This is a genomic window from Bifidobacterium choerinum (assembly GCF_000741135.1).
GTDB lineage: Bacteria > Actinomycetota > Actinomycetes > Actinomycetales > Bifidobacteriaceae > Bifidobacterium > Bifidobacterium choerinum.
The window spans coordinates 1-57,671 of the sequence record NZ_JGYU01000007.1 but is presented as its reverse complement, the minus strand read 5'-3'; the positions used below and the strand labels follow the sequence as shown (position 1 = coordinate 57,671).

General features: G+C 65.2%; 40 protein-coding genes, 2 tRNA genes and 1 pseudogene (1 of these 43 running past the window's edge). 11 read left to right on the top strand and 32 right to left on the bottom strand.

What is annotated here, in order from left to right:
* The 11 genes from BCHO_RS05870 to BCHO_RS05805 form a co-directional block, all read right to left on the bottom strand.
* Positions 1 to 376, bottom strand: partial view of an Ig-like domain-containing protein gene (locus BCHO_RS05870; RefSeq protein WP_081930123.1) — the start only. Its footprint begins 4,436 nt before the window's first position; the window shows 376 of its 4,812 coding nt (coding positions 1–376); the start codon lies at positions 374 to 376; its stop codon lies beyond the left edge, outside the window.
* A gap of 423 nt (positions 377 to 799) precedes the next feature.
* A complete protein-coding gene (locus BCHO_RS08835; protein ID WP_051911623.1) occupies positions 800 to 4,990 on the bottom strand; it encodes an Ig-like domain-containing protein in 4,191 nt (1,396 codons plus the stop codon).
* Between the two features lie 441 nt (positions 4,991 to 5,431).
* Positions 5,432 to 7,264 (bottom strand): DUF4012 domain-containing protein, encoded by a 1,833-nt coding sequence (locus BCHO_RS05850; RefSeq protein ID WP_081707894.1) that lies wholly within the window; start codon positions 7,262 to 7,264, stop codon positions 5,432 to 5,434.
* A gap of 94 nt (positions 7,265 to 7,358) precedes the next feature.
* A complete protein-coding gene (locus BCHO_RS05845; protein WP_024540273.1) occupies positions 7,359 to 8,843 on the bottom strand; it encodes a tyrosine-protein kinase domain-containing protein in 1,485 nt (494 codons plus the stop codon).
* A gap of 123 nt (positions 8,844 to 8,966) precedes the next feature.
* A complete protein-coding gene (gene thrB / locus BCHO_RS05840; protein ID WP_024540272.1) occupies positions 8,967 to 9,953 on the bottom strand; it encodes a homoserine kinase in 987 nt (328 codons plus the stop codon).
* 167 nt (positions 9,954 to 10,120) lie between these two features.
* Positions 10,121 to 11,431 carry a homoserine dehydrogenase gene (locus BCHO_RS05835; RefSeq protein ID WP_024540271.1) on the bottom strand — a complete coding sequence of 437 codons (1,311 nt, stop codon included), beginning with the start codon at positions 11,429 to 11,431 and terminating at the stop codon, positions 10,121 to 10,123.
* A gap of 99 nt (positions 11,432 to 11,530) precedes the next feature.
* A complete protein-coding gene (locus BCHO_RS05830) occupies positions 11,531 to 13,120 on the bottom strand; it encodes a diaminopimelate decarboxylase family protein (RefSeq protein ID WP_024540270.1) in 1,590 nt (529 codons plus the stop codon).
* A gap of 145 nt (positions 13,121 to 13,265) precedes the next feature.
* Positions 13,266 to 15,062: an arginine--tRNA ligase gene (gene argS, locus BCHO_RS05825; protein WP_024540269.1), complete on the bottom strand. Its 1,797-nt coding sequence runs from the start codon at positions 15,060 to 15,062 to the stop codon at positions 13,266 to 13,268.
* A 332-nt stretch (positions 15,063 to 15,394) separates the two neighbouring features.
* On the bottom strand, positions 15,395 to 16,885 hold the full coding sequence (locus BCHO_RS05815; protein WP_160271598.1) for a glycoside hydrolase family 30 protein: 1,491 nt from the start codon (positions 16,883 to 16,885) through the stop codon (positions 15,395 to 15,397).
* A gap of 110 nt (positions 16,886 to 16,995) precedes the next feature.
* On the bottom strand, positions 16,996 to 17,406 hold the full coding sequence (locus BCHO_RS09380; protein ID WP_024540266.1) for a Rid family detoxifying hydrolase: 411 nt from the start codon (positions 17,404 to 17,406) through the stop codon (positions 16,996 to 16,998).
* A gap of 410 nt (positions 17,407 to 17,816) precedes the next feature.
* Positions 17,817 to 17,892, bottom strand: a tRNA-Arg gene (locus BCHO_RS05805).
* Between the two features lie 157 nt (positions 17,893 to 18,049).
* Between BCHO_RS05805 and BCHO_RS05800 the strand changes: the two genes are divergently transcribed.
* The gene (locus BCHO_RS05800) at positions 18,050 to 18,688 is read left to right on the top strand and encodes a CYTH domain-containing protein (RefSeq protein ID WP_237743052.1); all 639 of its coding nucleotides are present in this window, start codon (positions 18,050 to 18,052) and stop codon (positions 18,686 to 18,688) included.
* A gap of 35 nt (positions 18,689 to 18,723) precedes the next feature.
* Here the strand turns inward: BCHO_RS05800 and BCHO_RS05795 are convergent, their stop codons facing one another.
* From BCHO_RS05795 to BCHO_RS05785, 3 genes are read right to left on the bottom strand one after another with little or no spacing between them, the layout of a single operon-like run.
* Positions 18,724 to 19,671: a tetratricopeptide repeat protein gene (locus tag BCHO_RS05795; protein ID WP_029675231.1), complete on the bottom strand. Its 948-nt coding sequence runs from the start codon at positions 19,669 to 19,671 to the stop codon at positions 18,724 to 18,726.
* Between the two features lie 54 nt (positions 19,672 to 19,725).
* On the bottom strand, positions 19,726 to 20,733 hold the full coding sequence (locus BCHO_RS05790) for a DUF8094 domain-containing protein (protein WP_024540263.1): 1,008 nt from the start codon (positions 20,731 to 20,733) through the stop codon (positions 19,726 to 19,728).
* Positions 20,733 to 22,091, bottom strand: coding sequence for a hypothetical protein (locus BCHO_RS05785; protein WP_024540262.1), 1,359 nt, complete (start codon positions 22,089 to 22,091; stop codon positions 20,733 to 20,735). Before BCHO_RS05785 ends, BCHO_RS05790 begins: the two co-directional genes overlap by 1 nt.
* Positions 22,092 to 22,180: 89 nt before the next feature.
* On the opposite strand from BCHO_RS05785, the gene BCHO_RS05780 reads away from it, so the two are divergent.
* Positions 22,181 to 23,164: an FKBP-type peptidyl-prolyl cis-trans isomerase gene (locus BCHO_RS05780; RefSeq protein ID WP_029675229.1), complete on the top strand. Its 984-nt coding sequence runs from the start codon at positions 22,181 to 22,183 to the stop codon at positions 23,162 to 23,164.
* A gap of 118 nt (positions 23,165 to 23,282) precedes the next feature.
* On the opposite strand, the gene nucS is transcribed toward BCHO_RS05780, so the two are convergent.
* The 10 genes from nucS to BCHO_RS05730 all read right to left on the bottom strand — a co-directional run bounded on the left by nucS (position 23,283) and on the right by BCHO_RS05730 (position 32,692).
* On the bottom strand, positions 23,283 to 23,987 hold the full coding sequence (nucS, locus tag BCHO_RS05775) for an endonuclease NucS (RefSeq protein ID WP_024540260.1): 705 nt from the start codon (positions 23,985 to 23,987) through the stop codon (positions 23,283 to 23,285).
* Positions 23,988 to 24,137: 150 nt separating this feature from the next.
* Positions 24,138 to 24,437, bottom strand: coding sequence for a F0F1 ATP synthase subunit epsilon (locus tag BCHO_RS05770; RefSeq protein WP_024540259.1), 300 nt, complete (start codon positions 24,435 to 24,437; stop codon positions 24,138 to 24,140).
* A 2-nt stretch (positions 24,438 to 24,439) separates the two neighbouring features.
* A complete protein-coding gene (gene atpD / locus BCHO_RS05765) occupies positions 24,440 to 25,927 on the bottom strand; it encodes a F0F1 ATP synthase subunit beta (RefSeq protein ID WP_024540258.1) in 1,488 nt (495 codons plus the stop codon).
* Between the two features lie 9 nt (positions 25,928 to 25,936).
* Positions 25,937 to 26,848, bottom strand: coding sequence for a F0F1 ATP synthase subunit gamma (locus tag BCHO_RS05760; protein ID WP_024540257.1), 912 nt, complete (start codon positions 26,846 to 26,848; stop codon positions 25,937 to 25,939).
* Between the two features lie 3 nt (positions 26,849 to 26,851).
* Positions 26,852 to 28,513, bottom strand: coding sequence for a F0F1 ATP synthase subunit alpha (gene atpA, locus BCHO_RS05755; RefSeq protein WP_024540256.1), 1,662 nt, complete (start codon positions 28,511 to 28,513; stop codon positions 26,852 to 26,854).
* A gap of 80 nt (positions 28,514 to 28,593) precedes the next feature.
* Positions 28,594 to 29,427 carry a F0F1 ATP synthase subunit delta gene (locus BCHO_RS05750; protein ID WP_024540255.1) on the bottom strand — a complete coding sequence of 278 codons (834 nt, stop codon included), beginning with the start codon at positions 29,425 to 29,427 and terminating at the stop codon, positions 28,594 to 28,596.
* Between the two features lie 28 nt (positions 29,428 to 29,455).
* Positions 29,456 to 29,986, bottom strand: coding sequence for a F0F1 ATP synthase subunit B (locus BCHO_RS05745; RefSeq protein ID WP_024540254.1), 531 nt, complete (start codon positions 29,984 to 29,986; stop codon positions 29,456 to 29,458).
* A 59-nt stretch (positions 29,987 to 30,045) separates the two neighbouring features.
* The gene (atpE, locus tag BCHO_RS05740; RefSeq protein ID WP_004219171.1) at positions 30,046 to 30,276 is read right to left on the bottom strand and encodes an ATP synthase F0 subunit C; all 231 of its coding nucleotides are present in this window, start codon (positions 30,274 to 30,276) and stop codon (positions 30,046 to 30,048) included.
* 51 nt (positions 30,277 to 30,327) lie between these two features.
* A complete protein-coding gene (gene atpB, locus BCHO_RS05735) occupies positions 30,328 to 31,146 on the bottom strand; it encodes a F0F1 ATP synthase subunit A (protein WP_024540253.1) in 819 nt (272 codons plus the stop codon).
* Between the two features lie 505 nt (positions 31,147 to 31,651).
* Positions 31,652 to 32,692 carry a homoserine O-succinyltransferase gene (locus tag BCHO_RS05730; protein ID WP_024540252.1) on the bottom strand — a complete coding sequence of 347 codons (1,041 nt, stop codon included), beginning with the start codon at positions 32,690 to 32,692 and terminating at the stop codon, positions 31,652 to 31,654.
* Between the two features lie 184 nt (positions 32,693 to 32,876).
* Between BCHO_RS05730 and BCHO_RS05725 the strand changes: the two genes are divergently transcribed.
* The 3 genes from BCHO_RS05725 to frc all read left to right on the top strand — a co-directional run bounded on the left by BCHO_RS05725 (position 32,877) and on the right by frc (position 34,513).
* A tRNA-Met gene (locus BCHO_RS05725) sits at positions 32,877 to 32,953 on the top strand.
* Complete coding sequence (locus BCHO_RS09260) at positions 32,927 to 33,097, top strand: hypothetical protein (protein WP_155803908.1); 171 nt, start codon at positions 32,927 to 32,929, stop codon at positions 33,095 to 33,097. The genes BCHO_RS05725 and BCHO_RS09260 overlap by 27 nt, the downstream gene beginning before the upstream one ends.
* Positions 33,098 to 33,178: 81 nt before the next feature.
* Positions 33,179 to 34,513 carry a formyl-CoA transferase gene (gene frc / locus BCHO_RS05720; protein ID WP_024540251.1) on the top strand — a complete coding sequence of 445 codons (1,335 nt, stop codon included), beginning with the start codon at positions 33,179 to 33,181 and terminating at the stop codon, positions 34,511 to 34,513.
* A gap of 387 nt (positions 34,514 to 34,900) precedes the next feature.
* Here the strand turns inward: frc and BCHO_RS05715 are convergent, their stop codons facing one another.
* The 4 genes from BCHO_RS05715 to BCHO_RS05695 form a co-directional block, all read right to left on the bottom strand.
* Positions 34,901 to 36,034 carry an AEC family transporter gene (locus BCHO_RS05715; protein WP_024540250.1) on the bottom strand — a complete coding sequence of 378 codons (1,134 nt, stop codon included), beginning with the start codon at positions 36,032 to 36,034 and terminating at the stop codon, positions 34,901 to 34,903.
* Between the two features lie 153 nt (positions 36,035 to 36,187).
* Entirely contained in the window at positions 36,188 to 37,963 is a 1,776-nt protein-coding gene (oxc, locus tag BCHO_RS05710; RefSeq protein ID WP_024540249.1) for an oxalyl-CoA decarboxylase, read from the bottom strand.
* Between the two features lie 110 nt (positions 37,964 to 38,073).
* Positions 38,074 to 39,618, bottom strand: coding sequence for a chloride channel protein (locus BCHO_RS05705; protein WP_024540248.1), 1,545 nt, complete (start codon positions 39,616 to 39,618; stop codon positions 38,074 to 38,076).
* A 173-nt stretch (positions 39,619 to 39,791) separates the two neighbouring features.
* Complete coding sequence (locus tag BCHO_RS05695) at positions 39,792 to 42,086, bottom strand: hypothetical protein (RefSeq protein ID WP_024540247.1); 2,295 nt, start codon at positions 42,084 to 42,086, stop codon at positions 39,792 to 39,794.
* A 342-nt stretch (positions 42,087 to 42,428) separates the two neighbouring features.
* Between BCHO_RS05695 and BCHO_RS05690 the strand changes: the two genes are divergently transcribed.
* Together BCHO_RS05690 and BCHO_RS05685 are read left to right on the top strand one after the other, a co-directional pair.
* Positions 42,429 to 44,459 carry a maltotransferase domain-containing protein gene (locus tag BCHO_RS05690; protein ID WP_237743048.1) on the top strand — a complete coding sequence of 677 codons (2,031 nt, stop codon included), beginning with the start codon at positions 42,429 to 42,431 and terminating at the stop codon, positions 44,457 to 44,459.
* A 188-nt stretch (positions 44,460 to 44,647) separates the two neighbouring features.
* Complete coding sequence (locus BCHO_RS05685) at positions 44,648 to 45,169, top strand: inorganic diphosphatase (protein ID WP_024540245.1); 522 nt, start codon at positions 44,648 to 44,650, stop codon at positions 45,167 to 45,169.
* 119 nt (positions 45,170 to 45,288) lie between these two features.
* Here the strand turns inward: BCHO_RS05685 and BCHO_RS05680 are convergent, their stop codons facing one another.
* A complete protein-coding gene (locus tag BCHO_RS05680) occupies positions 45,289 to 46,035 on the bottom strand; it encodes a hypothetical protein (RefSeq protein WP_024540244.1) in 747 nt (248 codons plus the stop codon).
* A gap of 281 nt (positions 46,036 to 46,316) precedes the next feature.
* On the opposite strand from BCHO_RS05680, the gene BCHO_RS05675 reads away from it, so the two are divergent.
* The 4 genes and pseudogenes from BCHO_RS05675 (at position 46,317) to valS (ending at position 52,509) form a co-directional block, all read left to right on the top strand.
* A complete protein-coding gene (locus BCHO_RS05675) occupies positions 46,317 to 47,078 on the top strand; it encodes a winged helix-turn-helix transcriptional regulator (protein ID WP_034256310.1) in 762 nt (253 codons plus the stop codon).
* Between the two features lie 117 nt (positions 47,079 to 47,195).
* A pseudogene (nth, locus tag BCHO_RS05670) lies at positions 47,196 to 47,843 on the top strand (endonuclease III); the annotation flags it as partial.
* Positions 47,844 to 48,088: 245 nt separating this feature from the next.
* Entirely contained in the window at positions 48,089 to 49,630 is a 1,542-nt protein-coding gene (locus tag BCHO_RS05665) for an ABC transporter substrate-binding protein (protein WP_024540241.1), read from the top strand.
* A gap of 101 nt (positions 49,631 to 49,731) precedes the next feature.
* Positions 49,732 to 52,509, top strand: coding sequence for a valine--tRNA ligase (gene valS, locus BCHO_RS05660; RefSeq protein ID WP_024540240.1), 2,778 nt, complete (start codon positions 49,732 to 49,734; stop codon positions 52,507 to 52,509).
* A 271-nt stretch (positions 52,510 to 52,780) separates the two neighbouring features.
* Here the strand turns inward: valS and BCHO_RS05655 are convergent, their stop codons facing one another.
* The 3 genes from BCHO_RS05655 to rho all read right to left on the bottom strand — a co-directional run bounded on the left by BCHO_RS05655 (position 52,781) and on the right by rho (position 57,376).
* Positions 52,781 to 54,793 (bottom strand): tubuliform spidroin, encoded by a 2,013-nt coding sequence (locus BCHO_RS05655; protein WP_152595884.1) that lies wholly within the window; start codon positions 54,791 to 54,793, stop codon positions 52,781 to 52,783.
* A gap of 136 nt (positions 54,794 to 54,929) precedes the next feature.
* Positions 54,930 to 55,337 (bottom strand): chorismate mutase, encoded by a 408-nt coding sequence (locus BCHO_RS05650; RefSeq protein WP_024540238.1) that lies wholly within the window; start codon positions 55,335 to 55,337, stop codon positions 54,930 to 54,932.
* A gap of 143 nt (positions 55,338 to 55,480) precedes the next feature.
* Positions 55,481 to 57,376, bottom strand: a complete 1,896-nt coding sequence (gene rho, locus BCHO_RS05645; RefSeq protein ID WP_029675217.1) for a transcription termination factor Rho — start codon at positions 57,374 to 57,376, stop codon at positions 55,481 to 55,483.
* Positions 57,377 to 57,671: the final 295 nt, after the last annotated feature.

Genomic DNA, 57,671 nt, shown 5'->3' with positions numbered 1-57,671 from the left:
CGACCGGTCCCTTGATCGTGCTCATCGGCACGGTCTGGATCGAGGTGTAGCCAGCGTCCGCGATTGCCTGCATGTTGTTCTTGATCGTGTTGGCGGACCACATCCATGCATGCAGGATCGCGCCATAGTCCATTTCCTTGGACAGGCCGTACTGCTTGCGTGCGGCTTCGAAGGATGCATTGCCGAGGGTGCGATCGTAGCTGGTGGTCGGTCCCACATGATCAGCCGCCACAGCCGTGGAGGTTCCCACGACCATGCCACCGGCGAGTGTCGCCGCGGCAGCGAGGCCGGCGATCGCCTTCTTCATGAACCCGCGCCCTGACGGACGCTTGTTCGAGACGGGAGACTTCTCGTGCTCTTCAGACAGAGGTGTCATGCCACTGTCTCCTTTTCTTCTCTAGAATAAGGTTCTTTCTTTCCTTGTAATGCAGTCCCCGTCAGCACAGACGGGAACCCGATGCGGCATCCTCCCGCCGCCGAATCCACCGTCGAGGAAAGGATACAGACAGTCAGCACCATCATCGTGCAACCGTTCGCATCTCGTCTAGTATATCAAATACTTGCACAACATCAACACAACAGCCAGTCAGAGAACGCTTCTTTAACTAAAATGCTTCCGTTATACGCAAACGCTCGCATAAAGAAGCGGAATACCACGATGGTGCAAGTGCAGCATTATGCAAGTCTGGTATCCAACCCCAAATACGAAGGTGACCCCGGGCTAATATCAGCCCGGGGTCACCTTGCGGTTATCGAAGGAGCTGGAATGGATCGGCGATCGGAATCACCAAACCTTCACTCACTTGTCGAGATAGTTGTTCAGACGGTACAGGAATGCAGCCATCTGCTCGCGCAGCGTGGTGTCACCACCACTGAACTTGCCGTTGTTCCCATTGACAATACCGACCTTGGCGCCCCACAGAATCGCAGTCGCTGCGAAGGTGTCACGCTTGACATCGGAGAACTTTTCGTACTCTTCAGCCGTCGGCTTGTAGTTGCTGGCGGTCTCGTCACCTTCCATGATCGCATAGCGGTTGAGGAAGGTCACCATCTGATCGCGAGTGACCGGAACATCGCCGCCGAAGGTACCATCCGCACGACCCGTCGTCAGACCGATATTCGCAGCCCACAGGATTTCCTTGGCGCCGAAAGTACCTTCCTTGACGTCCGGGAAACGCTTATAGTCAGCAGCGGTTGGCCTGTAGTTCTTCGCATCCTTGTCGCCACGCTGAACCGCAAGACGGTACAGGAAGACGACGGTCTGCGCGCGTGTGGTTTCGTCGGACGGGCCGAACGTACCATCCCAGTTACCGGTGGTAATGCCCTTATCCGCAATCCACTCAATCTCCTTGAAGAAGTGGTGCGTCTTCGGGACATCTGGGAATGTGGTCTCAGCCTTGTTCACAGTCAGTACGATTGCTGCATGCTGGTTGCCGGCAGTCACCGTAATGGCAGTGACACCAGGCTTCTTCGCAGTAACGTAACCGTTGCCGTCCACCGTGGCGATTGAGGTATCGGAGGAGCTCCAGGCGAGGGCGCCCACGACAGCATCCGCAGGAGTGAGCTTCGCTGCCAGCTGGACATGCTGGTTATGCAGAATCGTCAGAGCGTTGTTTGCCACGCCGTTGCCGGTGATCTGAATCGACTGCAGAACTGGGCCGACCTCATTGACCGTCACGATGATCGAGGCGGACTTGCCGCCAGCCGTCGCCGTGATGCCCGCACTACCGGCCTTGAGACCACGCACGTTGCCATTCGCATCAACCGACGCAATCGCAGCATTCGTCGACTTCCACGCCACCGTGCGATCGGTCGCATTCGACGGCGCGACCGTCGCATTGAGGCTCAGACCAGCGCCGACATTGATCGTCGCCTTGTTGCCCAACACACCGGTACCCGAAATCGACACCGACTCGACCGGAACGACGGTCTGCTGCTTCGTCACCGTCACCGTGACCGACACGGACTTGCCACCCGCCGTCGCTGTGATCGTGGCGGTGCCGGCCTTGACGGCCGTGACCTTGCCCGAAGCGTCGACCGTTGCGGCCGACGTGTTCGACGACTTCCAGCTGATCGCACGATCCGTCGCGTTCGACGGGGACACCGAAGCGGAAAGCTGCTTCGTGGCACCCTCGGTCAGCGAGAAGTCGCCACCGGCAATCGACACCGACGTGACAGGAACCACGGTCACGCACGGAGCGACCGTACCGACCGTGCCGTTCTCGACGACGACGTTCGCGCCGCTGGCGGTGTAGTTCTTCTTGCCGTTGTTGTCCCAGTTGCCGGAACCGTTGTTGAAGACGAACTCGATCTGGCCGCCTTCGGTGCCTTCGATCGTGTACTTGACGTAGCCGTCACAGGCCGCCTCCATCTTCACGCCGGGGGCGGTCGTCCACGTGCCGGTGCCGACGCGGTAGTGGATGTAGGTGGAGTTCGCGCCGAACTTATCAGCCGGGTAGTAGACGGTCGTGTCATGGATGACCGGTGCTTCACCGGTCACGTTGACGGTCACGGTATCCGACTTGCCGCCGACGGAGGCGGTGATCGTCGCGGTGCCCTTGGCGAGACCCTGCACGACGCCGTTCTTGACGACGGCGACCTTCTCGTTCGATGAGGTCCACTTGACCGGTTTGCCGGCGGCCGCAGCCGGGGCCACGGTGGCGGTCAGCTGGGTGGTGGCGCCATCGGCGAGATCGAGATTGATCGTGCCGGCCGGGCTGATCGTGACGGAGTCGACCGTCACGGCGAGGCAGGAGGCCTCCTCCCAGGTGCCGCTGGTGATGTTGCCGTCCCAGACGTAGGAACCGTCGATGAGCAGGCCGGCCGCGTCGACATGGTCGTCCGGATCGGTCGTGGCGGAATCGGCCGGGAACTTGTTGCCCGGAATCTCGCCGGCGCCGCCGTTGTTGAAGATGACGCGGATCGGGTCGTCACCGGCCTGGTCGATGATGTCCTCCGGAATCTCGTAGACCTGATCGGCGGTGCCGTCGCACGCGCCGGCCTCGGCGGTCATCAGCTCACCCGGCCAAGCCGCGTTCTGGATGACGGAGCCGGCCGCCGCGTTGTTGTCCACGTAGACATAGGCGTAGATCTTATTCCACGCCGCAGGCTTCTTCGCATAGGCGGTATAGCTGACGACGGCGTTCGGGTCCTTCTTCGTGAAGGTCTCTTCCGCCTTGACCGCATTGCCGTCCTGATCGGTGCCGGTCAGCGTGACGGTGATCTGCGTGTTCACGGCGGACTTGGCGCCGATCGTGATCTTCTGGCCGTCGGTGAACGAGCCGGAATCGCCTTCGGAGGTGCTGTAGCGCGCGTTGTTGACATTGCGCGCGGTCAGCGTCACCTGCGTCGTATCGGTCTTGAAGGACTTCGCACCGGTCGCGGCGAGCGAGGCTCGCGGCGTGTTCGAGGCGTTATAGAACACATGGATCTTGCCGCTCTTCACATTGCCGGACGTGATCTTCTTGCCGGAGACAGTGAGCTTGCCACCGTAGACCTGATCGACGTATTCGCCGTCATCGAGCGTCGTGTCCATGCCGGCGAGGCTCTTGTCGCCATCCATGTTCACGACGGTCATGCCGTCGTTGTTGTTGTTGCCATCGGTCTTGTACCGCTCGATCATCAGGCAGTTGTTGTTGCCGTTGCAGTTGCGCAGGTATTCGGCGTTGCCTTCCATCGCGTTGCGGAACTTGTTGACCCACTTGACCTCGGGATGCTTCCACTCGTCGTCGCCCGCGTCACCGAGCTGAGAGACCTCAGCGAAACGCGGATTCGAGCCGCCGGAACCCTGCGGACGGTTGAAGAACAGCGGCGCGCCGCCGGCACGGGATGCGACGATGCCCCAGCCCATGCGGATCTGCCATGCGGACAGCTGCGAGGAGTATTCGTTGGTGTTCGCATAGGTGTCATGGGACTCGACCCAGGTGACGAGCTGGTTGTCGCGGACGCCGGTGCCCTGCAGGCTGTTCAGACGGCCGGCGCTGATGTTCTTGTCCTGCATTGCGCTGCGGATCTCACGGCCATAGTTCGAAGCCGTGTTGCCGCCGCCGTTAGTCGAATACTTATCGAACAGCGCCGGGTATGCCGGTGCGTTCAGGCCGGGATCGCCCTGCAGCACCTCACCGTACTGATACTGGGCGCCATTCGGCAGGATCGTATCGAAGTACGGCGAATGCGTCTGGAACTCGTCCGGAAGCTCGATATGCTTCGCGGCGTCATAGCGGAAGCCATCAATGCCGTCCGCGACAGCGCGGGTCAGATAGTCGTGCATGCGGTTGCCGACCTCTTGGTTCTCGGTGTTGAGATCCCACAGGCTCAGCAGATGGCAGTGCGTGACCTGCCAGCGGTTGCTATAGTTGATGGCGGTGCCGTTGTCCCCGCAGCCGCCTTCGGAACGCGTGTGGAACAGGCTGGAGTTCTTCCAGTCGGAGTTGATGCCGTTCCAATCCGCGGTGAAGTGGTTGATGACAGCGTCGGCGATGACACGAATGCCGTGCTTGTGCGCTTCGGCGGTCATGTCCTTGATTTCCTGCTCGGTGCCGATCACCTTGTTGCCGATGCCGGTGCCGGAAGGCTGGTAGACGTAGTACCAGTTCTCGGTGAAGACGCCGCCGTGGTTCGGACCGACGATGTTGGAAATCGGCACGGTCTGGATCGAGGTATAGCCGGCGTCGGCGATCTCATCCATATGCGCCTTGATCGTGTTGGCCGACCACATCCATGCATGCAGAATCGCACCATAGTCCATTTCCTTGGACAGGCCATACGATTCGCGAGCGGCCTCGAACTGCGCATTGCCAAGCGTGCGATCATAGCTGGTCGTCGGCACATTCGCCGCGTTCGCCGCCGGGGCGGCGACCATGCCAAGCGCCATGCCGCCGGCAAGCGTCGCGAATGCCGAGAGGCTGGCAACCGTCTTGGCGACGAACCCATGCCTTCCCGAACGCTTGCTCTTGCCGAGCTGCTGCTCGGTTTCAGACAGAGGAATCATACCGCTGTCTCCTTTTCTTCTCTAGAATAGAGGGCTTTCTTTCCTTATGCTCATCCGTCCACACAGCCGGATGATGCTGCACATGCTTGTTCGCCATGAACATGAACCATGCTCTCTGAGTGAACGAACACTTCGGGCGGCACAATCACTGTGCAACCGTTCGCATGATGTTTATTATATGCAGAAACTTCCACAGAACCAACACAGATCTTCCATATCGCAAACGCTGTCACCCAGATGGCGGATGCCGCTGCCAGATATCGACGCTGAATTCATCCAGATTGCAGATACTTAAGCGTTTGAGTCGGTGATGACGCGAGCCTGTTGTGCCGACACGCCAACGATGAACATATCACAAACGGGAGTGGTGCCGGGGCATGCTGACATGCCCCGGCACCACTCCCCCGGTTCATCCATCGGACTGCGCTCACGACATCGCGCTCACCGCGAGACGCCTGTGCCGCACTTCGGTGCGAGATAGGTGACGCCATCGTCGGCCCAACCCATCGGCGTCTGGTCGATCGTCAGCGGTGCCGCCGCCTTCGGGGAGACGCGCACGTCGAAGGTATAGGTCACAAGTTGCCCCGGATTGATCTGCGCATAGGTCTGATAGGCCTTGGCGCCGTCGATGGTCGTCTCCTTGGCGGCGTCGACAGGGCCGCCAAGTTGCATCAGGTTGCTGATCGAACCGCCTTTGGGCGCGTAGAACAGCACCTTCTCCATCGCCTTGCCGGTGTTGGCGCGATTGTTGCCGGTGATGTACATCGGCAGCGTCTTCGCCTCGTCCTCGGTCATCGTATTGCGCACGGTGAACTCCACATGGTAGAGATCGCCGTCGTCGCAGTTCACGCGCTGAATCTTCGCCTCACGCTTGATGTACCATCCCATCTTCGACGGATTCTGCTCGGTCAGATAGATGCCGACGGACGGATCGGTCTCACTGCTCGGCGTCTGCCCGGTGAAGCCTGCGGCCTCGATGCCCTGTTCGACCTGCTTGTCGAAGGCGTACATCGTGAAGTGGCGGCCCTTCGCCATCGTGCCCATCATCGCGCCGGTCCGGTACAGTTTGCCGATGCTCATATGGGAGAACATCGATGCCATCGCCTTGCTCGCCACGACGCCGAACAATGCATCGGTCTCGTTCTCCGGATATTGCTGATAGACGGTATTCATCAGGAACTCGGCCGTGTTGTCGCCGGTGAGCACGGTGCCGTCGGGCAACGTCACGTTGCCGTTGATGGCGATGAGCTGCTGCAGGAACAGCGGATCGACCATGACGATGCCGGCGAGCGGCTGTTCCTTCCCCCACGGTGTACGATCCCAGATCGAGCGCATCGCGACGGCCGAGTCGGCGGTGTTCGGGAACACGGCCAGATCTCGTATGTCGAAGGACATATGCAACGGCCCTTCCTTCGTAAACACGCGATCCATGTCCTGTGAATGGTCGCCGATGCCGTAGGACAGATAATCGCCGTTCGGGCGGAAGTCGCCGATGTGGACGGTGCCGTTCTCGGTCGTCAGTTCGCCTACCGATCCGATCAGACCGCCCGACGAACGCATTTCGGAAGGCGTCATCGCCATGACGGCGTAGGTGCGCGACTGGCCGTCGCCCAGCAACGTCGGCAGGATGCGGAAGGTGTTCGACAATGCGTCGACACGGTCGGCGAGGGCGTTGAGCTTCGTCGCGCCATCGTCATAGGCGGTGCGGATCATGCCGATGCTCGGTTCCTTGAGCTCGTCATAGCTTCGCACCTGCTGCTGGAACGAGTCGTTCGCCTTGGCGAGCGGCTCGGAAGCGGCGATGATCGGCTGCAGATTGACGCCGTCATCGCCGTTCGCGATCTGCGCCTCGCTGAGCGTCTTCATGACGTCGACGAATTGCGGCAGCGATTCGTCGACGATGCCGTCGACAGTGCTCGTCATGCCTTGGACAGTGGCGATATCGTCGCCGACAAACGGCATCTTCGCGGCGAAATTCCACAGGCCGCCGTGCGCGATGTCCTTCGCCTGCTTCGTCTCCTGCGCGATCTGCGGCAACGTGTCGCCAGCAGTTGCAAGCTTGTCGGCATCCGCCGACGCGAGCTGCGAAAGCATTGAAATCGCCTTCGACTCATGCGCTTGCACCTGCTTCGCCTGGCGGAACAGCTGCAGCCCGACGACGCCGCAGGCGACGAGGGCGAGCACAAGAACCGTCAGCACACCGACAACCCACGGCCAGATCCTCCGGCGCCGATGATGGTGATGATGGTGATGGCTGTGTGGTTGCGCGTGCATATGCGACATGGCGCTCCTTAGGCACAATGATTAGACACAATGAAAAGCGCGGATTCCTTGAAAATCAGGAATCCGCGAGACGAATCGGAATCGGTCACTTGAGCGAGAAACGACGCTTCTTGCGGTGGTCGGTGCTGCGGCTCGAATAGTAGTAGTAATAATTCGTGTGTTCGAGCGACTTCTTCGAATCGCGCGCGCAGTTGAAGATGACGCCGGTCGTCGACAGGTCGAGCGTCGTAAGTTCCTCCGAAATGTCGCGCAGATCGCGCTTGAGCGTGTGGTCACGACGGCAGACCATGATCAGCGAACCGCCACGACGCACGAAGATGACGGCGTCGTTCGCGACGACCATCGGCGCTGTATCGATGAGCACGTAGTCGTACTGTTCCATCGCGTTGTTGAGCAGCTCCTCCATAATCGGCGAGTTGAGCAGCGTCGATGCGTTCGGCGGTTTCGGACCGGCCGGCATGACATGCAGATTCGGCTTCCAGTAGCGCTGCACGACGTCCTTGACCGAAGCCTGGCCGGACAGCACATGGGTCAGGCCGGCCGAGCCATCGAGGTCGAGTTTCTTCGCGACCGACGGATGACGCAGATCGGCGTCGATGAGCAGGACCTTCGCGCCATTCTCGGCGAGCGCGGCGGCGACGTTGACCGACATCGTCGTCTTGCCTTCGCTCGCACCGGTCGACGTGACGACGATGAGACGGCAGTTCGTGCCATCCACCGGGGCCATGAAAGTCAGGTTAGTGCGCACGCGGCGGAAGTCCTCGGCGACCGGGCTTCCCGGTTCGCTGACGACGGCCGGCTTCGTGCCTTTGAGCAGTTCCTCTTCGGGGATGCGGCCGATGATCGGCGCATCAAGGTATTCGCCGACCTCATCATCATCCTGCACGCGCTTGGACAGCACGTCCTTGAGCAATGCGGCGAAGACGCCGAGAATCAGGCCGCCAACGATACCGATGAGGATGTTAAGCTTCCACTTCGGCGAACTCGGCGAGCTCGGCGCCGTGGCCGGCTGCACGATCGAGAGCTTGACCGATGAACGCGAGCCAGACGCATACAGCGTGTTCTCGACGACGGAGCTCAACGATTTCGCGACCGAATTCGCGATATCGGCGGCCTGTGCCGGATCGCCATCGGTGACGGTGATATTGACGAACGCGGTGTTCGTGGGATTCGTCACGCTGATCTCGCCTTTGAGCTGACCGACCGTGGTATGCAATCCAAGCTCTTCGATGACCGGCTGCAGCACCGACTGCGTCGTCGTCAGGGCCGGATACGACTTGATCTGGCTCATGATGTACGAGCTGCCGCTGTTCTGCTCGGAGGAATTCGCGGTGCCGTCCGAGGAATCGTTGTAGGTCGCGAACAGCTGGGACGTCGTCGAATACTTCACCGGGGACATCGCGGTCAGTCCGATGGCGGCGCCGAGGACAACCGCGAAGGTGACGATAATCGTGATGATGTGTTTGCGCAGAATGCCGAACAGCGCGGACAACGTCATGCCATCGCCCCCCGCTTTCGCGTTGGTATTGGCAAGTCCATACGCCTGCTGTTGCGTTGTGTTTTCAGCCATCGAGGTGTATTCCCATCTAAGCGTCGAGACCAATCGTGCCGTACACCGTCCCCAGCACGGGACACCGGACTCGGTCAGTCCCAAAAATCAGCATAGTCATCGTATCTGTTGCGCTCGACGCGGCTACAGGCGTGCCACCTGCACGCCGAGCGTGTCGACGCCGAGGTGCAGCACACGCCAATGACCGGATGCGAGCTCGGCGGAGGCGACGGCATCGATCATGTCGGCGGCGTCACCGGCATGGAGCACGAGCACGCAGGGGCCTGCGCCGGAGACCATCGCCGCATAGCCGTTCAGGCGCAGCTTCGCGATAAGATCGGCGGAAGGCTGCATCAACGGACCGCGGTACCGCTGGTGCAGCCTGTCCTCGGTCGCCTCCATCAGCAGCGCGTTGACGTCATGCGCGCCGGTGAGCGCGCCCGGATTCATCGCGCCGATGAGCAGCGCCGCACGGGACACATTGAAGACGGCGTCCTTGAACGGCACGAGCGGAGGAAGCGCCTCGCGCGCCTTGCTCGTCGACAGTTCGAAATCGGGGATGAACACCGAGGTCGTGATCGTCGGATCGACGATGTAGTTGACGGTGCGGTAGCCGGCATCGGTGACGACGCCATGCTCAAGCGTCTGAAGGGCCCCTTCATCGGTCCACGACACGGTCATGCCACCGTAGACGGCAGGCGCCACGTTGTCCGGATGGCCCTCGAGCTCGGCCGCGAGCGCGAAAATCGCGTCGCGGTCGAGTTCGCCCTCATGGCTGAACGCGTAGGCCGCACTGATGCCGGCGACGATTGCTTCGGCCGACGATCCCATGCCACGCGCCTGCGGGATATTGTTGTGCGCCTCGAGGATGAAACCGGTCTTGCTCAGGCCGAAACGCGAGCATGCGCGGCGAAACGCGGAGACGACGAGGTGGGATTCGTCGCGTGGCAGCGTGTCCTCACCCTCGCCGTCGATGAGTACCTGGGCCGCCATATTGAGCGGATCGGAGCTCAGCGTGAACTCCAGTTCGTCGTGATAGTCCAGCGCGAGCCCCACGGTGTCGAAACCGGAGCCGAGATTCGCGCTCGTCGCGGGCACACGGACGTGCACCTTACGCGTTACCGGATCCATCGGATATGTCCTGCCTTACTTCGTCTCTCCCTGTCCGTCGCCACGGGCGGCCACGGACTACCGCCCCAGCCAACGGCGCGGACGGCGAATCACGGTTCATGATACACAGAAGGCTGGTCGCGCCATCAGGCGCGTCCAGCCTTCCATCGCCGGGCCGGGCTCCGGAATCAGTCGAGCACGCGGATGATCGACGGGTCGCCGGTCACGCAGTCGAGTTCGCAGACCTCGGCGACGGTCGCGCGCAGCGTCATCTCGTCGGTCATATGCGTGACGAGACGCAGCTGCTGGATTTCGCCGTCGTATCCCGGATCCTTGAGCGTCGGCTTGAGATCCTGGTTGACGCCGTTGATCGAGACGCCGTTCTTCGCGAAGATCGTCGAGATCTTCGCGAGGACGCCCGGATTGTCGTGGATGAGGAAACGTACGGCGAAAGCGGCCTTCGAGGTGCTCAGCGGCGCAATCGGATAGTCGTTGTACATGCGGATCGCCGGGCCGGTGCATCCGGCGGCGATGTGGCGGGCGACGGTCACGATGTCGCCGACGACGGCGGACGCGGTCGGCGCGCCGCCGGCGCCGCGGCCGTAGAACATCAGATCGTCGGCGTATTCGGCGCGCACGAAGACGGCGTTGAAGGAGCCACGCACCGATGCGAGCGGATGCTCGTTGCGGATGAGCGCCGGATAGACGCGCGCCGAGACGCCGTGCTCGTCCTTGCCGACGACGGCGAGCAGCTTGACGACCTTGCCTTCGGCGGTCGCGGCGGCGATGTCGTCGGCCGTGATATGCGTGATGCCTTCGACGGTCACGTCGTCGATGCCGACGTTCGTATGGAAGCCGAGCGTCGCCATGATCGCGGCCTTGTTCGCCGCGTCGTAGCCTTCGATGTCGCCGGTCGGATCGGCCTCGGCATATCCCTTCGCCTGCGCCTCTTTGAGGGCGACGTCGAAATCGAGGCCCTTCGTCGTCATCTCGTCGAGGATGTAGTTCGTCGTGCCGTTGACGATGCCGAGCATATCCTTGACCTGGTCGCCGACGAGCGACTCGCGCAGCGGACGCACGATCGGAATCGCGCCGCCGACGGCAGCCTCGAAGTAGATGTCGACGTTATTGTCCTCGGCCGTCTTATACAGCTCCGGGCCGTACTTCGCGAGGAGCGCCTTGTTCGCGGTGACGACGGACGCACCATTGTTCATCGCCTCGAGGACGAAGGTGCGTGCAACGCCGGTGCCGCCGATGAGTTCGACGACGATGTCCGCGTTCTTGACGACGCTCATCGTGTCGCTCGTCAGCAGCGACCTGTCGATCCACGGGAAGTCGACCTCCTCCGGATCGAGGCAGGCGATGCCGGACAGCTCGATCGGACGCCCGATGCGCTGCGCGAGCTCATCCTTCTGTTCGACAAGCAGGCGCGCGGTCTGCGAGCCCACCGTTCCTGCGCCAAGCAGACCGACTCGAATCGGTGCGTTCTGTTCTGCCACTGTCCGTTCCTTTCTTTGCGGCGGTCACTACCCGCCATATTGTACGGGCAAGACGTGAGCGTGGCGCCCACGCTTCCCCTATATGGAATCGCCGGAACATCACTCGCTCACATCGTAGGAGAGCAGATCGTCGACCGTCTCGCGACGCATCATCAGATGCGCGCCGTGCGCGTCGACGCCGACGACGGCCGGGAAGAGCGCCATGTTGTAGTTGCTCGCCATTGCGCGGCCATAGGCTCCGGTCACCGGCACGGCGAGCAGGTCGCCGCGGTGCACGTCGGCCGGCAGCATGACCTCGTCGACGACGATGTCGCCGGATTCACAATGGATGCCGACGACGCGCGACAGCCGCGCGGGCGCCTGCGAAACGCGATTCGCGAGGACAGCCGTGTACTGCGCGCCATAGAGCGCCGGACGGATGTTGTCGCTCATGCCGCCGTCGACGGCCACATAGCTGCGTGCGTCGATCGGTTCGCCGGCATGGTTCGTAAAGCCGTCCCCCAGTTGGACGGTCTTGACGGCGCCGACCGTATACAACGTGACACCGGCGGGTGCGACGACCCAACGGCCCGGTTCGAAGGAGATGATCGGCGCGGGCATGCCGAGCAGACGGTTCGTCTTCGTGACGGCGTCGGCAAGGCGCCTGAGCTCCTGGTCCACATCCATGCGGTCCTCGTCATCGGTGTAGGCGACCGAATAACCGCCGCCGAGATCGACTTCAGGCAACGTGTATCCGTTCGTCGCATAGAAGGTCTTGCGCAGCAGCATCATACGGCGGCCGGCTTGGATGAAGGCCTCGGCGTCATGGATGTTCGAGCCGATATGCGAATGGATGCCGACGAGTTCAAGATCGGCGTGGCGCATGATCTCGCGCAGCACGGCGATGGCCGGGCCGTTCGCGACGAGCTCCATCGCCGCGGCGAGGCGACGGTCGCCTTCGGTCACATCGGCCGCGTTGAGGTCGTACGGGTAGCGCACATCGTAGCGCAGCCGGCGATCGGCCTGCGCCTTCGTCTCGCCGGATTCCTTGAGCGCGTTCTCCTCCATCAGCGCGTTCGCGGCCGCCGGCGTGACGTCCTCGAGCGCGTCGATGCCGTCGACGATCGTCGTATCCGCGCCGACAGGCAGCAGCGCGACGCCGAACTTCTGGTCCTCATGCGCCGTCGAGACGAACTCGTGGCCGCCGGCGTGGATGCCCGAGGTCACGCGCAGCATGACACGGGCGCGCTTGCCGAGCCGCTTGGCGATCGCGGCGATGCGCGCCGGCTCGTCGGGCGCATCGATGACGATCTTCGAAAATCCCTCGGCGATCGCCAGCTCGATCTCCTCGTCGCTTTTGTTGTTGCCGTGCAGCACAAGGCGGCGCCCCGGCACGCCGGCCGCGAGCGCGATCTTCATCTCACCAAGCGTGCAGGTGTCCACATACATGCCCTCTTCGGTGACGATGCGCGCCATCTCCTTGCTCAGGAAGGCCTTCGCCGCGTAGCTGACATGCGTTGTGTTGTTGGAGAACGCCGCCGCAGCCGCGTTGACGAAATGGCGTGCACGGGCGCGCACCTCGTCGAGGTCGTAGATGTAGAGCGGTGTGCCGTATTCGTCGGCGAGCGCGCTCGCCGTGATGCCGTGGAAAGTCAGTTCGCCTGCGGCGTCGCGCGCCGTGTCCTGCGGCCAGATCGGGCTGATGGCCATCGTCGTTCCTTTCATCTCATCATGTCTTCTCATGCCGCCGCCGCGCACCGGGCAATCCCCATACCGGGTACGGCAAGCAAGGTGCGCGGCGGCTTTATGCGGTGCGCCGACGCCACCGTGAGGGCGGACATCGGCGCACGGAAGGTCACATCTTGTCGGGGGCGTGGACTCCGAGCAGGTCAAGGCCGCTTGCGATGACGATCTGCACGGCGTCATTGAGCCGCAGTCGTGCGGCGGCGCGCGCCGGCTCCGGGCATTTCGCGATGCGCGTCGACTCGCGGCTCGACTCGTCGGCGCGTTCCTCGACCTCGGTGAGCGCCATCGGCACGACGCGTTCGACGTTGTACCACTTGTGGTAGGCGGCAGCAAGGTCCTCGAGATAGTGCGCGATGCGGTGCGGCGCGCGCAGGTCGCCGGCCTGGGCGAGCACGGACGGCCACTGGGCGAGCATCGCGATGACCTCGCCGTCGGCTTCGGTGTCGAGCAGCGCCATGTCGGCGCCGTCGCGCGTGATGCCCGCGGCGGCGGCATTGCGGTCGACGTTGCAGGAACGCGCATGCGCGTACTGCACGTAGTAGACCGGGTTGTCGTTCGAATGCGATGCGAGCAGGTTGAGGTCGATGTCGACCGGCGAGTTGTAGTCGGTGCGGGCGAGCGAATAACGGGAGGCGTCCACGCCGATCGCGTCGATGAGGTCGTCGATCGTCACGACGTTGCCGGCACGCTTGCTCATACGCACGGCCTTGCCGTCCTTCATGACGTTGACGAGCTGGCCGATGAGGATCTGCATGTTCTCCCCCGGCTTGTCGCCGAAGGCCGCGCACATCGCCATCATGCGGCCGATGTAGCCGTGATGGTCGGCGCCGAGCATGTAGATCGCGACGTCGGCCGGATGGTCCTTGCGGTGGCGCTTGTTGCGGTAGTAGGCGATGTCGGCGGCGAAGTACGCGTAGTTCCCGTCGGACTTGATGATGACGCGGTCCTTGTCGTCGCCGTGTTTCGTCGACGCGAACCAGGTGGCGCCGTCCTTCTCGTAGATGTCGCCGCGTGCGCGCAGATCGTCGATCGCCTTCTCGACCTCGCCGTCCTCGTACAGGCTGTTCTCGTGGAACCAGACATCGAAATGGACGCGGAACTCCTTCATCGACTGCTGGATCTCCTCGAACATCATCGGCACGGCGCGCTTGCGGAACTCCTCGCGCTGCGCGGAGTCGCCTTCGCCAAGCGGTTCGCCGTTGTCGTCGGTGCCGCCGTCGACGCGCGGCAGGTTGAGGATGTCGACGCCGTCGGCATCCGCCTCGGCGATGACTCGGCGCGCGATCTCGTCGATGTAGGCGCCTTTGTAGCCGTCGATCGGCGTTGGCTCCTCATGCGCAGCGGCGACGAGCGACTTGGCGAAGCGGTTGATCTGCTCGCCGTGGTCGTTGAAGTAGTATTCGCGAACGACGTCGGCGCCGTTCGCCTCGAGCACACGGGCCATCGAATCGCCGACGGCCGCCCAGCGCGTGCCGCCGATGTGGATCGGACCGGTCGGATTCGCCGAAACGAACTCGAGGTTGAGCGTACGGCCGCTCAGATGGTCATTGCGGCCGAAATCGGCGCCTTCGGCAAGGGCCTGATCGACGACCTGCGCGGCCGAGGCCGAGTCGAGTGTGATGTTGATGAAACCGGGGCCGGCAACCTCGACGGTTTCGATGCCGTCGGCGTCGGCAAGACGCGCGGCGAAGCGCTCGGCGAGATCACGGGGCTTCATGCCGGCCTTCTTCGCGAGCTGCATCGCCGCGTTCGAGGCCCAGTCGCCGTGTGCGCGGTCCTTTGGACGCATGACCGCGAATTTGGATTCGTCGGGGATCAGATCGACGGTCAGGTCGCCCGCTTGGCCGTCGGCAACAAGCTGCTGGGCGATGTCATAGATAAGTTCACTTAACGCTTCAGGACTCATTCCACCAAGTCTACCGTCCAAGCAGACAGAATCGGCGGCCGGACGGACGGCTCCGCTGCCCAAGAGGGCGGAACTGCTGCCCGAGAGAGCGGAACTGCTGCCCGAAGAGGCGGAACCGCGCAGCCATCGGCGCAATCGACTGCGCGATGGGGGCCTCCGCCCGGCCGAATGCCGTCCGTGGAAGCATATCTGCGCTGAGGGAGAGCAACTTCCCGTAAATCCTCAAGTATCGGGGGTTTACGGCCTTGGAATGACGCGCTTCCTGGGGGGCATACCCGCCGATATGGCGGAAGATGCTCCCCCTCAACGCAGATACGTCCGTCGTAGACGCCTCATGGCGTGCGGATGGCGGGCTGTAGGCCTGTGAGCGTCGTCAGCGAACGCGGCGGCAGCTGCACGGTCGAGGTTCCGATGCGCAGCGGCGTCGGTGTTGTGCGTTCGTTCGTGACAACGGCGGCGATTGCGCCGTCGGCCGTGCGGAACGCGGCCGCGTGCAGGCCGTCGGCGTGCGCCAGCCGGTGCTCGAGCACGAACGAGCTGGGCTGCATGAATTTCGCGCAATGCGCGAGGATGTAGTAGTCGGCGTTGCGCGTGATCGCATGGTTGCGCATGTCGATCGTCAGCAGACCGCGGTTTTGCGAATGCCGATGGTCGTGACGCAGATAGTAGTAGTCAGGGCCGCCTCGCTCGTCAAGCGCGATGTTCCACAGCACGACCGACTGCGCCCAGTTGTTCAGCATCGCGATGACGCGCGCCGAGGTCCCAACGAGTGCGGCGTCCCAGTTGCGTGGTCCCCAATCGCCGCCCGAGGCTTCGGTCACCCAGATGCCCTTGTCCGGCCAGATGCGATGGATGTCGCTCATCGTGCGCGACGCGCCGCCGTAGTGGTGCCATGCCGAACCGGCGACGGCCCGCAATGCGCACGGCCATGCATACAGTTCGCGTACGAAACGGCCATCGGGGTAATGGTCGGTCGAATAGTTGTGGTCCCAGCAGATGATGCGCACGTCGTCCAGGCCGTGGGCATGCAGGCGGGGCGCGAGGAAATCGGCGATGAAGCGCGCCTGCTGCGCCGGCGTCATCGCCATCGACGGCCAGCGCGACTGCGGATAGTCGGGTTCATTCGTCGGCGTGACGCCGAAGACGTGCAGACCTGCGTCGCGGTAGTGTCCGATGAATCGCGCGAGGTATTCGGCGTAGACGGCGTACATGCGCGGGCGCAGGTAACCGGTCAGTTGCATGATCGGGCGTCTGCCGAGGACGGAGCGGTTCGTCTTCATCCATGCCGGCGCGCTCCACGGCGAGACGATGATCGCGAGCGGCGCGGCCGACGGGTCGCTCGCCATGCGGATCGACTGCGCGGCCTTGAGCCACGGGATGATCATCCGCGTCTCGGGCGAGAAATCAAGGGAACCGAGCCGCGGATCGGCGCGATGTCGCGTGAAACGGTACGGGCGCGTCACATGGTCGGATGGGCCGATTGGTTGGCGCAGCATCGAGATGCCGATGCCGTCATCGACGCTGAACAGCTCGGTCATCACGGCACGCCGGACAGAGGCAGGGAGTCGGGCGAGCAATGCGGCCGAGGCCTGCGTGAGCGAAGCGCCGAAGCCGTCGATGCGCTGTCGCGGACGGGACGGGAAGATCGTCAGCGTGGGCATCGGCTGCGTCTCTTCGTGATCGTCATGGCCTCCGCGGCTGTCGTGGCCATCGCCGCCGACACGGCCGTCCGAGGCATCAGACAGCAAGAACTCGGTCGGCGGGAGCTCGCGCAGCGCAGCGGCGAGCACGGTGTCGTCGGCGTTGGCATAGCTCGTGAACATGCGCATGAGCACACTGTAGCGCGCGGCGGATGCCCGGACGATGCAGTGCGCTCAGCGGATATTCGGTGAACGCGGCGACGGTCGCCGACCTCGATGCGGGAGGAGTCGGCTCAGTCCGCGGCGTCGGTCTTGGGGCTGACGGCGATGACGTCGATCTCGACGAGGGCTCCCTTCGGGATCATGTTGTTGCCGAACGCGACGCGCGCCGGCTTGACGGTGCCGGTGAAGGCCTTCGCGTAGACGGCGTCGACGGCGGCGAAGTCCTCGACGTTGCGCAGATAGATCGTCGCACGGCAGACATGCTCGAGGCCGCAGCCGGCCGCAGCGAGGATGTTCGTGATGTTCTTGAGCGCGCGGGCGGCCTGGTCGGCGGCTTCGACGCCATCAAGTTCACCGGTGGCCGGATCGATGCCGAGCTGACCGGAGACGAAGACGAATCCGTTCGCCTGCACGGCCTGGCTGTAGGCGCCGAGCGCCGCCGGAGCCTCCGTCGTCGCGATCGCCTTGAGATTTTCGTACATGACGCTTCCTTTCATCGATGCATCAGCTGGAAATGTGCCATATCGCCGCCCGTCGCGGCATATGGACCTCTTCCGGCATGATAACGATGCCGCCGGCGCAACAACCCACGACGGCCACGTTGTGGGCAGCCACGGCAGGCCATAAGACTCCGGCTTTGCGAACGCGAACGCCGCAGAACTCCCCCGATACGTTCGCGAACCGGACCGGTTGCGAACACGTCCTGCCGCATTCGCACCGGTCATGTTCGCAAAGCGACATGTCCGCGAACATGACCGGTGCAGCATACGACCGCCATGTCCGCCAATCGGAACTCCTGCGATCACGAACGTCGCGCATCGTCCCCCTGGCGATCGCAACCGGCGCGGAAACAGCAGAAGACCCCGCCCTGAACCGGTCAGGACGGGGTCGTTGGTGGGCTTAATGGGGTTCGAACCCACGACCTTTCGCTCCGGAGGCGAACGCTCTATCCACTGAGCTACAAGCCCGTTTGCACTTTCTCCACTATACACGCATCCCCGTATCGACGCATCTACGCATCCCGTGCGACCGCATATCCTTGCCTCGTTACGTGTCCATACACCCATGCGGAACATCGCAGCCTCCGGGCCCTCCCGAGCCGCGCACTACACTGGGACTATGGATATGACGAGGGAAGGCATGCCGATGCTCGATGAATACCAGTACGAGCGTCGATTCTTCTGCAGGAGCATGCCCACGGAATTCGACGACGGCGACGCACCCGCACTCATCATCCAAGGCTATTTCGTGCATGCCGACCGCTACGCGCTGCGCGTGCGCCTGACGACGCACGCATTGCGCATCCCGATGACCGCCGACCTCGATGCGCGTACCGTGCTCGCCGAGCATCGCGACATATTCCGCACCGCCACGATCGGCGTCAAGGGGCCGTCGGTGGGCGGCACACGCTATGAGGCGTCGCGAGACATCGACGCGCAGGTCGCCGCTGCGCTCGTGCTGCGCGGTGGCGACGTCATCATCAAGAACCGCTATACGGCGTGGATCGGCGCCGACGGCTGGAACATCGACGTCTTCGGCGGCGCGAACGCACCCCTCGTCGTCGCGGCCGCGCAACGCAGCACGCCAGTGACGAATCTGATCATCCCGCGCTTCTGCGTCACCGAGATCACCGACGAGCCGCGGTTCAGCAACGATGAGCTCTCATGGCGGCCGTTCACGCGGTGGGCCGACGATTTCGAAGACGAGCTCGCACGCAACGGGCCGTCGTTCCAACAGTCGTTCGGCACGAACACGATGGAATGACGGCCTGCAGGCAATGCGATTTTCCGTATATCGACTCAGTACATCATCGTCGCGAGGCGGCGGCGTGCACGCGAGACGCGTTCGTCGCCGGCGTCGGGGATCAGGAAGTATTCGAGCAGTCGTTCGCGCACCGGGTCCATCTGGTCGCGGTGCGCGGCGGCGAAGTCGAGCAGGCGACCGAAGGCGTCGTCGATCTGTCCGCCGATCATGTCGACATCGGCGACGGCGAGCTGCGCCTCGAGGTCGTCCGGGGCGCCGGCGGCCGCCTGGCGCACGGCGCGCACGTCGGCATCGGCGGAACGGGCGAGCAGCAGCGCCTTCGCGCGTTCACGGCGCGCGAGTTCGTCGGACGGGTCGGCTTCGAGCACCTGCTCGTAGGCGGCTGCCGCGCCGGCGTAGTCGCCTTCCTGCGCAAGGCGGTGCGCTTCGGCATGCGCCGGCGGCACCTGCGTCTTCGCCGGCAGCGCGTCGTCGGCACCGGCGGCCGGCTCGATGTGCGGGGCCGTGCCGGTCACGCCGGCCTGTGCGGCCACCTGCACGAGCTGCGGCAGCACATGCGTCGTGATCTGCTGAAGCTCCTCGTCGGTCGGTATGCCCTGCAGAATCGGCATCGGACGTCCCGCGATGAGCGCGAACAACGCCGGTGCGCCCTGCACGCCGAAGGCCTGTGCGATCGCCGGATCCTTCGCGACGTCGACGCGCGCAAGCTGCAGCTGGCCGTTCATGCCGTCGATCGCGTCGCCGAGCGCGCGCGCCATCGGGAAGCAGCGGTCGTCCGTCTCGACCCACATGAGCAGCACGATCGGGAACGTCGTCGACGATTCGACCATCGCCTGGAAGTTGTTCTCGGTCACATCGATGACGTAGCCGCCGGCTGCGGGCGCGCCGCCCGCCTGTCCCGGTTCCGCCTTCGTCTGATGCTTGAGCCCTTCGAGGTCGACCGCCCCGGCGAGCGAGATGCCCGGCTTGAAATCCTGTGCCATGATTGTTTGCCTCTTTTCGTATGTCCTGCTGTAACCGCGCGTCCATGACGGACGTCAGACGGCCTCGACTTTGACGACCTGACGTTCGGCGCCGACCGCCTGCACCTTCTGTCCCGATTTGGCCGGCGGGATGTAGATGGCGACGACGTTGACGTAGGTCGCCTTCATCGTGCTCGTCGCCTTGCCGTCCGCGAAGATCGCACGTTCGGCGTCCGAGGCCGGCTGCGATTCGCGGCCTTCGCCGGCGGCGCGCGTCCACACCGAATCGATCTGCGCGACGACGAGGTCGCCGCCATCCGACGAGCGCATGATCTGCATCTGTCCGTCGACCGGCGTGAAGGTCTGCCGCTGCGTGCCCTTGTTGCGTTCCATGCCCTGCTGCACCGTCGCGGACAGCTGCGCGAGGTTGTCGCGGAAGTAGTCGTCGCCGAAATCGCTCGCGTATTGGCTCTTCGTGCCGTTCTGCAACACGTCGGCGTAGCGCGTCACAGCCTCCTTCGGCGTCATGACGAGGTTGCCGTCGTCCTCATGGCCCATCTGCGAGCCGATTGACGGCACCGTGAACTTCGGCATCTTCGCGCCTTGGAACAGGCGCGCGACGGCCCACAGGCGGTAGTTCTCGCGCGCGTCGCCCTGCGTGAACACGAGCAGACGCTCCGACTGCTGGTCCTCGGTCGTCGTCGTGATCGAGAAGACGGCGCGCGGCCAGCCGTTGTCGGTCGGGATGACGGTTTGCGTCAGGTCGTCCGGGATCGTCGTCTTCGGATCGAGCTTGCCGTTCTTCTGCGCGACCTTGAGTTCGCTCGTGCGGATCTGCAGTTCCGGCCCGCTCATCGCCTGCGCGAGATTCGTCGGATCCTTCGTGTCGTTGCATTCCTTGATCGTGGCGAGCAGGTCGGCGCGGATGCGCTGCTCCTGTGCCTCGGTCAGGTCGGGTGTCGCGGACGCGGCCGATGTGGGCGCGTTCACCGTCGGCACCGTTCCCTCGCATGCGCCGAGCGCGCACGTCATGCCGAACGCGAGCGCGACAGCCGTGGCTGCGGTCAGTGCACGTCGTGTCATCAGTCGTTCTCCTTGTTCTGCGCGTCGGCGGACGTCTCGCCGTCCCTGTCTGCCGACCCATCCTTGGTCGTCGCGTCGGGCGCATCATCGGTGACGGCCGTTTCGACGGTCACCGAGGCTTGCGCCGCATCGTCGGACTGCATCGTCGTCGCCTCCGTGACCGTCCCCGTCGGTTCATCGGTCGTCACGACCGGAATCGAGCCGGTCTCCTCACGCACGAGGCGCGCGAAGTAGGCCTGCAGCTCCTCCGGCGTGATGACCGACGTCGCCTCGTCGGATGTGGTCGCCGATGTCGTGCTGCGCGGCGACGTGTCCTGCGACTGCCCGGAGGCGTCCACACGATGCGTCTGCTCGGCGACGAGGTTGCGTGACGTCGGATCGATGATCTGCGGCGGCTCCGTCTCCTGCGCGGCGGTGCCCGCATGGCGTCCGTGGCGTCCGCGCGGCTTGCCGTCGGCGCCCTTCGGACGGCGGCGCGGCTTCATGCTCGCGAAGGTGCCGGCGACGGCGGCCGCGATCGTCGTCGTCTCCTCGACTTGTTCCTTCTTCTTGCGCGGCTTGACCACCTTGGCGAAGCGGTTGCGGCGCGTGGCCGGATCCATCGCGAAGACCGACGCCGACAGGACCGCCAGAATGATGCACAGACCGCCCGCGAAATACCACGGCAATGCGAAGTTCGGCACGCTCTGGCGCACCCAGTGCATGCTGATCGTCGCGTCCGAAGCCTTGCCGCCGAAGTCGACGATCGCGACCTGCGTCGCCTTCGCGTCGGGCAGCCGCAGCGATGCGCTCGTCTTGCCGCACGATGTGCTCGTCCACATGTCCGAATCGGCGAAGGCGACCTGCTGATCGGAGGTGGAGGCGTTGCCGCGCGCCTGCTCATTCGTCGTCGACAGCGCGCTCCAGCTGTCAAGTCCGGTCACGCGCGTGTACGATTCGCCGGCGAGCCAGCCGGAGGCGTCCTTCGGACTGCCGATCGCGATGCAGGTCGCCGGTTCCTTGACCGTGTCGGCCGTCGCTCCGTCGGTCGTGTTCGCATCATGCGCATCGTCCGATGATGCCGTCGTGCCGGATGCCGGCTCGACGGAGGTGGCTTCGACACGGACCTGCACGCTCTTGTCGACCAGATCGAGCACACCGGGGTCGATGACCGCGTACTGTATGCCGTCCATGTGCGCAACAGCCGTGACGTCCCGACTCGGCTCCCAGATCGTCTGGTTGAGGATGCCGAACACGATGCAGGTCACGGCGAGCAGCCCGAAAATCGGCGTCACGATGCCGCGCATGATCTTCGCGTGCCTGGACGGCGCCGGATGTCTGCGCGGCACATGCGTTTCTTCTTCTTGACCGTCGTTCATCACGTATCCCATTCTACAAGTCGCGGCCCTTCACAACTCCATTACCTTCCGGACGGATAAATCGGGCAGAGGCGTTACTGTTGGTGGCTATGCAACATACTTCTCTAGTAACTTCTATCACACGCGCCGCATCAGTCGTCAGCGCGCTCGCTCTATGCGTAAGCATGGCGGCCTGCGGTTCGGGGTCGTCGGAAGGCTCCGCAAGCGCCTCGTCGAGCGCCTCGTCGAGCGCGATGCTGCCGAAACTCGAAGGCATCAAGGTGACCGGCAAACCGGGCGAGAAGCCGAAGGTCGAGTTCAAGAAGGGACTCAAGATCGAGAACAACAGCGGTGCCGTGCTGCAGGAGGGCGACGGCGAGGCGCTGAAAAGCGGCGACCGCATCTGCATGCAGCTGTCGCAGTACAGCGCGAAGTCCGGTGAGGAGGTCATGACGAGCTGGACGGACGACACCCCCGACTGCTCGGTCATCTTCAATCCCGACAACGGCGTGGCCAATGCGCAGAGCGCGACGCTCGCGCAGATCGCGAACACCCTGCTCACCGGCAAGAAACTCAACACGACGATCGGCATCGGCATCAACGACGGCTCCGGCGATGACAACACCTACATGTTCATCGCGACGCCGGTCTCGCAGTCGAAGGACTACACGAAGGCGCAGGGCGAGAAGGTCAAGGACATTCCGTCCGATCTGCCGAAGGTCACGTTGGACGCCGCCGGCAAGCCGTCGATCGACATGAACGGCTACAAGGGCTCGGACAAGCTCGTCGTGCAGCCGCTCATCAAGGGCGACGGTCCGAAGATCGACAAGAACACCTACGCGGCCGTCGTCAACTACACCGGTTGGCTGCTCGACGGCAAGCAGTTCGATTCGTCGTGGGACCGCAACCAGACCTTCGACGCCGTGCTCAGCAACATGATCAAGGGCTGGCAGGAAGGTCTCGTCGGCCAGACGGTCGGCTCGCAGGTGATGCTCGTCGTACCTCCGGACCTCGGTTACGGCGATCAGGGGAACAGCTCGATCCCGGCGAACTCGACGCTCGTCTTCGTCGTCGACATCCTCGCGAAGTACTGACGCACAGTCGATACTGATATATCACAGCAAAACGGCGGCGGCCGCCTCCCCCATCCGCGGGAGGCGGCCGCCGCCGTTCGTCGTCGTATTCGCGGGCACATGCCGCGATATCGGCGGTTCAGAACAGCCGCAGCGAATCGTCGTCGGCGCCGCGCATGTCGTCGTAGTCGAGGATCAGGCATTCGAATCCGCGGTCGGTCGCGAGCGTGCGCGCCTGCGGGGCGATCGTCTGCGCCGCGAAGATGCCGCGCACCGGCGCGATGAGCGGGTCGCGGTTGAGCAATTCGCAGTAGCGCGTGAGCTGTTCGACGCCGTCGATGCCGCCGTGTCGTTTGATCTCGATCGCCACATGAGTGCCGTCGGCGTCGACGGCCATGATGTCGACCGGGCCGATCGCCGTCGGGTATTCGCGGCGCACGAGCTTGGCGCCTTTGCCGATGCGTTCGATCTGCTCGGCGAGATAGCGCTGCAGATGATCTTCGACGCCGTCCTTCTTCAGCCCCGGGTCCTCGCCGAGATCGTAGCTTTCGTCGGAGTAGATGTGCTGCAGCGTGACTTCGAGGACGTCGTTCGACTTCGTCGCGCAGGCGCGGATGACCTTCTGCGGCGCCGGCGTCGCGGCGTCGTCGTCGGCGTCCTTCGGCGTGATGTCCTTGATCGTGCACGGCGCCGCCATCCAGTTGAGCGGCTTGTACGAGCCCAGTTCGGAGAAGATGAGCAGACTGTTGTCCGCCTTGATCAGCAGGACGCGGCGCGCGAGCGGCAGCGTCGCCTGAAGTCGTCCGGTGTATTCGGCGCTGCAGTCGGCAACAATGATTCGCATGAGGTACCACGATACCGCGCGCCGTGCCATGGCACAACACACGGCACGGCACAACGGCATGATGGCGCACGCGGCGTCCGGTGGATATGGAAGGGCCCGGATTCCCGTACGGGAATCCGGGCCCTTATCGACGTGAAGGTCGTCGGCCGGTCACTGGATGCCGGTCTCGTCGATCGGCTGGTTCGCCATCGTGCGGCCGTTTTCGACGACGACGGTCAGCTTGTTCGAGTCGAAGGAGATGAATCCGTCGGTCACCTCGAAGGAATGCTTCGTGCCGTCCGGCTCGGTGATGACGAGCAGACCCTCCTGGATGACGGAGAGCACCGGTTCGTGTCCCGGCAGGATGCCCATGCTGCCCGCATAGGCGGGCACGAGCACGGACTTCGCCACGCCGCTCCAGACCGGATGGTCAGCGGAGACGATATTCACGTCCATCGTCGCGCCGGCCATGATCACTCACCGTATTCCTTCTGCATCTTGTGCCACTTCTTCTCGAGGTCGTCGATGCCGCCGATGCCCGAGAACGCCTGCTCCGGGACGTTGTCGTAGACGCCGTCGCAGATGCGCGTGAACGCCTCGATCGTCTCCTCCGCCGGCACATAGGAACCCGGGACGCCGGTGAACTTTTCAGCGACGTAGAAGTTCTGGCCGAGGAACTGCTCGATCTTGCGCGCGCGGTTGACGGTCATCTTGTCCTCTTCGCCGAGCTCGTCGATGCCGATCAGGGCGATGATGTCCTGCAGTTCCTTGTTGCGCTGCAGGATCGCCTTGACGCGGTTCGCGCAGTCGTAGTGCGCCTGGCCGACATAGCGCGGATCGAGGATGCGGGAGGTCGACGACAGCGGGTCGACGGCCGGGTAGATGCCCTTCGACGCGATGTCGCGCGACAGCTCGGTCGTCGCGTCGAGGTGGGCGAAGGTCGTCGCCGGGGCCGGGTCGGTGTAGTCGTCGGCGGGGACGTAGATCGCCTGCAGCGACGTGATCGAATGGCCGCGCGTCGACGTGATGCGCTCTTGGAGCGCGCCCATCTCGTCGGCGAGGTTCGGCTGGTAGCCGACGGCGGAAGGCATGCGGCCAAGCAGCGTCGAGACCTCGGAACCCGCCTGTGTGAAGCGGAAGATGTTGTCGATGAACAGCAGCACGTCCTGGTTCTCGACGTCGCGGAAGTACTCCGCCATCGTCAGCGCCGTCAGCGGGACGCGAAGACGCGTGCCCGGCTGCTCGTCCATCTGGCCGAAGACGAGCGCGGTCTTCTCGAGCACGCCGGCCTCGTCCATCTCGCCGATCAGGTCGTTGCCCTCACGGGTGCGTTCGCCGACGCCGGCGAACACGGAGACGCCGCCGTGGTTCTGTGCCACGCGCTGGATCATCTCCTGGATGAGGACGGTCTTGCCGACGCCCGCGCCGCCGAACAGGCCGATCTTGCCGCCCTGCACGTACGGCGTGAGCAGATCGATGACCTTGATGCCCGTTTCGAACATCTGCGTCTTCGATTCCAGCTGGTCGAAAGCCGGCGGGTTGCGGTGGATCGGCCAACGCTCCTTGATGACGATCTTCTCGCCCGGCTTCTTGTTGAGGATGTTGCCTGCGACGTCGAAGACATGGCCCTTCGTCACGTCGCCGACCGGCACCTCGATCGGGCCGCCGGTGTCACGCACTTCGGCGCCGCGTACGAGGCCGTCGGTCGACTTGAGCGCCACGCAGCGCGCCGTCGAATCGCCCAGATGCTGCTCGACCTCGAGGGTGATGACGACGTTCTTCGACTCGCCCTCCTCCTGCTGGCCCATCTGCTTGATCTCGACCTTCAGGGCGTTGTAGATGTCCGGCATGTGACCGACAGGGAACTCAACGTCGATGACCGATCCCTGAATACGCGTCACATGACCGACGATTGGCTCCGCGGCGGTGTCGGTGGCCGCAGTGGTCTGTTTCTCAGCCATTTCGCGTTCCTACTCTTCCTTCTTGTTCAATGCATCGGCGCTGCCGATGATTTCGGTAAGTTCCTGGGTGATCGATGCCTGGCGCGATGCGTTGAGCTTGCGGGTCAGGTCGTTAATCAGTTCGCGTGCGTTCTCGGTGGCCGTGTGCATCGCGTTCTGCCGGCACGCCACCTCGGAGGCGGCCGCCTCGAGCAGGCATTCGTGGATGCGCGAACGCACGTACTTCGGCAGCACGGCGTCGAGCACCTCGTCGAGGCTCGGCTCGAAGGCGTACAGCGGCATCGCCGCCGTCGCCGTCGGGTCGGGACGCTGCGCGTCCTTGTCCTCGATGATCTCGACCGGCAGCATGCGCAGCACGCGCACCTTCTGCACGACCATGTTGATGAACTCGGTGTAGACGATGTACAGCTCGGATACGCCGCCCTGGTCGGCGGGAAGCATATACGCGTCCAGCAGCGCGCGGGAGATCGCGTCGGCGACTTCGACGCCAGGCCTCTCGGTATCGCCTTCCCAGGTCTGTGCGAGCGGGCGGTTGCGGTACTTGTAGTACGAAACACCGCGGCGACCATAGACGAACAGCTCCGGTTCCTTGCCGGCCTCGTCGAGACGCGCCAGCAGATCCTCGGTTTCGCGGATGATCGATGAAGTGTACGCTCCGGCCATGCCACGGTCCGCCGTCAAGGCGAGGACGGCAACACGGGGGTTGTCGCCCTCCTTCTTGACGATCGGATGTGAGATATGGGAGTGGGATACCAGTGTCTGGACGGCATCGAAAATCGCATCGGTGTACGGCTTCGCGTTGAGCGCCACCTCACGGGCCTGCGCGATGTGCGAAGCCGCGATCATCTCCTGGGCGTTGAAGATCTTCTCCAACGAACCCGTGGAGGCGATCCTGCCCTTTAATGCGAGTTGCGATCCCATAGGTTACTTCTTTTCCTGCGCTTCGGCGTCCTTGGCCTTGCGGCCCTGGGCCTTGATCTGCTCCTGGTCGACCGGAGTGACGCCCTTCGGCGTCGGCTTCTTGTCGATGAGCGGCTTGCCGGCCTTCGTCACATAGGTCTCACGGAAGGCGTCCACGGCCTTGTCGAGCGCCGCCTCGGTGTCCGAGGTGAAGTCGCCGGTGTCGCGGATCGTCTTGAGGATGTCGGTGTTGCGGTCGAGATACTCGAGCAGCCCCTTCTCGAAGGGCAGCACGTCGACGACCTCGAGGTCGTCGAGCTTGCCATGGGTGCCGGCCCACACGGAGACGACCTCCTGCTCCATCGAGAACGGGGAGAACTGCGGCTGCTTGAGCAGCTCGGTCAGGCGTGCGCCACGGTTGAGCTGGGCCTTCGACGCGGCGTCCAGATCGGACGCGAACATCGCGAAGGATTCGAGCGAGCGGTAGCGCGCCAGCGAGATCTTCAGCGTGCCGGAGACCTTCTTGAGCGCCTTCGTCTGCGCCGCGCCGCCGACGCGGGAGACGGAGATGCCGACGTCCACGGCGGGACGCTGACCGGCGTTGAAGAGGTCGGACTGCAGGAAGATCTGTCCGTCGGTGATCGAGATCACGTTCGTCGGAATGTACGCGGAGACGTCGTTCGCCTTCGTCTCGACGATCGGCAGACCGGTCATCGAGCCGCCGCCCAGGTCGTCGGAGACGCGTGCGCAGCGTTCGAGCAGGCGGGAGTGGAGGTAGAAGACGTCGCCAGGATACGCTTCACGTCCCGGCGGGCGGCGCAGCAGCAGCGAGATCGAGCGGTAGGCCTCGGCCTGCTTCGACAGGTCGTCGAAGACGATGAGGACGTCCTTGCCGTTGTACATCCAGTGCTGGCCGATGGCCGAGCCGGTGTACGGCGCGATGTACTTGAAGCCCGCGGAATCCGATGCCGGGGATGCGACGATCGTCGTGTACTCCATCGCGCCGGCCTCTTCGAGGCTCTGCTTGACGGAGGCGATCGTCGAACCCTTCTGGCCGATGGCCACGTAGATGCAGCGCACCTGCTTCTTCGGGTCGCCGGACTCCCAGTTCGCCTTCTGGTTGATGATCGTGTCGATCGCGATGGCCGTCTTGCCGGTCTGGCGGTCGCCGATGATGAGCTGGCGCTGGCCGCGGCCAATCGGCGTCATCGCGTCGATCGCCTTGAGGCCGGTGGACATAGGCTCGTCGACCGGGTGGCGGTGCATGACGTCGGGGGCCTGCGCCTCGAGAATACGGCGTCCTTCGCTCTTGATCTCGCCCAGACCGTCGATCGGGTTGCCCAGCGGGTCCACGACACGGCCGAGGAATCCGTCACCGACCGGCACGGAAAGCACCTCTCCGGTGCGACGGACCTCCTGGCCCTCCTCGATGCCGACGAAATCGCCGAGGATAACCACGCCGATCTCGCGGGCGTCAAGGTTGAACGCCAGACCAAGGGTGCCGTCCTCGAAGGTCAGCAGCTCGTTGGCCATGCAACCAGGCAGTCCCGTCACATGCGCAATGCCGTCGCCGGCCGTCGCGACGTGGCCGACCTCCTGGGTCGGCGTCTCCGACGGCGTGTACGCCTCGACGAAATCATCGAGCGCCTTGCGTATCGTGGCGGGATCAATGGTCAGTTCTGCCATGATCACTCCTTATTGTTGTGTATACATTCGTGTGGGTCCCCACAACGGACCCGTGGGACGCGGGGTGTGCGCCGTCCGCGTCACTCGGCGGTGCCTGCCTTCACCTTGCGCCTGAGCGCCTGCAGCTGCGCGACGACGGTGTTGTCGGTCACCTCGTCGCCGACCTGCACGCGCATGCCGCCGATGACGTTCTTGTCCACGACGAGGTGGATGTGCACCGGCCGGCCGACCTTCTTCGTGTAGATCTTCGTGAGCCGTTCGATCTGCGCGTCGCTCAGTTCGGTCGCCGCCGTCACCGTGACCATCGACTCCCCCATATGGCGGGAGAACTTGTTGATGAGCCACTGGATCGTCTCGAGATACCGGCGGTTGCGCGGATTGCGCGTGCTGTGCTCGGCGAGGCGCACGGTGATGCGGTCGAAGTGGGCGTCGTCGATGAGGGCGTGCAGCAGTTCGTAGCGCGCCTCGAGCGGTCCGTCGTCGTCGGAAAGGTCCGCGCGCACGACGGGCAGGTTGAGCAGGGCCGACTGCAGCTGCGCGAGTTCGATCGACACCTGCAGCGTCTTGCCGTCCTTGTCCGCCTGATACATCATGGCGTCCACCGCGAAGTCCTCCACGGCGTTGTCGATGTCATGGGCGCGGCTCCAGCTGCGGCCGACGAGATCGACGAGGATCGCCATCGTCATGTCAAGGACCTTGCCGCCGAGCAGCTCGTTGAGCAGCCGGACCTTGTCCTCGGTCGGACGGCCCGGATCGGTCAGCGCGCGCTGCAGGCGCGGGTTCTTGTCGAGCACGAACGTGATCGTGAACAGTTCGTTGCCGATCTCCCACGCGTCGTCTCCCGACGCGCTGAGCCTCTTGGCGAACGAGTCACGCGATTCGCGATCGGCCACTCGTGATGCTTCTCCTTGCAACTGTCACCTCCCTCCTTGCAGATACGTGCTACTTGTTGTCTTCGGACTGTTCCAGATCGGCGATCATCTTGTCGAGCATGTCCGACTGGACCGTCGAATCCTGAAGCTGCGTCTGCAGGATCTTGCCGGCGAGCGACGTGGCGATCGTGCCGACTTCGCCCTTGAGGCTGACCATCGCCTTCTGCTGCTGCGATTCGAGCGAGCGTTCGGCGTTGGCGGTGATCTGCGCGGCCTCGGTCTCGGCGCGCGAACGCGCGTCGGAGATGATGTGCGACGCCTCGGCGCGCGCGTCGTCGCGGATCTTCGACGCCTCGACGCGTGCGGTGCTCAGCTGCGCCTGATACTTCTTCTTGGCTTCCTCGGCGTCTTTCTGAGCCTGTTCCGCCTTGGCGAGGCCACCCTCGATCTTCGCGGTGCGCTCATCGAATATCGACTGGAACTTCGGCAGGAAGAACTTGTAGAAGAACGCGGCCAGGATGATCAGGATGATCAATGACCAGACGATGTCGTAGGTCTCAGGAAGGAACAGCTTGACGCCGTTGTTTTCCGCCATGTCCATGATTCGTTCTCCTCCTTTCATGTCCTCGAGTGATGATTCGGGTTGCTACTCGATTCGGATCACTGGAAGATGAACGCCGCGACGAAGCCGAGCAGCGCGAGGACCTCGACGAACGCCAGACCCAGGAACATCAGCGTCTGCAGACGGCCACCCAGCTCGGGCTGGCGCGCGGTGCTTTCGATCGTCTTGCCAATCAGGATGCCCAGACCGATGCCAGGTCCGATGGCGGCAAGACCGTAGCCGACGACGTTCAGGTTGCCCGCAACCTCAGCGAGGGTAACGATATCCATGGTTGTTTCCTTTCTGGTTCATTGCTTGATGCAACAAAATTGTGCCGGCGGTCAGTCGATCTCCGGATAGCTCATATTGATGTACGCGGTCGTCAGGATCGCGAAGATGTAGGCCTGCAGCGCCGCGACGAGCATCTCGAAGAGATACATGAACATGCCGGCGGCGAAGGTGATCACGCCGAAAGGCATCATCACCTTGTTCACGACGTCGACGAGGAAGTACTGCGTCGCCGACAGGCACAGCGCGAGGATCAGATGCCCCGAGATCATGTTGGCGAAGAGTCGGATCGTCAGCGAGAACGGTCGGATGATGAGCAGCTCGAGCAGCTGGATCGGGGACAGCAGGATGTAGATCGGCCACGGGACGCCCTTCGGGAACAGCTCGTCGCGCAGGAAATGACCGAGGCCCTTTTCGCGGATGCCGGCGATCCAGTACTGGCAGAAGCACCACATCGCGAAGACGAGCGGCAGCGTGATTGTCGCGCTCGCCGCGATGTTCATGCCCGGGACCTCGCCGCACAGGTTGAAGACGAGCAGCGTCAGGAACACGGTCGTGATCATCGGAACGTAGCGCTTGCCGCGCTCCTCGCCCATGACCTGGTAGACGATGTCCGTCTTCGTGAAGTTGACGATCCATTCGACGGCGCCCTGCCAACGGCCCGGCACGAGCTTCGCGCGCGCCGCCGTGATGCCCAGCACGAGCATCAGGATGATCGTGGCGAGGATGCGCACGAAGATGATGCGGTTGATCGCGAACGGCGTGCCCTGGAACAGGATCTCCGGAGGAAGGAAATCGCCAATGCCCGGCATATGCATCGATGGCTCTTCTTCTGCAAGCGTGACGATGCCTGCGGCGAATGCATCAACCATTCATGCCTCCTGATGTTACGAATTGTCTGATGACAGTCTAATCCGACTGATGTCCACTACGTACCGCGTATGTGACGGCAAGATTACCGCAACGGCGGTGTTCCACCGATGTGCCGGCGTTGATTCAGCAGCGTGCGAACATGTGCGGGATGCACTATCACGCGCGCTCTGCAGCGTCCTCTCTCCTCGTCTTCCTCATATGTCTGCGCCCACGCGCCGGGGTGGCAATCACCTCGGCCGGGGCGGGCGTATTGGACCTTGATTTCCACTGAGACGCGATTATTGGCCCGATAGTGGACATCGATGACGGGAAGTACCCAATGGCATCCATATGCCGAATCATCAACATTTCGTAAGGCTTAAGCGATTGAGAGCACCCCGCGCGCCGCCGCGGCGACACGCGGGGGAACACGTTGTATGCCATATCACAGTCGCAATTCATGCGACAGCGAACACGGCAGGCCGGCGGACATGGCCGGCCGCACGGTCGGGCGACCGGAACGCCTCAGTCGCGCGGGACGATGAGGCCGTAGCCGTCGTCGAGGAACGGGCGGAAGCCGTCCTCGCGCGGCGAGCTCGGCGCATGGCGCACGACATGGTCGGTGCCGGGACGGCGCTGCGCACGCAGCTGCGGCACCTCGGTCAGGTCGTACGGCGTCATCTGGTAGACCCAGTTGAGCCAGTTGCGCCACAGCAGGTTCGCATGCGCACGCCACGAGAACAGCGGCTCGATCGTCGGGTCGTCGTTCGGGAAGTAGTTGGTCGGGAACGGCACGTTGTCGAGTCCGCGATCCATGTCGCGGCGGTACTCCTCGGCGAGCGTGTACTTGCCGTACTCCCAATGGCCGAGCGCGAACACCTCGGAGAAGTCGCGCGTCGCGATGAGGCCCGGACCGGACTGCGGTCCCCAGGTGAGCACCTGCAGGTCCGGATTCGCGGCGATGTCCTCCTCGCTGACGGCGGCGACGCGCGAATGCGGCTGCAGCGCGATCTCGTCGAAGCCGTTCGTCAGGAAGCAGTATTCGTCCTGCAGATACTGCGGGAAGACGCCGAAGATCTTCTCGGGAAGATCGATCTTGCGCACGCCGTAGCGGTAGTTGAGCGCGCCCATCGCACCCCAGCACAGATACATCGTCGAGAACACATGGCTCGCCGCCCAGTCGAGGATGCGCTTGAACTCGTCCCAGTAGTCGACCTGCTCGAAGGGCAGATGCTCGACGGGCGCACCGGTGACGATGAGGCCGTCGTAGTAGTTGTCGGCGAAGGACTCCGGCGGCTCGTAGAACTTGACGAGGTGGTCGGCGCTCACATGCGTCGACTCGTGCGTGCCCGTCTTCATGAAGTCGATGTCCACCTGCAGCGGCGATTTCGAAATCAGCCGCAGCAGCTGCGTCTCCGTCTCGATCTTCTTCGGCATCAGGTTGAGGATGACCATCTTGAGCGGACGCACGCGCTGCCGCTCCGCCTCGGGCTTCTCGAGCGCGAAGATGCGTTCGGAGTCGAGGATGTCACGCGCCGGAAGGCCTCCGGGAATTTTGATAGGCATGGTTTCCTATTATGTGCGCACGGCATAACAAACGACGGTGCATGTACGACGACGGCCGCACGAAAGCGCCGCACGCGACCGATTCGGCGTCGACGACGACACCGCGCGCGAACGTCGCGACACGCCGACGGTTGACTCTCGGATTCGCTTGTGTATATTAGTGAGAGCTGCGCAAAACAGCCGACGCGGGGTGGAGCAGCTCGGTAGCTCGCTGGGCTCATAACCCAGAGGTCCATGGTTCAAATCCATGCCCCGCTACCAACCACGAAGGCCGGAGATCTGCGGATCTCCGGCCTTCTGCGTTTCGGCGCGCAAACCGCCGTCATCGCCGCCGCCGGCGGCATCGTTCCTGCCGCCTGCGGCGGTATCCTTAGCAAAATCACTCCCGTGGCGGAAACCTTGTGACCAGTAGCTGAATCGATGGAGCGGCTCGGTCGTCGATGCGTATATTGAAGGCACTATCGGCTCTGTAAACAAGGAGGCCATATGGCAGAGGCAACCAATACCGCACCACTCGCGGGAATCAAGGTCATCGACTGGACGCAGGTGCAGTCGGGTCCGTCCTGCACGCAGATCCTCGCATGGCTCGGTGCGGAGGTCATCAAGCTGGAGAAGGTCCACGGCGGCGATCCGACCCGTAACGAGATGAACGACGTCGACGGCTCCTATTCGCTGTACTTCCTGCAGCTCAACGCCAACAAGAAGTCGCTCACACTCGACATGAAGACCCCGGAGGGCAAGCAGGTCCTCACCGACCTGCTCAAGGACGCCGACGTCTTCGTCGAGAACATCGGCCCGGGCGACGTCGAGAAGCTCGGCTTCGGCTGGGACGAGGTCCACAAGATCAACCCGAAGTGCATCATGGCCTCCCTCAAGGGCTTCAACCAGGGCAGCCGCTTCGAGCATGTCAAGGCCTTCGAGCCGGTCGCGCAGTGCGCGGGCGGCGCCGCCTCGACGACCGGCTGGTGGGAAGGCGACAAGAACATCCCGACGCAGTCCGGCGCCGCGCTCGGCGATTCGAACACCGGCATGCATCTGACGATCGCGATCCTCACCGCGCTGCTGCAGCGCGAACGCACCGGCGAAGGCGTCTTCGTCTACCAGTCGATGCAGAACGCCGTGCTCAACCTGTGCCGCATCAAGCTGCGCGACCAGCTCATCCTCGACCATCTGCATCAGCTGTCCTACTACGACTGCTACCCGGGCTACAAGTTCGGCAAGGCGATTCCGCGTGCGGCCAACGCCGAAGGCGGCCTCGTGCTTGGCTGGTGCTACCGTGCGAAGGGCTGGGAGACCGACCCGAACGCCTACGTGTACATCGTCATCCAGCAGTCCCAGAAGGGCTTCGAGGAGTTCTGCAACGCGATGGGCTTCCAGGATTGGCTCACCGATCCGCGCTTCAACACCGCGAATGCCCGCGATGAGCACAAGCAGGAAGTGTACAAGCGCGTCGAGGAATACACGATGCAGTACGACAAGTACACGCTGACGAAGGAACTCGGCGCCAAAGGCGTCCCGGTCGGCCCGGTGCTCGACTGGAACGAACTCGAGAACGATCCGGACCTCAACGAGGACGGCACATTGATCACGATCGATCAGGGCGACGCCCGCGGCAAGTTCAAGACGATCGGCCTGCCGTTCACGATGAGCAACTACGCGCCCGACTACCAGCGCGCGCCGAAGCTCGGCGAGAACAACGAGGAGATCCTCGAGTCCCTCGGCTACACCGAAGACCAGATCAAGGACCTCGCGGCGAAGGGCGTCATCGGCTCCAACGACGGCGTCAAGGCCGACCTGACGGCCGCCCCGGCACAGGCCTGATTTCCAGATTCCATCCATAGCCGCGCCCGACCGCTGGTCATGGATGGCAAATCCAGGGGAGGGCCCACGGCATCATATCGATGCCGTGGGCCCTCCCCTTCTTCATTGCCCGGCGCGGACTGATCCCCTCCATGGCCCGCATGGCACGACGACGGCGACGCGCAGTATTGCCGCAACAACAATAGGGGGGGCACTCATATCCGTGCCATCCATACACCTGCGGCCTAAGGCATCTATCATCTGCGACACCAAGGCGCGCACCAAACGAATCCTCAAGCGCAATCCTCAGCCGATCATGTCCTCAGGTAATGCCTCATGCCGTGGAACATAAGGACCCCGACCATCGGGCATGGTCGGGGTCCTTATGCAGCGATCCGAATCAGCGACTCAGTGGGCGCACAGCGGCACGAGCCAGATCCACAGCAGGCAGGTGACGGCGAAGGCGACGGTGGAGACCGCCGTCGTCGACGCGCCTTCCTTGACGTAGATGTTGTAGCGGCTCGAGATGATGATGCCGGAGAAGGCCGGCGGCAGCGCGACGGCGAGCACGAGCATCGAGAGCTTGTTGACGTCGGAGCCCATGCCGCACAGCAGACCCACGCCGAGGAACGCGGCAGGGGTCAGGATCAGGCGGTAGAAGGTGTTCCACAGCGTCTCCCAGCCGAGCGAGAACTTCACGGTGGACAGCGCGAGGCCGGCGGCGAGCACGGCGACGCCGGAGTTGGCCTTCGCGATGAGGTCGAAGGTCGGCGCGAAGCTGGACGGGACGCGCACGCCGATGAGCACGAGCGCGATCGCGAGCAGCGGGGCCCAGCAGACCGGCTGCTTGAGCGCGTTGATGAGCGCCTCGAGGTTCTGGTTCTTCTTCTTGCCCTTGTTCGAGGACTTCGAGACCATGACCTCGGCGTTGCGGTCCTGCTTCGCGTCCTTCGACGGATCGACGGCCTCATCGTCCTTCGTGGCGACGATGGCCGGCGTCTTCGCGGCCTTGTCGGCGACCTTGACCTCACCCTTCGAGTTCGTGACGGTCGCGGCGGACAGCCGTGCGCGGTCCTTCGCTTGGCCGACGTTGATCAGATACATGCCGATCGGGATCGTGATCGCGTTGACGACGATCGAGATGATCGCGATGACGAGGTTCGTCGAGACGGTGTCGCCGTAGATCGGGTCGAGCACGGCGAATCCGAGGAAGCCGATCGTCGGCGAGCCCGCGATCAACGCGCAGACGGCCGCCTCCTGGATGCTGCGGTGGAACATCAGGCGGCACAGATAGTAGCTGATCATGAACATCACGATGATGCCCACGAAGCCGATGGCGGTCAGGACAGCGTCCTGCGCGAGCATCTCGCGCGTCGCCTTGACGATCGAGATGAACAATGCGGCCGGCAGCGCGATGTTGAGCACGAGCTTGTTGAGGCCCTGACGCTGGTCGTCGTCGAAGTAGCTGAGTTTGCCGCAGACATAGCCCAACGCCATGATGACGATGATCGGGACGATGTCATCGATAAGTATTTTTCCCATGATGGATGCTTCCTTCTCTTGGTATGCCGATGCGTCGCGCGGCGTGCACCGGCCATGACTGGTGGGGACGACGGGCGCCGGACGGCTCCGCCGGCTGCCGTCCTCCCTCATGGGCTCGGCAGCCGGCGGAACCGGCCGGCGGTGACGTCATCGTCACATGCGGGCGCCTTCGATGTACGGGTTCGCCGTCACTTCGGAGGTCGCGAGCGGTCCGACGACCGGCTTCGGATTCAGGTTGCTGATGTGGCCCGATTCCTTGCCCGCGTAGTCGGCGAGCTGCACATGGACGAAGCTCGGCTTGCCGGAGGCGACGGCCTCGCCGACCATCTGCTCGACCTCGTCCGGCGTCGTGGCGTAGTAGCCGGTGCCGCCGAACGCCTCGATCATCTTCTCGTAGTGCGCGTCGTAGGTGAGCGTCAGCGGCGACGGATCGCCGTCGTCGCCGAGGTTCTCGAAGTCGCCACGGTAGATGCCGCCGTTGTTGAGCACGACGAAGGTGATCGGCAGGTGGTAACGGCAGGCGACCTCGACCTCCATACCGTCGAAGCCGAATCCGGAGTCGCCGCCAATGTACAGGACCTGCTTGCCGGTGGCGACGGCGGCGCCGATCGAATAGCCGACCGCGCAGCCCATGACGCCCCACGTGCCGCAATCGAGACGGTGGCGCGGCTCGTAGATGTCGATGATGTTGCGGCAATCGTCGAGCGTGTTCGCGCCCTCGTTCGTCAGGATGAGGTCCCTGTTCTTGTCGTAGACCTTCTTGATCGCGCCGAGCGCGTCGTAGTGCCCCATCGGCACCTTGCCGGAGTTGACGCGCGCGGCGAACTTCTCGTCGTTCTTCTGCGCGTCGGCCTGCAGCATGCCGAGCCATGCGGAGGTGGCCTTGAACGGCGTCTTCTCAAGGCCGGCGTTGAGCATCGTCATCGCGGACTTGATATCACCGACGACCGGGCATGCGATCGAGCGCGAGTTCTCCATCTCGGCCGGATCGATGTCGATCTGGATGAACTTGACGTCCGGGTTCCATTCCTTGCCTTCGCCGAAGTTGAGCATCCAGTTGAGACGCGCGCCGACGACGAGCACGACGTCGGCCGTGCGCAGCGCGAGTCCGCGGCAGCTCGCCGTGCAGTGCGGATCGTCGTCCGGGATGAGGCCCTTGGCCATTGACATCGGCTGGAACGGGATGTCGGTCTTGTCGACGAACGCGCGAATCTCGTCCTCGGCCTGCGCGAGCGCCGCGCCCTTGCCGACGATCATCAGCGGGTTCTTCGCCTCGCTCAGCAGCTTGAGCGCATCGTCGATCGACGACTGCGCCGGCGGCATCGCCGGGGCCGGGTTGTTCGCAACCCACAGCTTGGCCGCGGCCTCGTCCTTGTCCATCGTCTGAGCGACCGCGTCGTCCGGGAAATCGATGTAGACGGCGCCCGGGCGGCCCGAGCATGCGATGTGCATCGCGCGTGCGACGGCGAGCGGGATGTCCTCGATCTTGTCGATGCGGAACGATTCCTTGCAGAACGCCTTCGCGTAGTTCATCTGGTCGAGGCCTTCATATTCACCTTCGTGCATGTCCACGACGTGACGTGTCGAGGAGCCGCCGATCATGATGACCGGGTAGCCGTTCTCGGTGGCTTCGAGCAGTGCAGCGAGGCCGTTGAGGAAACCAGGCGCCGAGACGGTCAGTGCGACGGCTGGGCGTCCCGTCAGGAATCCTTCGGCGGCGGCGGCGTTGACCGCGTCCTCCTCATGGCGCATACCGATGAAACGAATGCCCATGCCCTGGGCGATACGTGCGAAATCGGTGACCGGGATGCCGACGACGCCGTACATATTCTTGATGCCGTTCTTTATAAGCGCCTCAGCAAGGTAGTGAGGCGAATCCGTCAGGTTCTGCGTTGGCGCGACCGCGGCCTGAGCTGTGGAATCTGTCATGTCTTCCTCCAATCGGGATGTGGTTATCGCGATATGATTACCACCGATTCTAAGGTCGCGTATCTCATATACTGAGAAGGCTTGCGCTCAGCGTATTTATTCGCTCATCGCTATTTGTGTGTCCCTCCCCGGCCGCTTGCCGTACCGTCCGATCCCCGCCGTCGGCGGCCCGCGCGGCCTTTGCCGCGCCACGTGCTGACCTCATGACGCCACTGTTCGCCCTCCCTGCGCGCCGCCTGCTGCGCCGTCGACGCGACCTGTTGGATCTGCGATCCCGCCGCGACCGCGAAGTCGATGAATCCGGCGTCCTTCTCATGCTCATTGCGCAATGCGCTTTGGCGCATGCCGTGGAAGAACTGCTTCCAGCCGGAGCGGGCGAGCAGGTCGATGCCCGAACCGTAGATGCCGACCGGATAGCCGAACATGAATGCGACGCACACACCGATCGCGAGGAACGGCGCCGCCGCCCATCCGAAGATCTCGCAGCCGAGCAGGAACGCGGAGAGCGGGCAGCGGTTGAATGCGGCGAGGAAGCAGATCGAGCCGACCGCCGCGCCGAACAGCGCGTCGCCGCCGGTCATCGCGAACGACGCCGAGCCGATCATGCCGCCGATGCACAGCGACGGCATGATCTCGCCGCCCTTGAACCAGAATCCGAGGCACAAGATCGTCAGCAGCATCTTGATGAGGAAGTCGAAGGAGACGTTCGGGCTCCGGAGCACGTCGTTGAGCAGCGTGCCTCCCGAACCGGTGAAGCGCGTCCATCCGCACGCCGTCACGAGCACGGCGACGAGCAAGCCTCCGACGACTACCCACAGATAGCAGTTGCGCCGGATCCGCTTCGTGACGCCCTGTACGAGGCGGATTGCGATCGCGAACAGACTGCCGAACAGCGCCGCCGCCACGCCGATGACGACGCACATGCCGACGCCGTGCCAGTTCAGTTGTGGCACGCCGACCTTCGTGATGACATCGCCGATGCCGAAGTGGCGCGCGACGACGAATCCGGCGAAGCATGCGACGAGCATCGAGCACACGTAGCGCAGCCCGGCGAAGCGCATGAGCTCGAGGACGAGCATGCACGAGCCGAGCGGCGCGAAGAACAGCGCGGAGAAGGTCGCGGCCATGCCGGTCGCCGCGACGTACAGATGCATGTCCTGCGTATCGTCGTGGTTGGGTCGACGCACGACGTTGTGCAGCCTGAAGGGCCGCGCGATCGTTGTGCCGAGGCTCGCGCCCATCTGCATCGCGCCGGCCTCCTTGCCGACGGTGCCGCCGGCGAGGATTGTCATCGCGGTCGCGATGAGGATGCCCGGCGCGAGCAGTCCGCTGATCTCGTGGCCGCCGCGCATCCGTTCGATGACGGCGTCCGTCGTCAGATCGAGCGGCAGCTTCCACCAGCGGTACAGCAGCAGTTGCGCGATGCCGATGACCGGCAGCAGCCAGATGAGCCACGGCAGGCGTTCGAAGACATGCCGCGCGCCGTCGACGACGATGCACAGCGTGATCGATCCGAATCCGCACAGTATGCCGCACACGAGCGCATAGAGCAGATGTCGGGCCGCCTGCCCAACGTTGAACCGCAGGACCCACTTCGACGTGGGCGCCAGCTGCGCGTCGCTGTCCGTCTTGCGCTGCGGATGCCCTGTGCTCACTGCCTGATCTCCTCCACGCCGTTGGCCGCGTCCGGCGCGGCCGCCGTTGTACATCGGTATCGTACAGCCTGCGGCGAGTGCCGGTGGCGATTCCATCCGACAGCGTGCAGGCGCCGTGACGGCCGCGGTATGAAGCCGCGGCCGCCATCGGGCTGCGCGCTCGGCGCTTGTGCTCAATGCTTGCGCGGCGGCCACTTCGCATCATGGCGCATCCTGATTGCGGCGACGCCCGCGGCCGCGCACAGGATGCATGTCACCGTCAACGGCGCCGCCGCGGACGCGCCGGTCGCCGCGAGCGCCGGCCTCGGATTGCGCGTATGCTGCTCCTTCGGCTGCGCGCGGCTGGACGCCGGCGGCTCTTCGACGACCTCGACGACCTCTCCGGGCGCGCCGATCTCGTGCGTCGCGAGGATGTCGCCGTCGAGGCTGAGCAACGTCGCCTTCCAGTACACGAGGCCGGCCGTCGGCGAACGCGCCTCCTCGCTCGTCGCCTGCTGCGTCTCGAGCGTCGGGTCGAGCGGCTGCCGCGCACCGGAGAGCAGCAGCCGGTTCCTACCGGGCTGCGCATCCTCGTCGACAGCCTCGTAGGCCTCGAAGACGACGACGGCGCCTTCGGGCACGTTGCCGTGTACGGTCGCGACGTCGTGGAACGGCTCGCCGACCTTGACCTTCGCATGGTCGACCTGCGTCGTCAGCGTCAGCGCCGGCTCCGGTTCCGCGTGCACGCGCACGCGTTCCCAGCTGTCCGCGTACGAGCTCGCCGCGGGCGCGACGCGATCGTCGCCGGCGAAGTTCCAGACGAAGACGTACCAGCCCGGCTCTTCGGCGACGATGTCGACCGGCTCGCCGTGCGCGTCGGGCGCACCCCCGCCGACGCGCAGTTCGCCGTTGACGGCCGCGTAGTCCCAGACGCCGATGAGGCGGTGGTGCTCGTCGGGCTGCGGCTGTTTGTCCCCTGCCGGACGCCACTGCTCGTCGTCGCCACCATCGCCGTCGCCGGCCCACCAGACGCTCACCTGCGCGTGTTCCTCGTCGGTACCGACGCCGATCGTCTCGTCGCCCTTCCAGCTGCCGTGGTCGTCGGGGAATCCACTGACCCAGATCGTGTCCATGAGCTGCGAGCCGATGTGCGCCGTGTGTTCATGTGCTTCGGAGCGCACTTCGACGGTGTCGCGGCGCGTGACGTTCGTTTCGGTGCCGTCGACGATCGCGGTGACGATGTCCTGCGCGAGGTATTCGCCCATCGAGCCGTGCTGCTTGTCGCGGCGCGCCGCCCACAGCCATGTGCCGAAGCCGCTCGTGGCCGTCGCATGGTAGTCGCCGTCGGCGTCGCGCGCGACGGCCATCTGTTCGCCGGGAGCGTCGAAGCTCAGTCGCGCGGTCGCGACGGGTTGATGGCCGAGCGTCGTCGCGACGCGCTTGACGAAGTCGTCGGCGCGCTCGCCGTCGTGCCGTTCGATGCGCCGCGTGACGGCGTCGGCGTTCAGGCCGTCGAAGTACCAGCCGTCGACGGTGAGCGTCTCGCCGCGCGGCCAGACGTCGTCGGGGCCGGCCATGCCGACGGCGACGGCGTCGGTGACGCGAACGCCCGCTTCGATGAGCGTCGGCGTCGTCACGGTGCGGATCGTCGGCGTGAAGGTCTTCTTCGCTGGGAATCGGATTCCGTCGAAGGCCTTCGCCTGTCCTTCGCCGACGCGGACGAGTCGCTGCGACGACGTGATGACGTCGACCGACGGCACCTTCGCCGATCCGGAGACGCGCACGTCGCCGTCGCCGGTCGACACCCATCGGATGACGGCGGCCTTGTCGCTGGAGACGCCACGCCAGGTGCGCGAGCCGTCGGCGAACACGGCCGGCCCGTCGAGCGTCAGCGTGTAGCCGATGCCGGACACCGGCGCGCCGCGCGCGTTGTCGATTGAGACGGTCACGTCGCCGTTGCGCCGTCCTTCGTCATAGGACAGCTTCGTGTTGAGCTTCGCCGGCGTCAGCGCGTCGGCTTCAGCAAGCAGTTCGTCGACGCGCGTGAAGATCTGCGGATAGCGCTTTTTGAGGCTCGCGCGCGACGACGGCCACCCCTGCGGTCCGGTGCTCGTGTCGAAGAAATCATGCAGGATGACGGCGATCGCCGCGTGCGTGACGTCCTGCTTGACCTCGGTGTGCGGGTAGCGGCTGATGAGCACGGCCGCCTTGCGCGCGTTGAGCGAATCCTGCATCGTCGTCGCCGCGCCGACCGTGTAGTTCGTGTTCTTGTCCTGCTGGATGCAGTAGTAGTCGAGTCCCGCGCCGTCATGGCCCACGGGGCCGATCTCGTACAGGACGCCTCCGTTGAAATATGTGAAGTTGTAGGGGCTCGCCTCGGTGAGCTTCTCGCCTTCGGCCGCGTCAGCGACCGCGACCGGCGCGAGGACCGCCGCGCAGGCCGCCACGGCGGCGGCCGCGCGATGCAGGATCGATGTGAATCGCGTCATTGCAGTTCCTTCCGTTGGTGCATGCTGATCGCCGCCGTTGCGACGGCTGGCTCGAGCTTGGCACCGGCCGCTTCGGAGGCGCAAGCACAACCGGGCGTTGTGACCGGAAGGCAGGCTCGGCGGCCATTTGGGGACGACACGGACTGTTATCCACACTGTGCTTTATCCACATGCCATCCACATCGGTGCATGCGCGCGCGAATCCATCCACATTCCCACATCGGATCACGCCCGATATGACAATGCGCCGTGATTGTGCTTTGGACGCCCGCGATACAGGATGTTTCACCGATGTGACCAAATCCGCCCCCCTGTTCACAGCATGTCCATACAATGAGGGGCATGAGAGAAGCACAACACACTCAGGAAACAACGACCAGCACGACCTCCCGCACGCGCAAGCCGCGCGCGAAGAAGCAACCGCAGTTCACGGGGGATGCGCCTGCACTGCCGATCGCGGCCAAGGAACCCGGCCAGTTCGGCCGCGTCGCGATCACGAACGTCACCCCGGCGAGCGAGGACGGCGCCTTCATGCCGCGCGTCGAACTCGGCGAGCCGTTCACGGTGACGGCCCGCGTCTTCATGGAGGGGACCGGCCACGTCGGAGCCACCGGCGTCCTCAAGGGCCAGCGCGGCCGCATCATGGCGCGCAAGCCGATGACGCTCACGAACACCGACCTCGAATCGTACGCCGTCACATTGCAGGCCGGCGAGCACACCGACGTCGCCCCGTGGGACGAGTCCTTCGCCGAAACGGCCAAGCAGCTGGGCAACTGGAAGTTCGCCGTCGAAGGCTGGGCCGACACCTTCGCCGACTGGCTGCAGCGCGCCGACGAGGAACCGGCCTCGGACGCGATCGCTAAGGAGGGCTCCGAGATCCTCGGTCGCTGGGCCGGCACGCGCGACGCCGCACTCGACGCGCAGCAGCGCAGGATGCTGCGCGACACCGCCAAGGAGATGCTCGACGAGACCGTCGACGCCGCCGACCGCATCGCGATCGCGCATGCCGACGAGATCCTCGCGCTGCATCGGACGAATCCGCTGCGCGACGGCCTGACGGCGAGCGCCGACCGTCCGCTGCGCGTCGAGCGCCCGAAGTCGAGCTTCGGCGCCTGGTACCAGTTCTTCCCGCGTTCCGAAGGCGCCGTCAGGCACGAGGACGGCACCGTCACGCCGGGCGACCTGCATACGGCGATGAGCGGCCTCGAACGCGCGAAGGACGAAGGCTTCGGCATCGTCTACCTGCCGCAGATCCTCCCGACCGACGACGCCGGCGCCGTCACCGACCACGAGTCGGTCGACCCGGCGCTCGGCTCCGTCGACGACTTGCGCGCATTCGTCGGCCACGCCCATGAGCTCGGCCTCGAGGTCGCGCTCGACTTCACGCTCGCCTTCGCCGCCGACCATGCGTGGAAGGCCGCGCACCCGCAGTGGTTCCGCGCCGACGGCACGATCGACTACGACAACGACTTCGCCGGTATCGAGAAGGCGGCCGTGGCCGCGCTCGGCGTCTGGATCGACCTGGGCGTCACCGCCTTCCGCGTCGGCGCGCCCGAGGCGACGCCGGTGCGCTTCTGGCAGGACGTCATCGCCGAGGTCGTCAAGGCGCACCCGCAGGTGCTGTTCCTCGCCGAGGACGGCGACCGTCCGTCGCTGACGCGCGCGCTCGCCTGCGCCGGCTTCACGCAGTCCTACGGCACCTTCGCGTGGCGCAACACGAAGGAGGAGGTCGACGCGTTCCTGACGGCCACGAACTCGGACACCGCGTTCTGGCAGCACAACGCGTTCTGGCCGACGACGCCGGATTCGCTGAGCAACTACCTGCGCGACAACGGCATCGCCGGTTACGCGGTGCGCGCCGTGCTCGCCGCGATGGGTTCGCCGACGTGGGGCGTCTACAACGGCTACGAGCTCGTCGAGAACACACAGCGCGACGGCGCCGAGCAGCCGGCCGTCAGCGAGCTCGACACGATCCGCGTGCGCGACTGGGACAAGAGCGACGACTACGGCATCGCCAAACTCGTCGCCTCGCTCAACGCGATCCGCAACGCGCATCCGGCCACGCGCAGCTACCACAACCTCACAGTGCTGCCGAGCGCGAACCCGAGCATCCTCGCCTTCGCGCGCCAGACTCCGGCCGAATACACCGGCACCGGCAAGCCGGACACGCTGATCGTCGTCGTCAACCTCGACGGCTACCACGAGCAGCAGTCGAACGTGCATGTCGACCTCAACGCGCTCGGCCTGCCGACCGACGGCACCTACCGCGTCAAGGACCAGCTGACCGGCCGCGAATTCGACTGGAGCTGGGACAACTTCGTCGCGCTCGCGCCGTGGGCGGACGTCGCGCACATCCTCAGCGTCGAATACTGAGTGGCGGTGGCATCACGCATCGCCGACGGCGGGGAGGGCGCGGCTCGGTCCGAGCGGCGTCCTCCCCGCCGTCATATCCGCGGCAGCGTGTCACGGCTGTTCATGCACGGCGTGCACGCCCGTCGCCCGGACGCGCGCGGTGTATGGTGGTAGCGGGTTTCAACACTCATCAACCAAGGAGAACTACCATGGCAGAAACTTTCAACGTCGTTGTGGAGATCCCGCGCGGATCGAAGAACAAGTACGAAGTCGACCAGGCCTCGGGCCGCGTCTTCCTCGACCGCACGCTGTTCACGGCGATGGGCTATCCGGACGACTACGGCTACATCGACGGCACGCTCGGCGAGGACGGCGATCCGCTCGACGCGCTCGTCATGATCCCGGATTCGGTGTTCCCGGGCTGCGTCGTCGAGTGCCGCGCCGTCGGCCTGTACCACATGGTGGACGAAGAGGGCGGCGACGACAAGGTGCTGTGCGTGCCGAACGACGTGCGCTACGACAACATCAAGGACATCGCCGACGTCTCCGAGTTCCACAAGGCCGAGATCAAGCACTTCTTCGAGCAGTACAAGGCGCTTGAGCCGGGCAAGGAGGTCATGCCGGGAGACTACTGGGCGGACGCCGCCACGGCCGACAAGGAGATCAAGGAGGCGCGCGAGCGTCTTGCGGCCCAGCAGAAGGCCGAGCACGACGCCGATCTCAACGACTGATCGCAACTGATCACGGCCGTCACCCCCGTCAGCGGCGACACGGAACGATGAACCCCCGCCGTCATGGCGGGGGTTCATCGTTCCTAATTCTAGAGAGAGCGACGGCGCCCTGTCCGCCATCACACGAGCAACATTACCAACACCGCGATACCAACGGCGGCGCCGGTGAGCATCACCGGCATCATCCCCATGCCGATCCATGGCGAGCGCGCGTCGTCGAGCGGCCGCACGTCGCGCGTCCACAGGCACGACATCGCCGCGAGCGCAAGCGCGACGAGCGCGACGGCGGCGAGCGTGAGCGCACGCACGACGGGCCGCACGCCGTCGGCGTGCATCAGCATCGGCAGGAAGCACCAGCCGGCCGCGGCGATGCAGCTGACGCCGTCCATGACCATATGCGACATCTGCACGATCATGTCCGTGCGCGGGTTGCGTGCCATCTGCCGGGCGAAGGAGACGACGAGCAGCATGACGAGCAACGTCGCGCAGCCGGCGAGCCATGCGGACACGGACAGCGACTCCGAACGTTCGACGCCGTCGGGGTGCACGCCGAAGACGAGTTCGCCGAGGAACGGCGTCGCCGCGCAGATCATCGAGCAGAAGCCGAGCACGCACGCGGTGATGCGGCCGGGCAGCCCGTCGCGCAGCGGCGTGAAGAACGCGGACAGCATGATGAGGACGCCGACGACGGACAGCAGCAGCGAGTAGACGACGCCGCCGACGTTCGCGCTGCCGGGGATGCAGGCGAGCGCGACGAGGACGACGTACGCGACGATCTGCACGAGCAGCGGCCGGGTCACGGAGCGCGACGGCTGCATCAGCGGCGCGCCGCCTTCGGGGACGTCGGCGTTCTTCATATCGGTCATGGCATTCACCTCGGGTCGTCTCGTCCGCACGCCGCGTCCGCTTCGGCGCGACGGGCTCGCATCTGTCGTCAGTCGATGACCAATCTAGTCGCCGCCGCGCACATTCGCGCCGTGCAAGGCCGTGCGCGCCCACGACGATGCAGGTACCATACGGCCGCCGGCGCGCGTGGCCGGCGCTCTCATACTGGAACGCTTCAGTCGCCGGGACCGTGCTTGTCGGTACAATATAAGGCAGCGCCGAATGCGCGCGACCGCATGAGACATCCGAAAAGGGGCACATTGTGACGGATCTGACACTGATGACCTTCTCCCACGATCCGGCTTCCGTATTGCCCTCGCTCGCGCTGCTCTCCCACCGCGTGCGCGTGCTGCCGATGGACGCCGCGAGCCTCGTCAAGATGCCGGAGAACACGATTCTGTTCCTCGATGGCCGCGACGACCTCGCCACCGCGAAGACGCTGTGCCGCCTCATCCACGCCTCCGGACTGTCGACGCCGATCGTGCTGATCCTGACCGAGGGCGGCTTCACCGTCGTCAACGCCGAATGGGGCGTCACCGACGTCGTCGTCTCCTCCGCGTCGCCCGCCGAGGTCGAGGGTAGGCTGCGGCTCGTCGCCGAGCGCGGCGCCGCGAACGTCGTCGCCGCCTCCTCCGGCGCGCCGGCGAACGACGAGCAGGAGGACGGTCTGATCCGCTGCGGCGACCTCGTCGTCGACACGAACGGATACACGGCGAACCTGCGCGGCATCCCGATCGATCTCGCCTACAAGGAGTTCGAGCTGCTCAAGTACCTCGTGCAGCATCCGGGGCGTGTGTTCACGCGCGCGCAGCTGCTGCAGGAGGTGTGGGGATACGACTACTACGGCGGCACGCGCACCGTCGACGTGCACATCCGCCGCCTGCGCGCGAAGCTCGGCGGCGAATATGAGCACGTCATCGGCACCGTGCGCAACGTCGGCTACCGCTTCGACCCGCCCGAGGAGGACGAGGAGCGCGCGCAGGCGCAGCAGGCCGCCGGCAAGGCGAAGCCGAAGAAGGACTGACGTTCCCCTCTCCTCTTTTTTCTTCCCCGCGTACCCGGCATCGGGAGTAGACTCGGGGATGTCGGCGTCGCAGCCGACGACCGCGCTACGGCGGCATGACGGACGGGAGGTGCGGCGATGGCCGCGAAACGGGAATCGAAGCGGGCGCGCGTCACGCGCATGCACCGCGAATACGATCGGCTGCGCGAATTCATCCCGGTCACGAAATGCCAGCTCGACTACCGCACGCCCTTCGAACTGATCGTCGCGACGGTGCTCAGCGCGCAGACGACCGACCGGCGCGTCAACGGCGTCACGCCGGAGCTGTTCTCCTGCTATCCGAACGCCGACGCGCTCGCGAAGGCGAACATCAGCGACGTCGAGTCGATCATCCGCACGCTCGGCTTCTACCGGATGAAAAGCAAGCACATCATCGAGCTCGCGCAGGCGCTCGCGACGCGCTTCGGCGGCGTCGTGCCGCATACGATGGCGGAGCTGACGTCGCTGCCCGGCGTCGGACGCAAGACGGCGAACGTCGTGCTCGGCAACGCGTTCCACATTCCGGGATTCCCGGTGGACACGCATGTCATCCGCGTCACCGGGCGCCTCGGCTGGCGCGACGCCGACGAGATCGCCCCCGAGGACATCGAACACGACGTGACGGCCGCGTTCCCGCCCGAGGAGTGGACCGACCTGTCGCACCGCCTCATCATCTTCGGCCGCACATTGTGCACGGCGCGCACGCCGCAGTGCGCATGGTGCCCGCTGGCCGACTCGTGCCCGAGCGCCGGCGATTTCCTCGACCTGCCGTCGGCGCGCACCGGCACGCGCCACCCGGCGAAGCGCGCGGCGGCGACGCGCAGGACGGCGGCATCGGCGAAGACAAGGAAAACGGCGACGGCGAAGAAAACGACGTCGAAATCGACGACGTCGGCGAAGCGATCGACATCGGCATCGGCGTCCCGGTAGACGCGAGATCCGCGCGGACGGCACCGGCGCACGGTAGTCGTCTGCCGGTATACTGCACGGTCATGCATACCCGGGAATCTCGCGGCGCGCGCGTCGCGCCATGGATCGTCTTCGGCGCGATCGTCGCCGTCGCCGCGATCGTCGCGGCCTTCCTGCTGCTGCGCGGACATGACGGCGAACTGCCATGGGGCGGCGACCGTTCGCGTGAATACACGGTCGGCCTGACCGACCAGCCGACGTCGCTCGACATCCGCACGAACGACGAGCGCGGCGTCGAGCAGGCGCTCGTCGGCAACGTCTACGAGACGCTGCTGACGAGCGGCGACGACGTCTCGGTCGCCGCGAACCTCGTCGCTCGCTGGATCCCGTCGACCGACGGCCTGCGCTACTCCTTCGTATTGCGCGACGGGCTGACCTTCGCCGACGGCAGCGCGCTCGACGCGAGCGCCGTCGTCGCGTCGCTGCAGCGCACGATCGCCGACCGTCACGTCGGCTACGAGGAGCTCGGCGACGTCGCCGAGGTGCGCAACACCGACGCCTCGCAGTTCACGATCACGTTGCGCAAGCCGAACCCGCGGCTGCTGTGGGCGCTCACCGGCCGCGCCGGCATCATATACGACGTCGCCGCGGCGCAGCGTGCCGGCGACGACTACGCGCGCCACACCTACGGTTCGGGCCCCTTCGACGTCGCCGGCAGCGACGGCTCGTCGATCACGCTCACGCGCAACGACCACTACTGGGGGCATAAGGCGTCCGCGTCGACGATCCGCCTCGCCTACTACAAGGACGAGGCGGCGCTCGCCGACGCCGCCGAGGCCGGCGACCTCGACGTGGCGCTGCCGCGCGAGGCGGCGACGGCGCAGCGGCTCGCGAAGCACGACGGGCTGCATGTCGGCGACGGCGTCGGCATGCGCCAGACGATGCTCGCGCTCAACAACGCGCAGGAGAGCCCGTTCTCGGACGTGCAGGTGCGTCAGCTGACGCGCTACGCGATCGACGCGGCCGGCATCGCGAAGACGCAGCCGGAGTCGGCGGCGCAGCTGTCGGGGCCGATCGGACGGCTGCAGCCGGGCTACGTCGACCTCGACGACCTGTTCCCCTACGACGAGGCGAAGGCGGCGTCGATGCGCGCCTACTTCCCCTACGCCTACTTCCACGAGTTCACGGTGCTCACCGACGAGACGCACCGCGCGGTCGCCGAGCGGATCACGACGACGTTCAACGACGTGCTGTCGATGCCGGCGACGCTCGAGGTCGTCGACACGCGCGAGCTGGCGAGGCGCGTCGCCGACGGCGACTACGTCTGCGCGCTCGTCACGCTCGAAGGCGTCGACGACTACCGGCGATTCGTCGACGGATCGCCGATGTTCCACTACCAGAACGGCGAGGCGCAGCGCATCTACGAGGACGCGCTCGCCAAGCCCGACTACAACGGATACCGCGAGCGCATGCGCGACTTCGACCGCGTCGTCAGCCAGGACGCGGCGAGCGCGTGGCTGTACGAGAACAAGGACTTCGTCGTCACGAAGACGTCGGTCGGCGGCGTGCCTGCCGAGAATTCGTCGTGGAGGCTGCGTCTCGCAGGCCTCGCGCCGCGCAGCTGAAAACGCGGCGTGCGCCGCGGGTTCAGCACACCGCGAAACGCGCGCGGCGAGCCGTGTGCGCGGCGGCGATGATGTCATAGACGCTTTTTAGACTGGCGGTTATGACTGATAGCGAAGACATCTCCATCAGCGCCAATCTCACCCCCCTCCCCGACCGCGTAGGCGTGGACGGTCTCGAGGACAAGTGGCGCAGCGTCTGGGACGAAGACGGCACCTACACATTCCACAACCCCGGCGAGCGCAGCGCCGTCTATTCGATCGACACGCCGCCGCCCACCGTCTCCGGCCATCTGCACGTCGGCCACGTGTTCTCGTACACGCACACCGACATCATCGCGCGCTACAAGCGCATGAACGGCTTCGAGGTCCTCTACCCGATGGGCTGGGACGACAACGGCCTGCCGACCGAACGCCGCGTGCAGAACTACTACGGCGTGCGCGTCGACACGTCGCTGCCCTATGACCCCGACTTCAAGCCGCCGTTCGAAGGCACCGAAGGCAAGAAGATCCAGGCGAAGGACCAGGTGCCGTGCTCGCGTCGCAACTTCATCGAGCTGTGCGAGCGCCTGACCGCGCAGGACGAGAAGCTCTTCGAGAACCTGTGGCGCCGTCTCGGCCTGTCGATCGACTGGTCGCAGACCTACCACACGATCGGCGAGCATCCGCGCCGCGTCGCGCAGAAGGCGTTCCTGCGCAACCTCGCGCGCGGCGAAGCCTATCAGAAGGACGCGCCGGGCCTGTGGGACGTCACGTTCCAGACGGCCGTCGCGCAGGCGGAGCTCGAATCGCGCGAATATCCGGGCTTCTACCACCGCATCGCGTTCCGCTTCGAGGACGGCACGCCGATCTACATCGAGACGACGCGTCCCGAGCTGCTCTCCGCATGCGTCGCGCTGATCGCGCATCCGGACGACGAACGCTACAAGCCGTACTTCGGCAAGATGGTGACGTCGCCGCTCTATCACGTCGAAGTCCCGGTCCTCGCCCATCCGGCCGCCGAGATGGACAAGGGTGCCGGCATCGCGATGTGCTGCACCTTCGGCGACATGACCGACGTCGAATGGTGGCGCGACCTGCATCTGCCGACCCGCCCGGTCATCCAACGCAACGGCCGCATCATCATGGACACGCCGGACTGGATCCATGACGGGCAGGGCCGCGAGTACTTCCAGGCGATCGAGGGCAAGACGACGTTCTCGGCACGCAAGGAGGTCGTCGAGCAGCTGCAGGCGGCCGGCGAGATGGACGGCGAGCCGAAGCCGACGATGCGTATGACGAACTTCTACGAGAAGGGTGACAAGCCGCTCGAGATCGTCACGTCCCGCCAGTGGTACCTCGAGAACGGCGGCACGAACAAGCGCCTCAACGCCGAGCTGATCGAGCGCGGCAAGGAGCTCAACTTCTACCCCGACTTCATGCGTGTGCGCTACGAGAACTGGGTGCACGGCCTCAACGGCGACTGGCTGATCTCGCGCCAGCGCTTCTTCGGCGTCCCGTTCCCGCTGTGGTATGCGCTCGACGAGCATGGCGAGCCGGACTACGCGAACCCGCTGACGCCGAGCGAGGACCGTCTGCCGATCGACCCGTCAATCGACGTGCCGGAAGGCTACACCGAGGATCAGCGCAACCAGCCGAACGGCTTCATGGCCGAGCCGGACATCATGGACACGTGGGCGACGTCGTCGCTGACGCCGCAGATTGTCACGAAGTGGGCCGAGCCAGGCGAGGAGAACGAAAAGTTCTTCAAGTCGACGTTCCCGATGGATCTGCGCCCGCAGGGACAGGACATCATCCGCACGTGGCTGTTCAGCTCGATCGACCGCGCCGACCTCGAGAACCACTGCCTGCCGTGGGCGAACGCGACGCTCTCCGGCTGGATCCTCGACCCCGACCACAAGAAGATGTCGAAGTCGAAGGGCAATGTCGTCGTCCCGAACGAGCCGATCGAGAAGTTCGGCGCCGACGCGGTGCGCTACTGGGCCGCCTCGGCTCGCCTCGGCCTCGACGCGACCTACGACGAAGGCCAGATGAAGATCGGCCGCAGGCTCGCGATCAAGCTGCTCAACGCGACGAAGTTCGCGCTCGCGATCGGCCGTGAGGACGAGAACCATCACGTCGGCGAGCCGGCGAGCGCCACGTGGGATCCGAAGGACGTCACAGAGCCGCTCGACCGCGCCGCGATGGCGAAGATGGCGAAGGTCGTGCTGGACGCGACCGAATCGCTCGAGAACTACGAGCATTCGAAGGCGCTCGAGACGATCGAGGACTTCTTCTGGCAGTTCTGCGACGACTACATCGAACTCGTCAAGAACCGCGCCTACGGCACCGCCGAATCGACCGGCGCCGCGCCGAGCCCGCAGGCCGTCAAGTCGGCCCGCACGACGCTCGGCCTCGGCCTGGACGCCTTCGCACGTCTGCTCGCGCCGTTCCTGCCGTACACGACCGAAGAGGTGTGGAGCTGGATGCACGCCGGCGAAGGCTCGGTGCACCGCGCGCCGTGGCCGAAGCCGCTGACCTACGCGGCGGCCGCGTTCAAGGCGTCGCCGGATCTGCTCGCGCAGGCCGGCCATGCGCTCACGGCGCTGCGCGGCATCAAGTCGAAGGCGAAGGTCTCGATGAAAACGCCAATCCTGTCCGTCATGCTCAACGTCAGCGACGAGATGCGCGACGCGCTCAAGCCGGCGCTCGGCGACATCGCCGAGGCGGCGCGCGTGACCGGCCGGATCACGCTGCGCAAGGCGAGCGACCTGATGGAGAAGTACGCCCGCCCGAAGGACGACTCCGACGAGACCGCCCCGGCCGAAGCGACCGAGGAGGAGACGATCGTCGTCGCCGACAGCGAGCTCGGCGAGCCGCCGGCCAAGAAGCCGAAGCACTGAGCCGAACGCCCAGTCGCGTAAGGGGATGGCCCCCGGAACCACGAATCGGTTCCGGGGGCCATCCCCTTATGCGACCGTTACGAGCGCGCACTGCACCCGGAACGTTCGCCAACCGCACCGTCCGCGACCGTTCCGGCCGCCATCCGCACCCAGAACGGTCGGAAGGATGCCCCTCTGCGAACGCAAGCGGTGCGATAGACACCGAACATGATTGCAAGTCCCGTTTCCAGCGACCGCGACGGACGCCATCCACACCCGAAACGGTCGGAGCTCAGCGCGTGCCGTGCACGATCAGGAAACGCGTGTCGAGGACGTCGCCGGTGCCGGCGCGCATCGGCGCCTTCGCGACCTCGTCGGCGAGCGCACCGCCCTTCGCCAGACCGTCGGCCGTCAGATCGAGCGCCGTCCTGGCCGACGCGATGCGCACCGCCTCGTCGATGAACGGCTGCGTGTCGGCGGCGATGAACGCACGCTCCCAGGGGTTCGCGTCGACGAGCGCCATCCATCCGTCCTCGGAGATCTCCTTCGACGCCTGCCGCTGCGCGTCGCCGCCGGTTTTCCCGGATTTGCCGGAATCCTCGGCGTCCGACGATCCTCCCCCGCCGATCGATTTGGTCACCGATCCGGCGTATTTCGAGATCTCGGCGGACGCGTCGTTGGACGACGGCGTCACGAGCGTCGACATGTCCTTCGGACCGTGCGCCGCCTGCTGCCGCTTCTCGGCGTCGGCGATGCGCGCCGCGCGCCGCGCCCGCGCCTGCCCGCCAAGCGGGTCGTCCAACCATTGTTCATAGGCCGCGCGCATCAGCGGCGAGTCGCGCAGCACCGGCTGCAGCTGCATGCGTATGTCCGCGCCGGAACCGGAGGCGTCGTCGCCGTCGAGTTCGCCGGGGAAACGCTGCAGGATCTGTTCGGCCGCGTTCGCCGCGCCGGTGTGCTCGCGCGCCGAGGCGAGCGTCGCCATCGCCGCGTCGACGCCGGCCATGTCGTCGCCGAGCGTGCCGCTGCCGTTGCGCGCGTTCGTCGCCGCGATCGCCTCGGCCTTGCACGCGCCGGCGCGCGCGAGGTCGCCGCCGGTCAGGTCGTTGAGTTCGGAGGTGTAGACATCGGTGTACGCCATCGAATACGGGATCATCGCGCGCGACAGCTGACCTTGCCCGTCCGAGTACATCTGCGCGCCGATGCGCGCCTGTTCGCCGGCCGTTTGTCTGAGGTCCTCCGTCAGTCCGCTCGTGCCCTGCTGGCGGATGCGCGTGATGATGCGGTCGACCTCGTCGGCGGCGCCGACGTGCTGGTAGGCGTCGGAGACGTTGTTGACGGCCGTCGCGAGCCCGGTGACGGCGCGCGCGAGCGGCGTCTCCCCCTTGAGTTCGCCGGCGGTGCCCATCAGCGCCGTCATCTGCGTCTTCGTGCCGATCGAGCCGGACAGATGGTTCGTGTAAGAGCCGACGTAGGCGGCCATGTAGTCGTGGAAGGCCCGCTGATGCGCCTTCTTGAGTTCGGCGATCCGCTGCTTGGCGAGCGTGCGCTCCTGATCGCGCAGCTGCGTCAGCGTCGCGAGGAACGCGGCGTTCGCGCCGTCGTCGGAGCCATCGGAGGATCGGCCGGCCTTGTTGACCGCCTCGGTGAGCGTCGCCGACTGCGCGCCGAGCGCGCGCAGCCCGTCGCCGTAGGCGGCAGGCGAATCCGCGGACAGTGCGGCGACGGCGATGTCGCCCATCGAGAACTTCGTCGCCTCGACGAAGACGCGCATGTCGAGCGGCTTGCCGGGCGCGGCCGTCGACGAGACGACGATCGTGTCGCCGTGCCGCTCGACGGCTGCGCCGTCGTCGGCGCTGACGTCCTTCGCGCCGTTCGCCGGCATCGTGAACGCCGCGAACAGGCGCAGCTGCCGCGCATAGCGGCGCGCGGCGCCGTCGGCCTGCTGGTCCGGCGCGATGTGCAGATGGATCTGCACGGTGCCGTCGGCGCCGTCGAGCGCGGACATGTCGACGTTCGGGCCGTTGAGCGCGTAGTCGACGTCGACGGTCCACGGCAGTCGTCCGCGCGCCGTCATCGTCGTCACGTCGCCGCCGGAGGGCGTCATCAGATAGTAGCGGTGCGCGCCGGCGCCGGAGGCCATCGTGAACACGTCGTGGCGTGCGAAGCGCGTCGCGGCCGCGGCGGCCGAGACGATGCCGGCGGCGGCCTGTTCGGCCGCTCCGGCGATCGCGACGGCGCACGGCGCCGCCGTGCATGCCGCCACCGTCGCCGCCGCGCACAGCCGTATCCACGCTCGTCGCATCCCGTTCCCTTCGTCGTCCTGATCGTCCATCCGATCGCCGCAAAGTCCGATTGGAGGCGCCGTCGTGCGCCGCCGTCCGTCTCCACCCTAGTCGCCGCCCCGGCGGAATCTCCTCCGTCGGCGAAGCGGCGCACCGTCAGGCGAAGACGTCAAGGACGCCGGCGTCGCCGTCCTCCTCGGCGATGCGGCGGTGCCGCCGCTTCGCCTCGGTCACGACGAACTCGCGGTACTGTTCGGCGATCTCGACGTCGAGCCCGGCGCCCTGCGCGACGCGACGCAGCCGCTGCATCTGCTGCTCCTCGCGCGTGTAGTCGGCGGGTGCGAATCCGGCGCGCGCCTTGAGCGCCCCCACCTGCGCGGTCGCCTTGAAGCGTTCGGCGAGCAGCGCGACGATCGCCATGTCGATGTTGTCGATCGATGCGCGCAACGCGTCGATATGTTCGACGATGCGCTGCATCTGCGGGTCGTCCGATTGTGCGAAGGCGTCGATGTCGGTCGCCTCCTCGCGCGCGTCGGCGCGCCAGCCATCCTCCGTGGTAGTCATGGGTTCCACCTTAGCGTGCGGTGTGGCTAGCGCGGCGCGCAGTGACGGCCATGAATACGACGTTGGGCGGGGACGGACGGCGTCGTGCCGTTCGTCCCCGCCCAACATATATGCGGTCGTTGCGAGCCCGTGCGGGCCGCGGATCAGTTGCCGTTGAGCGAGCCGCCGCCCTGCTGCACGAGCGCCGCGAAGAAGTCGCGGTTCGTCATCGTCTTCTTCAGGCGCGGCACGAGCGTCTGGTAGGCCTGCTCCGGCTCGAGTCCGCCGAGCAGACGGCGCAGACGGTAGATGATCGGCAGCGTCTGCGGATCGGTGATGAGCTCCTCGCGGCGCGTGCCGGATGCGTTGATGTCGACGGCCGGGAACATGCGCTTGTCGGCGAGCTCGCGGCTCAGACGCAGCTCCATGTTGCCGGTGCCCTTGAACTCCTCGAAGATGACCTCGTCCATCTTCGAACCGGTCTCGACGAGCGCCGACGAGATGATCGTCAGCGAGCCGCCGTTCTCGATGTTGCGCGCGGCGCCGAAGAACTTCTTCGGCGGGTAGAGCGCCTGCGCATCGACGCCGCCGGACAGGATGCGTCCCGACGCCGGTGCGGCGATGTTGTAGGCGCGTGCCAGTCGCGTCATCGAATCGAGCAGCACGACGACGTCCTGGCCGAGTTCGACGAGGCGCTTCGCGCGTTCGATCGCGAGTTCGGCGACGGTCGTGTGGTCGGAGGCGGGACGGTCGAAGGTCGACGAGATGACCTCGCCCTGCACGGTGCGCTCCATGTCGGTGACCTCTTCGGGTCGTTCGTCGACGAGCACGACCATCAGATAGACCTCGGGGTTGTTCGTCGCGATCGCGTTCGCGATGTTCTGCAGCGTGATCGTCTTGCCGGCCTTCGGCGGCGAGACGATCAGGCCGCGCTGGCCCTTGCCGATCGGCGAGACGATGTCGATGAGACGGCCGGTCAGACGGTTCGCCGTCGTCTCCATCTTGAGGCGCTCGTTCGGGTAGAGCGGCGTGAGCTTGCTGAACTGCGGGCGGCGCGCGGCCTCCTCGACGCTCATGCCGTTGATCGAATCGATCGACTGCAGCGGCACGAACTTCTGCCGCTGGTTGCGGCGGTCGCCCTCATGCGGCGTGCGGATCGAGCCCTTGACGGCGTCGCCCTTGCGCAGCCCGTACTTCTTGACCTGGCCCATGCTCACGTAGACGTCGTTCGGACCCGGCAGATAACCGGAGGTGCGGATGAACGCGTAGGAGTCGAGCACGTCGACGATGCCGGCGACCGGCACGAGGTCGTCGCGCTGCGCGTTCGACTCGTCGTGGCGGTTCTCGTTGTCGCGGCCGCGTCCGCGGCGGCCGCCGTGCTCGTTGCGATCATTACGATCGTTGCGGTTGCCGCGCTCGTTGCGATCGTTGCGCTCGTTGCGATCGCGTTCGTTGCGTCCGCGGCGCGTCTCGCGCGGCTCGTCGTGGCTGTGCGACGGCACGCCCGGCAGCGCGTCGAGGATCTCGTCGAGGTTGACGTTCTCGCCGGTGGGCTGCGCCGGCATACGGCGGCGTTCGCCGCGCTGTTCGTCATGGCCGCGGCGCGTGCGGCGCTTCGGCTGCTCGTCGAAGTCGAAGGAGGACTGCTGCTGCTCGGGCTGCGCGGCCTGCGATTCGTCGTGGCGCTTGCGCACGCGGCGCGCGGTGACATGCATCTCCATGTTGCTTTCCGGCTTCGGCTCGTCGATGACGATCTTCATCGACGATGACGACGACTGCGGCGCGCTCTGCACGCGCACGGCGCGGATCGGCGCCTTCGGGCGCTCCTCGACGGCGGGCGCGGCCGATGCGGCAGTCGCGGACGGCGCCGCGGATTCGGCCGGAGCCTCCGGCGCACGGTCCTGTTTGGCCGGCTTCGGCGCGCGCACGGTGACCCCCGCCGGCGCGGCCTCGCCGTTGCGCGCGGCCTGCAACGTTGCAAGCAATGCGCCCTTGCGCATCGTCGAGACGCCGCGCAGGCCCATCTGCTTGGCGAGTTCCTTGAGCTCGGGAAGCTTCATGTCTTCTAGTTTCGAGGTTGTAACCACTTGGTTGTGCCTTTCTTCGGCCATGCGCCCAGATACGGCACGATGGCTTAACACAGGGTTTTGCGAATATATGAACGGATACGAAGCAGCTAGGTCGCGTCATATCTTCGCGCAAGGAAACGTCCGAATTCATATCGGACAGGACACACCTTAGCCGAAGTGCGCGACGAAACCATGCGCAACGGCGGCCGGGCGGCGCCTCCGTCGCCCTTCCCGCGCCGGCGAGGACGCCCGATATGGTTCCGGGCGGCTCCCATGCGCCGTGCAT

What these genes read in the sequence shown, in the direction of transcription:
- BCHO_RS08835 (WP_051911623.1), bottom strand. Translation starts at nt 4,990, where the DNA reads ATGATTCCTCTGTCTGAAACCGAGCAGCAGCTCGGCAAGAGCAAGCGT.
- BCHO_RS05850 (WP_081707894.1), bottom strand. Translation starts at nt 7,264, where the DNA reads ATGCACGCGCAACCACACAGCCATCACCATCATCACCATCATCGGCGC.
- BCHO_RS05845 (WP_024540273.1), bottom strand. Translation starts at nt 8,843, where the DNA reads ATGGCTGAAAACACAACGCAACAGCAGGCGTATGGACTTGCCAATACC.
- thrB (WP_024540272.1), bottom strand. Translation starts at nt 9,953, where the DNA reads ATGGATCCGGTAACGCGTAAGGTGCACGTCCGTGTGCCCGCGACGAGC.
- BCHO_RS05830 (WP_024540270.1), bottom strand. Translation starts at nt 13,120, where the DNA reads ATGGCCATCAGCCCGATCTGGCCGCAGGACACGGCGCGCGACGCCGCA.
- argS (WP_024540269.1), bottom strand. Translation starts at nt 15,062, where the DNA reads ATGAGTCCTGAAGCGTTAAGTGAACTTATCTATGACATCGCCCAGCAG.
- BCHO_RS05815 (WP_160271598.1), bottom strand. Translation starts at nt 16,885, where the DNA reads ATGTTCACGAGCTATGCCAACGCCGACGACACCGTGCTCGCCGCTGCG.
- BCHO_RS09380 (WP_024540266.1), bottom strand. Translation starts at nt 17,406, where the DNA reads ATGTACGAAAATCTCAAGGCGATCGCGACGACGGAGGCTCCGGCGGCG.
- BCHO_RS05800 (WP_237743052.1), top strand. Translation starts at nt 18,050, where the DNA reads ATGACGAGGGAAGGCATGCCGATGCTCGATGAATACCAGTACGAGCGT.
- BCHO_RS05795 (WP_029675231.1), bottom strand. Translation starts at nt 19,671, where the DNA reads ATGGCACAGGATTTCAAGCCGGGCATCTCGCTCGCCGGGGCGGTCGAC.
- BCHO_RS05790 (WP_024540263.1), bottom strand. Translation starts at nt 20,733, where the DNA reads ATGACACGACGTGCACTGACCGCAGCCACGGCTGTCGCGCTCGCGTTC.
- BCHO_RS05785 (WP_024540262.1), bottom strand. Translation starts at nt 22,091, where the DNA reads ATGAACGACGGTCAAGAAGAAGAAACGCATGTGCCGCGCAGACATCCG.
- BCHO_RS05780 (WP_029675229.1), top strand. Translation starts at nt 22,181, where the DNA reads ATGCAACATACTTCTCTAGTAACTTCTATCACACGCGCCGCATCAGTC.
- nucS (WP_024540260.1), bottom strand. Translation starts at nt 23,987, where the DNA reads ATGCGAATCATTGTTGCCGACTGCAGCGCCGAATACACCGGACGACTT.
- BCHO_RS05770 (WP_024540259.1), bottom strand. Translation starts at nt 24,437, where the DNA reads ATGGCCGGCGCGACGATGGACGTGAATATCGTCTCCGCTGACCATCCG.
- atpD (WP_024540258.1), bottom strand. Translation starts at nt 25,927, where the DNA reads ATGGCTGAGAAACAGACCACTGCGGCCACCGACACCGCCGCGGAGCCA.
- BCHO_RS05760 (WP_024540257.1), bottom strand. Translation starts at nt 26,848, where the DNA reads ATGGGATCGCAACTCGCATTAAAGGGCAGGATCGCCTCCACGGGTTCG.
- atpA (WP_024540256.1), bottom strand. Translation starts at nt 28,513, where the DNA reads ATGGCAGAACTGACCATTGATCCCGCCACGATACGCAAGGCGCTCGAT.
- BCHO_RS05745 (WP_024540254.1), bottom strand. Translation starts at nt 29,986, where the DNA reads ATGGACATGGCGGAAAACAACGGCGTCAAGCTGTTCCTTCCTGAGACC.
- atpE (WP_004219171.1), bottom strand. Translation starts at nt 30,276, where the DNA reads ATGGATATCGTTACCCTCGCTGAGGTTGCGGGCAACCTGAACGTCGTC.
- atpB (WP_024540253.1), bottom strand. Translation starts at nt 31,146, where the DNA reads ATGGTTGATGCATTCGCCGCAGGCATCGTCACGCTTGCAGAAGAAGAG.
- BCHO_RS05730 (WP_024540252.1), bottom strand. Translation starts at nt 32,692, where the DNA reads ATGCCTATCAAAATTCCCGGAGGCCTTCCGGCGCGTGACATCCTCGAC.
- BCHO_RS09260 (WP_155803908.1), top strand. Translation starts at nt 32,927, where the DNA reads ATGGTTCAAATCCATGCCCCGCTACCAACCACGAAGGCCGGAGATCTG.
- frc (WP_024540251.1), top strand. Translation starts at nt 33,179, where the DNA reads ATGGCAGAGGCAACCAATACCGCACCACTCGCGGGAATCAAGGTCATC.
- BCHO_RS05715 (WP_024540250.1), bottom strand. Translation starts at nt 36,034, where the DNA reads ATGGGAAAAATACTTATCGATGACATCGTCCCGATCATCGTCATCATG.
- oxc (WP_024540249.1), bottom strand. Translation starts at nt 37,963, where the DNA reads ATGACAGATTCCACAGCTCAGGCCGCGGTCGCGCCAACGCAGAACCTG.
- BCHO_RS05695 (WP_024540247.1), bottom strand. Translation starts at nt 42,086, where the DNA reads ATGACGCGATTCACATCGATCCTGCATCGCGCGGCCGCCGCCGTGGCG.
- BCHO_RS05690 (WP_237743048.1), top strand. Translation starts at nt 42,429, where the DNA reads ATGAGAGAAGCACAACACACTCAGGAAACAACGACCAGCACGACCTCC.
- BCHO_RS05685 (WP_024540245.1), top strand. Translation starts at nt 44,648, where the DNA reads ATGGCAGAAACTTTCAACGTCGTTGTGGAGATCCCGCGCGGATCGAAG.
- BCHO_RS05680 (WP_024540244.1), bottom strand. Translation starts at nt 46,035, where the DNA reads ATGACCGATATGAAGAACGCCGACGTCCCCGAAGGCGGCGCGCCGCTG.
- BCHO_RS05665 (WP_024540241.1), top strand. Translation starts at nt 48,089, where the DNA reads ATGCATACCCGGGAATCTCGCGGCGCGCGCGTCGCGCCATGGATCGTC.
- valS (WP_024540240.1), top strand. Translation starts at nt 49,732, where the DNA reads ATGACTGATAGCGAAGACATCTCCATCAGCGCCAATCTCACCCCCCTC.
- BCHO_RS05655 (WP_152595884.1), bottom strand. Translation starts at nt 54,793, where the DNA reads ATGCGACGAGCGTGGATACGGCTGTGCGCGGCGGCGACGGTGGCGGCA.
- BCHO_RS05650 (WP_024540238.1), bottom strand. Translation starts at nt 55,337, where the DNA reads ATGACTACCACGGAGGATGGCTGGCGCGCCGACGCGCGCGAGGAGGCG.
- rho (WP_029675217.1), bottom strand. Translation starts at nt 57,376, where the DNA reads ATGAAGCTTCCCGAGCTCAAGGAACTCGCCAAGCAGATGGGCCTGCGC.